Raw genomic sequence first — 56019 nt, 5'->3', positions numbered from 1 at the left:
AGCCGCCGAGCGCCAGGGACCAGGTGCCGCTGCGGCGGGCCGGGCACCAGTCGGTGAATCCCGGGGTGCCGGAGGCCGTCGTCGAGATCGGCGCGGTGGCCACCTACCTCGCCGGATCGCCCCCGATCCGCAGTCTGACCACGGGTCGGTCCTGGCGTGTGGAACGGCTGGACCCGCTGGCCAAGGAATGGGCGACGGACATCCCGGGCGGCCGGATGGCGACCTTCCTGGAGCTCGGTGTGCACAGCGTGATGATCGTGCCCATCCGCGCGCGGGGCGTCACGATGGGCGTCACCACCTTCTTCCGGCGCCGCCGTCAGGAGCCGTTCGACGAGGACGACCTGAGTCTCGCCGAGGACCTGGTGTCCCGGGCGGCGGTCTGCGTGGACAACGCCCGCCGCTACACCCGCGAGCGGGACGCGGCCCTGGTCCTGCAGCGCAGTCTGCTGCCGCGCCGGCTGCCCGAGCAGGACGCGGTGGAGGTGGCCGCCTGCTACCGGCCGGCCGACGAGCTGACCGGCCTCGGCGGCGACTGGTACGACATCATCCCGCTGTCCGGTGCGCGCGTGGCCCTGATCGTGGGCGAGGTGCCCGGGCACGGGATCGACGCCGCGGCGGCCATGGGGCGGCTGCGCACCGCCGTGCACACCCTCGCGGCGCTCGATCTGCCGCCCGAGGAGGTCCTCGCGCACCTCGACGACCTGGTCGCGCGGATGGCCCGGGAGGAGGGCGTCAGGCCCGAGGACCCGGAGGCCGCCGGTATCCAGGCGGTGGGGTCGGGGTGCGTGTACGTCGTCTACGACCCGGTCAAGGGGCAGTGCACGATGGCCGCCGCGGGCCATCCCGCGCCCGCCGTGGTCCTGCCCGACGGCGCCGTCAGCTTCGTCGACCTGCCGCAGGGGCCGCCGCTCGGGGCGGGCGGTCCGCCCTTCGAGGCGGTGGAGCTGACCCTGGCCGAGGGCAGCACACTGGCCCTGCACACCGACGGGCTGCTCGTCCACGGGGAAGACGGGAACGACGGCGGGATCGTCACCGCAGACCGCGACCGGCTGCGCCGCGCCCTGGAACAGCGCGCACCCACGCTCGACCTGCGCTGCCGGGCCGTGGTCGACGCGCTGGTCCCCACCCGGCCGTACGACGACGTGGCCCTGCTGATGGCCCGCACCAGGCTGCTCGGCGCCGACCAGGTCACCGACTGGGACCTGCCGGCCGACCCGGCCGTGGTCGCCGAAGCCCGCAAGGAGACCACCCGGCAGCTGGGCGAGTGGGGGCTGGACGAGGTGGCGTTCACCGCCGAACTGGTCGTGAGTGAGCTGGTCACCAACGCCATCCGGCACGCGGAGGGCCCCGTTCGGCTCCGGCTGATCAGAGACCGGGCCGCCCTGATCTGCGAGGTCTCCGACGGCAGCGCCACCGCACCCCATCTGCGCCACCCGCGCACCACGGACGAGGGCGGCCGCGGACTGCTGCTGGTCTCCCAGTTCGCCGAGCGGTGGGGAACCCGCTTCGTCCCCGGCGGGAAGATCATCTGGGCCGAGCAGTCCACGACGGGTCTGCCGGACTGACCCACACGGACCATGCATACGTCGCATGACGGCGCTGCGGGGCATGGTGGCGCTGCACTTCTTCCCGGACAACCCCGACGACCCCGGCGCATCCGGCATGCGCAACCTGGCCGCCTCGCTGACCCGGGTCACGGCCACCGGCGAGCGCGACGCCATGCGCCCTGCAGCGGTACGACGTCGAGAACTCCGACCGGCCCGGGGAGTGGGAGGAGTGCTACTGGAGTCCGGTCAACGCGCCGGTGTTCGGTCCGGGCGGCAAGGTGGTGCTGCTGGTGCACCGGGTCGAGGAGGTCACCGAGCTGATCCGGGCCCGCGGCAGCCCCGGCGGCGGCCGGGCCCGCGTTCTCGAGGCCGAGCTGTACACGCGCGCCCGTGAACTGCAGGAGCTGAACGAACGGTTGCGCCAGGCCCACGCCCGGGAACGCGAAGCGGCCCTCGCCCCGCAGAAGGCGATGCTGCTGGCCCGCCGGCAGGTCGGCCACCATCACGCCGCGGTGCGCTACCGGGCAACGTGTGCGGGGACTGGTACGACCTCGTCGACCTGGTGGGCGGCAACCGCTTCGGCGTGGCCGTGCGTGACGTGGTCGGGCACGGCCTGGAGACGGCCGGGGTGATGGGCCAGCTGCGCAGCGCGCTGAGCGCCGCCTCCCGGGTCGCCACGGGGCCGGCGGAGGCCCTGAACATCCTGGGGCGGTACGCCAACGTCGTCGACGGCGCCGAATCGGCCACCGCCGGTCCCCGAAAGCCGAGACCGAGACCCGAGGCGAGCACGACCTACGAGGCGGGCGCCACCCTCGTCCTCTACACCGACGGCCTGGTGGAGCGCCGCCGCGAGGACATCGACACCGGGCTGGCCCGCCTCGCCGACTCCCTCGCACGGCATCGCGAGGAGGACCCCGAGAGCCTCGCGGACGCCGTGCACGCCCCGGCCGCACACGGGTCGGCGGCCTGGAGGAACTCGCGGGCACTCCAGCGGCTCAGTCGCCGGAGTGCCGTCCTTTCCCACCTTTCCCGTCGTCGTGCTTGCCCGACCACGCGCCGCCCTTGTCGCCACCGTGCTCCGGCCCGGGTGACGTCCTGGCGGGCGCAGGGGCAGGCGATGGCGTCGTGGTCGGGGTCCGACCGGCGGGTGTTGATGCGATGCGAGTGGGTGAGGGAGAGGCCGGAGACGGAGGCGCCGCGGCGCCGGAATTCAGCGAGACTCCGAGGGCCGTAGCCCCGGCGAACAGCGCGAGGCCGGCGCCGGCGAGAACGGCTTTGGAGGCCGGCTTGCGGCGAGAGCTGGGGCGGGAATGCGTGCCGGCGCGGGATTCACCGGCGTGCGGGGCCGGAGGCGGTGGAATGGCCGGGGTGGGCATGAGGGTGGTGTCGCCATGCTCGGCCGGTCGTGGTGTCCCGTTCTGCGCGGCCAGCCAGGCCGCAGCCTGCTCTGCGGTGGGCCGGTGGGCCGGGTCCTTCGCGAGCATGTACAGCACGTATTCGGAGAGCGGCTGCGGAATGTCGGGGCGCAGGCGGGTGGGCGGTGCCGGTGTGGCACTGACGTGCTGCTGGACCACGGCGAGTGACGTGGCTCCGCTGAACGGAGGCCGTCCGGTGAGCAGTTCGTACAGAACACAACCGAGGGAGTAGACGTCGGACGCGGGCTGCGCGGGACGGCCCAACGCGCGTTCCGGAGCCAGGTAGTCGGCAGTGCCGATGATCTTGCCCGTGGCGGTCAGGCCGCTGGCGGCCTCCTCGGCGAAGCGTGCGATGCCGAAGTCGGTGATCTTCACCGTGCGGTCGGTGGTCAGCATGACGTTGGCGGGTTTGACGTCGCGGTGGATCACTCCCTGCTGGTGTGCCGCAAAGAGGCCGGCGGCCGCCTGGGCCGCGATGGCTGCCGCCTCGGCCGGGGGCAGGACGCCGCGCAGGGAGCGTTCCTGGGCCAGGTTCCAGCCGTCGACGAGTTCCATGACCAGGTGAGGCTGGTCATGGTGGGCGCCGAAGTCGTACATGCCCACGACGTTGGGGTGGTTGAGCCGGGCCACGATCCGCGCCTCCAGGCGGAATCGCTCGGCGTCTTCCGCCTCTTCGGCATGCAGCAGTTTGACCGCCACGGGCCGCCCGAGGACTTGGTCGCAGGCCCGCCACACCTCGCCCATCGCGCCGCGTCCCAGCAGCTCCTGCAACTCATAGCGGTCCGCCAGCAGACCCTGCACACCCACCCCGATCGTCGCGTTGCTCGTGGATCCCCCAGGCCCGATGGTTGCGGTCGTCGGTCACCGGGTCGGTTGCCCGGGCCGATGAACACTCCCTCTCGGACCGGGCGCCGGGGTGCGCATGGGGCAGGCAGATGACGGGGGATTCACCTGCCTGCCCCGTATTGCGCGACCACCTGCTCGGAACAGGGGGGCGAGCAGGTGCCACGAGGCCGCTGGGTCCCTGGGCCCACTCCTACAGCGCACTGGAGTGCCGGGCCGTCACATCCCTGGGGCGCCCAACCGCCACACGGCTCTCCGAGTTGGGAGAGCAGGGGCAGGCCCGGCACGGGGGGAACCGAACCTGCCCCAGCACGTCGGCGCCTGCAAAGCCTCCCCCGGAGGATGGGCGCCATGACCCCGCTCGGGGTCACTTCCAACAGCGCGCCGCGGTTCGGGAGTGTCACAGAGGAACGGGAATGATTGCAAGACCGGCAACTCTGTGAAAGAAGGCCCCTGGCCTCCTTCATAACATGGTCACGAATTACACAAACACCGGCGGCCGATGACTGCGGCGGCACCCTAATCGCACTCCTCCATTCAGTCCGGAAAATTGCCGTGGCGTGCGAACATGCAGGTATGTGCCTGTATAGGCAGCCATATTTGGGACATCGCAGTCGCCGGTGTAACGCTGCAGTGCATGCGGAACGCAGAAGTAGGAGGAAGCGGGGTACCGACCAGCTGAATCCGGGTGCCCTGGCCGCGAGCGTGCAGACACGGCACTACGTCAGATCGGATATCCCTGTGAGAAACATCGACCCGGTTCCCGGATACCAGGCATACAACGAGCCGCCGGACCCGGACCGCTCTGCGCACCGCCAGGCCACCACACGGCGTACGGCCATCGCCATCTGCACGATCGCCGACATTGCCGCGGGCCTGCTGGGCCTGTGGATCCTGCTGTTCCTGCTCGACGCGAACCGCGCGAATGTGTTCGTCGAATTCGTGCGGGGCACAGCGGGCTGGCTGTCCTGGTGGTCACAGGACATTTTCACGATGGACACAGAAGGGCTACGCGTTGTCCTCAATTACGGTCTCCCGGCCGTCATCTATTTGCTGATCGGTCACGGGATCGCTGCCCGGCTCAACCGAGCCTGACAGTGGACCGGCCGCTTTGTTGATCGCCATGAAAGTGGGCCGAGCATGACACACAGCTCCACTGGAAACGATCGCTTGCCGATCTATGAGGACCTGATACGCGAGCGGGGTGACGTCGTCGCCGAAGCTCAACTCGCCGCGGAACACACGCAGCACCGGGCAGCGGAATTGCTGACCGGACGGGATTCGGGCCGGCAAGCTCGTCGTCCGGACGACAGCACCGGAGCCGCTGCGGCTGGTCAGCCGGGGTGGCGCGGGTCGCCGCCGTAGGGGTGGGCCTCGGCTCGGGTACGTCCGCGTGTCCCGTACTCACCCGAGGATCAGGCCGTGGCCCAGGTGGGCCGACGGCACGTCGAACCAGGAAGACCTGCCCGCGCGGCCGGGGCGTGCGGTACTGCCGTCGCCGGCCGGCCCACCGGAGGAGGGACAAGCGCCGGGCGGGGATCGCGAGCGCTGTCGCACTCGCCGGAGGCGCAGAGGTGTGAGGCGGTCGGCAGCGGCCCGCAACGCGGCACGCTGGGTTTGGTGCGAGCTTGGCTTTTCGGCAGGCGGCCGTGGCCGAGCGCCATACGCAGGTCATGCCCTGCCCGAGGTAGATCGCGGGATCAGCCTGCTGGAGGAGGCGTCCCCCGTTGCCGGCATCGCCATTGAGCAGGCATCCTCGCCGAGGGGTGATGCGCTGATAGCTTGATCGACATGGAACAGGGTCGTGTGCTGGAAGCGTTCCGCCTCGAAGCCGGGGAGCTCTCCCAGGCGGTTGCCGGGCTGTCCGAGACAGAGTGGGATCGTCCGACGCGGTGTGAACCATGGTCCGTGCGCGAGTTGTTGGGTCATGTTCGGGTGGTGATCGCGTGGCTGCCGCAGATGCTGGACGGCCCCGCTCCGGACAAGGCCGAGGTCAGTGCAGCGGAGTACTACCGGCCCGACGATCGGTTCAGCCCGCAGACCAACGCAGCCCGCATCGGCCTGGCCCGGAAGCACGCGTCCGGGCATGCCAGCGGTGCCGCTCTCGCCGGGGACTTCGCCGCGACTTGGCAGCAGGTGGATCAGATGTGCCGGGAGGAGCCGGCAGACCGGGTCGTACGCACTCGTCACGGCGACGCGATGCTCCTCTCGGAGTTCCTGCTCACCCGGGTGGTGGAGGTTGCGGTTCATGGCCTGGACTTGGCGGACGCGCTGGGACGCAAACCGTGGTTGACTCCGCAGGCTGGGGCGGCTGTGCTGGAACTGCTGCTCGGGCCCGACCAGTTGGACGCGGCGCGTGAACTGAGCTGGGACGAGCCGACCTTCTTGCGCAAGGTCACCGGTCGCGCGGCGCTCGACGCGACGGAGACCGCCAAGGTCGAGCTGCTCGGCGTTCGATGGATCACCTTGGGTTGACGCCGCGGTCGAGTGCGGATCCTGCGGTCAGCTGCATGAGGGCTGCAGTGGGCAGCGAAGAGGCTCACGTCTGCCGATGGCCGGTTCGGTGCGTCATTCGGGTGGCTTTGCCGGATCCTGTGGGTTCAGTCGCGGAGGAAAGACCTGACCGTCCTATGGTTGGCGCTGCCGCGGGTCCGTGCGACGCGCCTGCCGTAACCGGAGAGCGCAGCCTCCCGATCTTGATCGTTCTCGGCCGGGAAGGGGCGTACGACTTCAAGGAGGTCAGCAAAGTGGCGGACTTCGTCGTGACCCTGACGCACTGAAGGTCGGCACATGACAGAGCCACGTCCCGATCCCGGCCGCCGGACCCACCTGGGAATGCGGCCCGGCGAACTCGACGGCAAATGGTACGCGAAATACTGGAACCCGGTGATGGCCCCACTACCGGGACACATCAGGGAGGCAATCGATCTCGGTCCGCAGGCGCCCCCCTTGTGTCTGGACTTCGACGACGCGGGAACACTGAGCGAGGCCGGATGCCAGGAGCTCGAGAACGGATACAGCCTCTTCGATGACGGCTCCATGCACATCGCCACACTGACTCATATGCCGAACGTGTCACCGGACATGGTGGACTGGTGGTTCTGGTGGCACACCACGGAGACCGAGCGGTACAAGCTGTGGTACCCGCGTGCCCACCTGTACGCGGAGTGGTCCGGTGGCTCGGGGGACCAGAGCGCTCCCTACCGTGAGAGGTATGTCGGCAGCACCTCGTTCGTGGACGAGTACGTCGGCAATGTGCTCGGCAGGCTCGCGATTCGTTTTGTCCACCCCAGCAGTCTGGGATTCAGCGACGACATGCTCGATCCGGACCAGGCGACCGCAATCTGCGGAAGAGTCGGATTCTCCGATGAACCGCTTGACTGGGGTCATCTGGTCCATTATGTGCGCCGGGTGCACGGCGGCACCGAGATGCGTTCGCGCTTCTGGATGGGCGGGAGACACGTCGCCCCCCGTGGAGAAGCCTCCCTCACCGGTGAACTCGCAACGGTCGGGGATGCTGTCAGACATCTGGGAGACGGGCAGGCCCGCGCCATGGTCGTGCACTGCTCGCAGGAGATGAACCATCTCGCCGCGTTTCTCCCGGACATTTTCGACGAGTTCAAACGCAGTGAACAGGCGTGAACAGGCCGGACACCCTGCCCGGGGATCAGGCCACGGGCGCTGCGCGTGAACACCCCGCGAAGGGAGCGGACTTGGCGAACCAGATCGAGGGCAGGATGCTGCGGCGCGGTGACTACCGCTACGAGAGCCTGCGCCGTGAGGCCTGCTGGCACTCGGGGGTCCCTGACCGCTACCCCGAGGTGATCGTGCTGGCGAACAGCGAAGAAGACGTCGTCGGAGCGGTGAAACTGGCCAGGGATGAAGGACTGCGGATCGCGGTACGTTCCGGCGGCCACAGCTGGTCCGGGTCGCACCTGCGTGACGGCACGGTTCTGATCGACCTCTCCAATCTGCGCCATGTGGCCGTCGACACGGACGCGATGACCGGCATGGCCCAGCCCGGTATCAAAGGGTCGGAGCTCAGCTCGATGCTGGCGGAGAAGGACCTGTTCTTCCCCACCGGGCACTGCACCGGCGTCTCCATCGGCGGTTACCTGCTGCAGGGCGGATTCGCCTGGGCCGGGCGGCACTACGGACCGGCCTGTATGTCGGTCACCGGCATCGACGCGGTCACCGCCGACGGTGAGCGCGTCTACGCCGACGAAACCCGGAACGCCGACTTGTTCTGGGCCGCCCGCGGCGCCGGCCCCGGCTTCTTCGCCGTTGTCACCCGGTTCCATGTCAAGCTCTATCCGCGCAAGCGGATCACGATGAACAGCGGATACTTCTGGCCCGCCGCTGCTGCGCGCGACGTCTACGGCTTCGTGCACGAGATCGGCCGTCAGACGCCCACAGAGATCAATCTCATGTGCAACCGCGACCCGATGACGAACGACGAGCCACTCATCTCCCTCAACGTCACCGCCTTCACCGACACCGAGGAGGAGGCCAGAGAGCAGCTGTCGGTCTTCGAGTCCTGCCCGGCACGCGCTCACGTGCTCAGCACACGGCTCAACGATGTGACAGACACCGGCACCCTGAGCCGGCTCGGCACCGATCCGCACTACGACGAGACCAAGCACTATCTGGCCGACAACATGTGGACCCACGCCTCCTTCGATGACCTCTGGCCCAACTTCGAGGCCATGCTGAGGACCTGGCCTCCGGCCCCCTCGCACATGGTGCTGTACAACTGGGGCGGATACGAGGGACAGCCCGAACGCCCGCCGATGGCCTTCTCGGTGGAAGACGAGCTGTACTACGGCCTGTACGCGGCCTGGACCGATCCCGCGGACAGCCAGAAGTACACAAGCTGGGTGACCGACCACATGCGAGCCTGGGAGCCGTACGCCAGCGGCATCCAGCTGGCCGACGAGAACCTGATCAACCGCCCGTACCGCTTCGTGAGCGACGAGAACTTCCGACGGCTCGACGACCTCCGCACCACATGGGATCCCGATGGGCTCTTCGTCTCCTGGCTCGGCCGCCCCGAGCCAGGAGACGACGCCGCGGGAGTGTCAGGAACGCATCGGAATCGTGCCGCAGGCCCGTGACGGCCGATCACAGCGAACGACGACGCACGCGTGCTTAAGCTGAACCGGCGATTCCGTCCCTTGTTGAGAGGCAGCACGCCGATGACACAACTGCTACACCGTGCCACCACCCCGGCGGTTCACGTGGACGCCACCACCATCGACCTCGCCGGGGAGGATCTGGTGGTGGAGTTTGAGCCGGAGTGGACCGGCAACGCCCTTGTCGCAGCTGACCCTGACGGCGACGGAGCACGCATCCTGTGCGGGCAGGAGATCGGAAGCATCGCCGTCACCGCCGAAGTGTGGGACATCGCCCCACCCTTGGACGCTGAGGGCTGGCAGGACGTGTCCGAGGTGTCCGTCACGTGGCGGTCCGCCTTTATCGACTTCGGCACGACCGACCAGGGAAGCGACCCCAACAAGCGGCTTGATCTGCCCGGGCCCGGCGACTACCGGCTGCGTGTCCACGGCTGCAACCGTGACGACGGTGATCCCCGCGACGACACCGACCCCGTTGAGGAGTACTTGATCCAGGTCTGGCCCGCCCCGATCGCTGAACCCACCGTGCACAAAGCCACCAGCCGGACCTTCGCATACTGGAGCAGCTAGGATCCGCGCCAGCGGTGGATGACGATCCGTCAGCCAACTCGGCGAAGGGTCAGCATGAGTACGGCCGAACGTGGTTACAGATGACTACAGGTGCACGTGGGACCAGTTCCGCGATCCGTGCGCTGACCTGCGGAAACCCTGGTCGGCAGCGGACCAGCTAGAGTGAGGGGCGAGCCGTGTTCTACTACCTGCTCAAGTACGTTCTGCTGGGTCCCCTGCTGAGACTGGTCTTCCGGCCCCGGATCGAGGGCGTGGAGAACGTTCCGGAGGCCGGTCCCGCGATCGTCGCCGGGAACCATCTGTCCTTCTCGGACCACTTCCTGATGCCGGCGATGCTGCGGCGCCGGATCACCTTCCTCGCCAAGGCGGAGTACTTCACCGGCCCGGGGCTCAAGGGCCGGCTCACCGCGTTCTTCTTCCGCAGCGCCGGGCAGATCCCGGTGGACCGCTCGGGCAAGGAGGCGGGGCAGGCGGCGATCCGCGAGGGCCTGAAGGTGCTGCGCCGAGGCGAGCTGCTGGGGATCTACCCGGAGGGCACCCGTTCGCACGACGGCAGGCTGTACAAGGGCAAGGTCGGCGTCGCGGTGATGGCGCTGAAGGCCGGCGTGCCGGTCGTGCCGTGCGCGATGATCGGCACGTTCGAGGCCCAGCCGCCCGGGAAGGTCATCCCGAACGTCCACCCGGTCACCATCCGCTTCGGCAAGCCGCTCGACTTCTCCCGCTATGCCGGCATGGAGCAGCAGAAGGCGATCCTGCGGGCCGTCACCGACGAGATCATGTACGCCATCCTGGCGCTGTCCGAGCAGGAGTACGTCGACGAGTACGCGGCCGTCGTCAAGGAACGGTCGGCCGCGGAGCAGGGCGCCAAGGAACGCAGGTTCCCGCGGGCGCCGCTCAGCTGACCGCCTCTGCCGACGGCAGAAGGTCCACCGCCCCGGGGACCCGCTTACCTAGGCTCGCCCCATGAAGACAGCTGTGGTGATCGGGGCGAGCGGGCAGATCGGCCGTCCGACGGTGGCGGCGCTGGTACGGGACGGCTGGGAGGTGACGGCGGCCTCGCGGGGCGGCGGCCGGGACGGGGCGTGGGACGACGGGGTACGGACGGTTCCGCTGGACCGCTCCGACGACGCAGCCCTGGCCGCGGTGATCGGCGACGGCTGCGACCTGGTGGTCGACATGGTCGCCTACGACGCCGCGCACGCACGCCAGTTGACGTCCCTGGCAGGCCGTGTGGGCTCGGCGGTCGTGATCTCCACGGTGGCCGTGTACGACGACGGCAAGGGCCGGAACTTCGACACGCTGCACGAGCCGGACGGCTTTCCGGCCTACCCGGTGCCGGTCCCCGAGACCCAGCCGACGGTGGCTCCGGGCGAGGCGTCGTACGGCACCCGCAAGGTCGCGCTGGAACGCGAACTCCTGGCGGCCGCCGACCGGTTGCCGGTGACCGTGCTGCGGCCGGGCGCGGTGCACGGGCCGTACAGTCCGCTGCCCCGTGAGCTGTACTTCGTCAAGCGGAATCTCGACGGCAGACGCAGGCGTGTGCTGTCGTATCGGGGCGAGAGCCGGTTCCATCCGTCGAGCGCCCGGAACATCGCCGAACTGGTACGGCTGGCCGCGGCCCGGCCCGGTGCCCGGGTGCTCAACGCCTGTGACGGGGAAGCGCCGACGGTGGCCGAGATCGGCGCGGCGGTCGACGCGGTGATGGGCGTGGAGACGGAGACGTCGTTCCTCGACGGTCCTCCGGACGGCTCCGTCGGGCAGACGCCGTGGTCGATTCCGCTGCCGGTCGTCTTCGACATGTCCGCCGCCGAGCGGGAGTTGGGCTACCGGCCGGTGGTCTCCTACGCGGAGAGCCTGCCGGGGACGGTCGAGTGGCTGACGGACGCGCTTGCCGGGCGGGACTGGCGGGAGTGCTTCCCGCTCCTCGCCCAGGTCTATCCGGACCTGTTCGACTACACGGCCGAGGACGCCCGGTTCGCGGCGTGAGCGGCATGCGGCATGCGGCATGAGCGAGGGGCGGCCGGAGAGCCCGGCCGCCCCTCGTCACCGTACGATCCCCGTTACGGCTTGGGCGTGGCGTGCGGGCCGCAGGTCACGTCCGCGTCGTCCAGCTTGCCGTCGACCAGGTAGGCGTCGACGCGCTGGTTGATGCAGGGGTTGACCAGGCCGGTCACACCGTGGGAGCCCGCGTCCTTCTCGGTGATCAGACGGGAGCCCTGGAACCGCTTGTGCAGTTCGACGGCACCCTCGTACGGGGTGGCCGCGTCCCGGGTGGACTGCACGATCAGCACCTGCGGCAGACCCTTGTGGGACCGCACGTCGACCGGGGTCCGCTGCTTGACCGGCCAGGTGGCGCAGGGCAGGTTCATCCAGGCGTTGGCCCAGGTCATGAACGGATAGCTCTTGTTGAGCTCGGTGTTGTCCCTGTCCCACTTCTTCCAGCTGGTGGGCCACTTGGCGTCGGTGCACTCGACAGCCGTGTAGACGGCGTTGCCGTTCTCGGCGGAGATGTTCCCGGCCGTGTTCGACATGTCGGGGGCGGCGGCGTCGACCAGTGCCTGGGTGTCACCGGCGACGTACTTGCTGAACACCGTGGCGACCGGCACCCACGAGGAGTCGTAGTACGGCGCGCTCTGGAAGAACGAGATCAGCTCGGCCGGGCCGACGACCCCGCCGATGGGGCTCTTCTTGGCGGTGGCGCGCAGTTGGAGCCACTTGGCCTGGACCGCGTCGCGGGTGGTGCCGAGGTGGAAGGCGGCGTCGTTCGCGGCGACCCAGTCCTCCCAGTCCTTCCAGCGGCCCTCGAAGGCGATGTCCTGGCCCAGGTTGGCCTGGTACCAGATGTTCTCGCGGGCGGGGTTGACCACGCTGTCCACGATCATGCGGCGCAGGTGGCCCGGGAAGAGGGTGCCGTAGACGGCGCCGAGGTAGGTGCCGTAGGAGACGCCGAGGTAGTTGAGCTTCTTCTCGCCCAGTGCGGCGCGGATGACGTCCAGGTCGCGGGCGGTGTTCGGCGTGGTCATCTGCTGGAGCATCGCCTGGCCGGTGCGCTCGAGGCAGCCGTCCGCGTACTCCCGGGCCAGTTTGCGCTGGGCGGTCTTGTCCGCCTCGGTGTCCGGCACCGGGTCCGTCTTCGGCGCCTTCACGAACTCCTGCGGGTCCTCGCAGGAGATGGGCGCGGAGTGGCCGACACCGCGCGGGTCGAAGCCGACGAAGTCGTAGGCCTTGGCGACGTTCGCCCAGACCGGGTTCTTGGTGGTGACCCGGCGCGGGAAGCGCAGGCCGGAGCCACCGGGGCCGCCCGGGTTGTAGACGAGGGCGCCCTGACGCTCCTCCTTGGTCCCCGTGTTGCCGATGCGGTCGACGGCGAGCTTGATCTGCTTGCCGTACGGGTGCGCGTAGTCGAGCGGCACGCTCACCCAACCGCACTGGATGGGCTTCTCCAGCCCCCAGTCGGCCGGGCAGTCCTGCCAGTCGATGCCGGCCTTGGCGGCGCGGGCGGCGGCAATCTCTGCGCCCTTGGCCTCCCGGTCCGGGCCGGACCGGCCGGCGGCGCTGGCCGCGGGCGCCGAGACGGCGCCGGCGATCAGGGTGGCGGTGACGAGCGCTCCCGCCGAACCGAGTGCCAGCAGGCGGCTCTTCGGTCTGTTGTCCCTCAAGTGGGCCCCTCCCCCTACATCAGGATCGCTGCGAGTGGTCAGTTCGGGGGATCCTTTCGGCTGTGAGCCGCCCGAGAACAGGGGGTGCCTACCATCTTTACCAATCCGATAAACGGATGGTCATGTTCGCGCGGGGGAAGTCCAGTCGCCATCGGACCGCTGAGGTGCGGCGGCTGACTCTCCCTCAGTCTCCGCCGAGACTGCTGCGGTTGAGTGACAAGGAGCGCGGATCCACGGACGCTCACGATCTGACGAGCTGATTTCTTTTACCTTCTACCGGGATTCGGATGTGTCGCCCAGCAGGCGGCCGCCTGCTGGGCGGCCCCCATGGAGGTCATCGCATGAATCTTCGTGCCTGGGTTGCAGTGCCACTGGCGGCTGCGGCTGTCGCCGTCATGCCTCCGTCGCCCTGTGTCGCTGCCCAGGCATCCGCACGGTACGCGTCCACCTCCCTGAGGCTCCACGAAGACGACGACGGGCCCCACGGCCCCTGGCGGCCCTGCCACAGTCCCCGAGGTGTCGTGCTCATCGACAAGAACATGAGGGCGATTCTGACCAATGGCCGGCGCGGGCCGGAGGCTGTCGTCCTCCAAGGGGACACGGGATCGGCCTCGTCGCCGGCGGCACCCTGGACCAGCTTTTACGTCGCGACGTATCTGGACGCCACCTACCCCACCAACTCCTCCGGCCAGTACCAGTTCGAGATCCGTGACTTCTTCAGGGTGCACCCGCTCTTCGTGGTGAAGGCCTTCGACGACCACCGGCGCGTCTTTCCCTTCCCGGCCACCCACTGCACCAACGGCAAGAACGACGGAGACCGCGAGGACCGCGCTCGCCCGCATGGCGGTACCACTCGAGGAGGGAGTGACCCGGCCGGCTCCCCGCTGCCCCGGACGGCCACCCCTTCCCCTCTTTCGCGTCTCAGCACGGCCGCCGACCGGAGCGCCGGCCTTCTGAGCGGGAAGGGCATCGCGATCGCGGTCGGCGGTCTGCTGACGGTTTTGGGAACGCTTGGTGCGGCCTGGCTCCGCCGACGTCGATCCGCCGACTGACACTCGACCGGCAGAGGAACCGGCGGCAGCGCCCCCGGTCCCTGACACCAGGCCAGGAACCTGACGGAGGCGAAGTACTCGGCCTCGGCTGTCCGGGCGCGCCTGTCACCCGAGCCAGGTCGTAACCGGCCTGGTTCAGCCGTCCTCATCCTCCGCCTGGCCGGCAACGGCTGGCTCACGGTCCGGTACCGGCCGGCCGACTCCGGTGCGGCCATCGGGGCGAGAGCCGAGCACGTCTTCCACCGACGGCAGCAACTGCGGTTCGACCGACGCCGACGGGTGCGCATCGTCACTGCCACTCGTCGCCGGAGGTCTCTCTGAGGAGTCGGTGGTCGGGAGGAAAGACTGCATCGGGTGGTCACTGGCGTCACCCACGTGGCTGCGTGTGGCCGTGGGGCTGGGCTTGGCCGAGTGAGAGCGCTTGGCCGAGGGGTGAGGTTTGGCCGAGTGGTGGGGTTCGGCCGAACCACTGAGCGTGACCGAGGAATCATTGCCTCCCTCGTCCCCTCCCGAGGAGGCCGGGGTGCCGGATGGACTGGGGGTGGCCGAGGCGCTCGGGAGCGGGTCGTGGGCACAGAGCCAGTCAGGGTTCTTGAACCCGAAGCTCAGGCCCCACACCTTGTCGCAGCCGCCCCAATATGTTCCCACCCAGCCGCAGTAAGGCCCGCCGTAGCTCCAGCAGGGAAGCGCTGATTGCTGCGGGGCCGGTTCCGGTTCCGGTTCCGCAGACGGTGACTGGGACGATTCGGCTTCGTCCCGCGAGAGGCCGGCGGCCCTGACCATGCGGACCTGCGTGGCATCGACGCTCCGGGGCGTTCCGTCCACGAAGAAGGCCAGGCCGACGGCTGAGGTGGAGGCCGCCACCGTTGCAGCGGCGAGAACGCCGCGGATCAGGCGCATGACTGTTCCTCTCGGCTGTGCGGTCAGCGGCAGGGGGGACGAAGGTCTGTGCACTGGTGCCCCCGCTGTGAGCGCTGCAGCCGAACGTATGTTTTGAAGATCCTCCCAACAACCAGGACACCGTCGGTCAGGTCGCCTCGCTCCGGTTTTTCACTCGAAGAGTCCCGCCTCCCCCTCACGGTGGCAGGAGGTGGCCGGCGGCCGGCGGCCGCCACGATCACCGGCACCGCCGGCCCCTGACCGGTCGGCCGTCCCGCAGCCCTTCCGACGACCGTCCGTCGAACCCCGCCGACCACACATGTACCGGAGCCGTACCGACGCACGAGTAGCTCGCGCAGTTTCCCCGCGCCCCTCGTGGGGCGCTTCAGCCGAGCCTTCCCAGTGCCTCGTCCAGGAGTCGTCGTAGCCTGAGCGCGTCCGGCGCCACCGCGGTCACCAGTGCTGCCGGGCCGGCCAGCGGGGTCAGGGCAGCGCACTCGTCCAGCATCTTGGTCTCGACCGGCCGGTCCTCGTACTCGGGGCGCACCACGAGGAGTTGCCCCACCGCCCGGCGCCCCGCCAGCACCGCCGGTCCGTCCCAGCCTCCCGGCGCCCCGGGACCGCAGGCCAGCTGCTGGTCCAGTACCGTCCGGCCCGCGACCCGTACGGTCAGTCGACTGGTGAGCCGCCCGGGTTCCTCTCCCGTCCGCCCGAGCACCTGCTCCTCGCGCAGTACGAGCCGGGCGCCGGCGGCGAGTTCGGCGCGGGTGGTGATGTGCAGGTCGCTGCCGCGGGCCGAGATCAACTGCTCGGGAAGCCAGTGCAGTTCGGCGTCGTCGGCCACGTCGAGCCGTACCTCGTAGCGGGCCTCGCCCCCCGCCTGGCCGGGCAGGGCGAGGGTGGCGGCGGCCGAGCCGACGTGCAGCCGGGCGCCCTCCGCCACGCTCGCCGTGAGCGAGAAACGGTCGCCGCCGAGCGGGCCGCTCATCGCGCCGACGACCATGACCCTCGCCTCGCGGCCGCTGGACCGGGTGCGGCGCAGCGCCAGCGGGCCGTCGCTGTCCAGTACGGGCAGTGCGGTGCCGCCGCGGCCGTCGGAGCGGGCCACGATCCGCGCGTCCGCCCGGACCCCGGTGGCCGTCATGCCGTCCACGCGGCGAGCCGCTCGCGCACCCAGGCGGCCACCTCGGCGACGCCCCGCTCGCCGCGCAGCGACTGGAAGACCACGGGGAGTTCGGCCCGCTGGGCCTTGGCGTCGGCGGCCATCCGGGTGAGGTCGGAGCCGACGTGGGGCGCGAGGTCGGTCTTGTTGACGACGAGCAGGTCGGCGGTGGTGACACCGGGGCCGCCCTTGCGCGGGATGTCGTCGCCGCCGGCCACGTCGATCACGAAGATCTGCGCGTCCACGAGCCCCCGGGAGAAGGTCGCGGTGAGGTTGTCGCCGCCGGACTCGACGAGGATCAGGTCCAGCGGCCCGACCGCGTCCTCCAGGTCCTCCACCGCTTCGAGGTTGGCGGAGATGTCGTCGCGGATCGCGGTGTGCGGGCATGCTCCCGTCTCCACGGCCGTGATCCGCTCGGGCGGCAGCACGGCCTCCCGGAGCAGGAACTCGGCGTCCTCGCGGGTGTAGATGTCGTTGGTGACGACGGCCAGCGACAGCTCGTCGCGCAGGGCACGGCAGAGCGCGGCGACGGTCGCGGTCTTCCCGGACCCGACGGGCCCGCCGAGCCCGATGCGCAGGGCCCGGCGCGAGCCGTCGGGACGGCGCGCGTCCGCGCTGAGGGCGGCGGGGCCGGAGTGGGTGTGGTCGAGGTGCATGTACGGCTCCAATGTCTGACACGTGGTGTGGGGTCCGGCGCCGGGCTCAGGAGGCGAACAGCCGAACCGGCCAGCTCGCATGCCACTCCGCACCGACCTCCAGCAAGGGCCCCGAGGCGGCCGGCAGCGCATCGACGCCCTCGTCGAGCACCCTGCGCGCCGCCTCCACCGCCGTCGCCGCGACGCGGTCCAGCTCCGGCGCGAGCCGGGCGAGCACACCGGTCGCAGCGAACGGGTCGAGGCTCAAGAGTCGTACCGTGGCCGTCGCCGGCCCGCTGACGCTCTCGTACACCGCGCAGTACGCCGCGTCGTCAGGGCCCAGCCCGGCCGACCGCGCGGCAATGCCGAGGACCACCGGTTGATGCGCGCCCTTCGGGAACCGCCCGGCCAGCGCGTCGAGTTCGGCCGACGGCCAGCTGGCCCGTGCCGCCCGCACCAGCTGCCGCCCCAGCCGGCGCGCGGCGGTCCGCAGGGCGGGCGACGGCGTACGGGCGTCCGCCGCCGCGTCCAGCTCCCCCGGGTCCACGCCGAGTACGGCGGCGGCCGCCAGCGCACCCGCGACCAGCCCGGCGGTGTGCAGCCGGCCCCGGCAGAAGTCCTCCAGGCCAGCGGCGGAGGTGATCCGGCCCGCCTTGACGGCGGCCTCCGCCCCGCCGGAGTGCGCGTGCCCTCCGGCGGGGAAGCGGCCGTCGGCCAGGACGAGAAGTGCTGCCCGTGACATCACGCCACCATCAGAAGAGGAAGTAGCGCTGGGCCATGGGCAGTTCGGCCGCCGGAGTCGCCTCCACCAGCTCGCCGTCGATGTGCACGGCGAAGCTGTCGGGGTCGATCCGGACATCGGGCCGGGCGTCGTTCTCGCGCATGTCGGCCTTGGTCACCGCACGGGTGGATGCGATCGGCACGAACCGCTTGCCGAGCCCGAGCCGCTCCGGCAGCCCGTCCTCGATCGCCAACGGGGCGACGAAGTTGACCGAGTTGGCGGCCGGGGCCCGGCCGATCGCGCCGTACATCGGCCGGGGCAGGATCGGCTGCGGGGTGGGAATGGACGCGTTGGCGTCACCCATCTGCGCGTAGGCGATCTGCCCGCCCTTGAGCACGAGCTGCGGCTTGACCCCGAAGAACGCCGGCTCCCACAGCACGAGGTCGGCGAGCTTGCCGGTCTCCACGGAGCCGATCTCGGCGGCGAGGCCCTGGGCGAGCGCCGGGTTGATCGTGTACTTGGCGACATATCGACGTACGCGGTGGTTGTCCGCACGTCCGTCACCGGGCAGCGCCCCGCGCCTGCGCTTCATCACGTGGGCCGTCTGCCACGTACGCAGGATGACCTCGCCGACGCGGCCCATGGCCTGGGAGTCGGAGGAGATGATCGAGATCGCGCCGAGGTCGTGCAGGACGTCCTCCGCGCCGATGGTGGACGGCCGGATCCGGGACTCGGCGAACGCCAGGTCCTCGGGGACCGCCGGGTTGAGGTGGTGGCACACCATCAGCATGTCGAGGTGTTCCTCGGCGGTGTTGACGGTGTAGGGCCGGGTCGGGTTGGTGGAGCTGGGCAGCACGTTGGGCTGTGAGACGACGGTCATGATGTCGGGCGCGTGCCCGCCGCCGGCGCCCTCCGTGTGGTACGAGTGGATGCCCCGGCCCGCGATCGCGGCGAGGGTGTCGCCGACGAATCCGGCCTCGTTCAGGGTGTCCGTGTGGATGGCGACCTGGATGCCGGTGCGGTCCGCGACGGTCAGCGCGGCGTCGATGACGGCCGGGGTCGAGCCCCAGTCCTCGTGCAGCTTCAGACCGGCCGCGCCGCCCCGGATCTGGGAGAGCATCGCCTCGTGCGAGACGGTGTTGCCCTTGCCGAGGAAGCCGACGTTGACCGGGTAGGCCTCCATCGCCTCGAACATCCGGGCGAGGTGCCAGGGTCCGGGCGTGACGGTGGTGGCCTTGGAGCCCTCGGCGGGGCCGGTGCCGCCGCCGACCAGGGTGGTGATGCCGGAGGCGAGCGCCTCGTCGGCGATCTGGGGGCAGATGAAGTGGACGTGCGCGTCGATGGCGCCGGCGGTGAGGATCCGCCCGTTGCCCGCGATGATCTCGGTCTCCGGGCCGATGACCAGGTCGGGGTGGACACCGTCCATGGTGTCCGGGTTGCCGGCCTTGCCGATCGCGGTGATCCGGCCGTCGCGGATGCCGACGTCGGCCTTGACGATGCCCCAGTGGTCGACGATGACGGCACCGGTGATCACTGTGTCGGGGGTGCCGTCGGCGCGGGTGGCGCGGGCCTGGCCCATGGACTCGCGGATGACCTTGCCGCCGCCGAACACCGCCTCGTCGCCGGAGCTGCCGGGTCCGCCGGAGCGGTCCTCCTCGATCTCGATCAGCAGGTCGGTGTCGGCGAGCCGGATGCGGTCACCGGTGGTGGGTCCGAACAGGTCGGCGTAGGCACCGCGGACGATCTCAGGCATCGAGGGCACCTCCGGTCTCCCCGCGCAGCCCCGGCACGATCCGGGCGCCGGTGAGGGGCACGAGCTCGATGTCGACGGGGATGCCGGGCTCGAAGCGCACGGCGGTGCCGGCGGCGACGTTCAGCCGCTTGCCGCGGGCCGAGGCACGGTCGAACTGCAGGCCGGGGTTGGCCTCGGCGAAGTGGTAGTGGGAGCCGACCTGGACCGGCCGGTCGGCGGCGTTGAGGACGGTGAGCCGGGTGACCTCACGGCCCTCGTTGAAGACGACCGGGTCGTCCGCGAACAGGATCTCTCCGGGAATCATCGTGGCCCCCTTCAGATGATCGGCTCGTGGACGGTGACGAGCTTGGTGCCGTCCGGGAAGGTGGCCTCGACCTGGACGTCATGGATCATCTCGGGGACCCCGTCCATGACGTCGTCCCTGGTGAGGAGCTTGCGACCGGAGGACATGAGTTCGGCGACCGTACGGCCGTCACGCGCGCCTTCGAGGATGTGCGACGTGATGAGGGCGACCGCTTCCGGGTGGTTGAGCTTGAGCCCGCGGGCCCTGCGCTTCTCGGCCACATCGGCTGCCACATGGATCAGCAGCCTCTCTTGCTCGTGCGGGGTCAGTTGCACGTCCCACCTCACAGTCCTTGCTCCGGACCGTGCGGGGTCCGGTTGCCGCAGCCATCGCGACGGGGATAGGTGTAACACACAGACAAACCCCCGGATCGTCCTCAATCCGGGCAGTAAAACCCCTGATGGCGTGGATCGGCAGGCTAGAACGCCGGAGTTTCAGCGACGTTAACCAGACCTTGATCCACGGATGACCGCGCGATGGGACCCCCGGTACCCGGGTGGGTCAGGACCGGCCCGGGTCGCGGTGCTCGGCGGCCATGCCGGAACCGCGATGCTCGGCGGCGATCCCGAACCGCTGCTGTTCGCGCGGGGCGGAACCGACCTCGCGGACACCCGACACCGAGCTGACGATCGACCCCCCGGCCGACTCCTCCAGCGCTTCCAGCCGCTCCAGATCGGCGGCCGACACCAGCGCGACCAGCGGCTTGCCGTGCCGCGTCACGACGACGCGCTCACCGCCGTACACCACGCGGTTGATCAGATCGGCGAGCTCGGCCCTGGCCTGCGTCACCGGAATCTCGTACGCCATACCCCAACCTTACGTCACGTACGTCCTGTACATTTTTTACAGAAGCAGGCCTGCCGGAGGCCCGTGCAATGAGAAGGGGTGTGCCCATGTCCCGAGCGTTCGCCCGTCATGTCCTGCCCGAGTTCACCGAGCGCACCAGCAGCGGCGCCCGCACGCTCGATCCCTACGGCAAGCTGTTCGAGGACCGGATCGTCTTCCTCGGGACCGCGCTGGACGACGTGGCCGCGAACGACGTGATGGCGCAGTTCATGTACCTCGAACACGCGGCCCCCGAGCAGGACATCACGCTGTACGTCAACTCGCCCGGCGGTTCGTTCAGTGCGCTGACGGCGGTCTACGACACGATGCGCTACGTCAGTTGCGACGTGGCCACCTACTGCCTGGGCCAGGCCGCCTCCCACGCCGCGCTGCTGCTCGCGGCCGGCACGCCGGGCAAGCGGTTCACCCTGCCCGGAGCCCGCGTGGTCCTCTCCCAGCCCCAGCTCACCGAGCCGGTGCAGGGCCAGCCCAGCGACCTGCTCATCCAGGCCGAGGAGTTGACCCGGGTCCGTGCGCTGACGGAGGAGATCCTGGTACGGCACACCGGGCGCACGGCCGAACAGGTGCACCGCGACCTGGAGCGGGACCTGGTCCTGGACGCCCCCGCGGCGGTGGCCCACGGCCTGGTGGACGCCGTCGTGCCCAGTCGGCGGAGCACCCCCGGCGCACCGGACGCGAGGTGAGCATCCGATGCTGCCGGACCTGCCACCGCTGCCCGCACTGACGCGTGCCGAGGGCGACCTGATCGACCGTTACCTGGAAGCCGCCGACCTGCTGGGCCGCGCCAATCCCGCGCACGGCGGGGACACCTATCGCGGACTGCGCGCCGCCCAGGCCCTGGTGCGCAAGGCCGCAGAGCTGCGTGACGCCCTCGCGTTGATGCACCGGCGAGGCGAGACGGAGCTGCACGGGGACACGCTGGCACGGGCCTTGCGGGTGCTGGACGGTGAACGCCGTGCCGCGCGCGTCGCGCTCCCGCCCGACGGCGTCGGCTGATCCGGACGCCGGACCAGCCGGACGGGAGCCGGCCGTCGACCGGTGCCGCTCGGGCGTGACTTGAAACGGGCCGAACGACGTACCGCCGACCGGTGGATATCCGGATCGTTCTCCGGGCCTTCCGGCTTGCGATCCACGCCGGTTCGCCGCTCGCGGCAATGCGCGTCGCCCCAGGTCGGGGGCTACGCACGGGATCTGACGAGGACTCGGACAGCACGCACTCCCCCCGAACGGGTGAGTGGTGAGTAACGCCACAAATCCACGGATGCATTGGGATTTTCGCACCGGTGTGGGCGAAGATCCCGTCCGACGACAAGCCCCCGCCACCGCGGCGGGGCGGTCCGGGCGGACGCCGAGTCCTGCCGCCGCCCGGACGACAGGTCGACAGGAGTGGATCGGCAGGAGTGGAGGACCCAAGCAAGACGGGTCGCCGGAAGGGATGTTCGTCTGCTCGTCGCAGACGGCCTGAGGTTCCGAGCAGCCCTTGGGGTGAAGCCGCACCAACGCGGCCGGGCAACTTCGCCAGCCCGAATCCGACAGGTCATCCTTCACAGGCGGCTGACGAAGGGTTGCGCATGACTGCGCTCAATCGTGTCCCGTCACTCATGGCCCGGGCCGGTACGGCCTCGGCCCTCACCCTCGCCGCCGTCGGCGGCTCGATCGCGGTCCCCGGCCTCGCCCCCGATGCCTCGGCCGCGACTCTCGCGACAAAGGCACTGCAGGTCGCGGCCTCCAAGAAGGGCGCCCCGTACCAGTACGGGGCCACCGGGCCGCGCAGGTTCGACTGCTCGGGGCTGACGCTCTACTCGTTCAAGAAGGCGGGCAAGACCCTGCCGCGTACCGCCGCCCAGCAGTACAACAAGACGCACCACATCTCCGCCGGCCATCGCCGGGCCGGTGACCTGGTGTTCTTCCACTACGGTTCCTACGTCTACCACGTCGGCATCTACGCCGGACACGGCAAGATCTGGCACGCGCCGAGGACCGGGGACGTGGTGCGGCTCCAGAAGATCTGGACCAGGAGCGTCTGGTACGGCCGGGTCAACTGACCCCTGTCAGGGCAGGAGCGGCTCCAGCAGCAGGGCCGCTCCCAGCACCGTCAGCGCCACCCCGGTGCCCGCCTGGAGCCCACGGGCGGCCCGGGGCCGGCGCAACGGTGTGCCAAGGCGGTCTGCGTCGAGGCGGGGCGCCCTCCGGCCCGACGCCGCCGGTCCCGCTCCAGAGGGCACCGTCCCCGATCCGCCGCCACTCACCCCGTCGGCCTCAACGCTCCTCACCCCCGCACCCCCTCGTCACCCCATGTTCCCCCCTCACAGCCCCCCGCCCGGAGGGCTACGGCTCCTGTGGGCCCGCCGGGACCGGCTCGGCCGGGAGGATCCACGGCAGTTCGATGGAGACCGTCTTGCCGCCCTCACGGGTGCGGCGGACGCGGAGTTTGCCGCCGCACTCCGCGGTGAGCCAGCGGATGATGACCATGCCGCGGCCGTTGTCCTGCTGGACGGCGGCGGGCAGTCTCTTCGGGAAGCGCGGATGACTGTCGGTGACGCCGATGCGGAGGTGTTCGTCGCGGTCCAGGGCGAGGTCAACCGTGAAGGTGGGTGATTGACCGAAGGTGTGCTGTACGGCATTCGTGGCGAGTTCGGAGACGATGAGCCGCACGGTGTCGGCCACGTCGGTGTCCGACGGCAGGCCCCACTCCGCGAGCGTGCCCACGACATACATGCGGGCTGCGGAGACCGAGGCGGGATCGCTCGGCAGAGTGACGGATGCTTCCAGATGGTCTGCCATGGCGACGTCGTCCCTTTCCCACGGGACCGCAGTCCGACACGGAGCCGGATGGTTCGAGTACGGTCCCGGACTGGTGCTTGCTCGTCAGCCTGCCATCACGGGGCCGGTCACGGGGAGCGATCCACCAAGATATGCATATATCTGTCGCTCGAAGCGGTGAACTCTACGACGCGAGACCGTATTTGGGCGGCCCGGAAGGAGTAAGGAGGAGCCCATGCAGAACGGGCCGGCAGTGCGCCGCCGCAAACTGGGCGCCGAACTGCGCACGCTGCGCACCGGTGCTGGGCTCACGAGCGGTGAGGCGGCCCGGCTGGTCGGCTGGCACCAGTCGAAGGTCAGCCGTATCGAGACCGGTGCCAGCGGCGTGAAACCAGCCGATGTGCGGTTACTTCTCGACGCCTACGAGGTGTATGACGGGCAACTGCGCGAGTTGCTGCTGATGCTGGCGGGCTCCGAGGACACGGGCGACCGGCACCGCTGGTGGCACGCCTACCGCGGGGTGCTGCCGCCCACGTACCGGGACTTCATCAGCCTGGAGTCACAGGCGAGCACGATGCGCACCCTGGAGACCACGGTCGTCCCCGGCCTGCTGCAGACGCCCGAGTACGCCCGCGCGGTGACCCGGGCGGCCGTCACGGACCTGGCCGAGGAAGGCCTGGACGCGCTGGTGGAGGTGCGGCTGGCCAGGCAGGACGTGCTCCGCGCCGACCCGCCGCTGGAGCTGAGCGCGGTGCTGGACGAGTCGGTGCTGCGGCGCGAGGTCGGCGGCCCCGAGGTGATGGCCCGGCAGCTTCAGCGGCTGGTGGAGGCGGCCCGGCTGCCCCAAGTCCGGCTCCAGGTGCTTCCGTTCGGCGCCGGAGCGCATGTCGGCCTCACCGGAGCTTTCGTTATTTTCTCATTTCCGAGCACTTCTGATCTGGACGTGGTTGTTCTCGACCAGTTGACGAGTAGCCTCTACCTGGAGCGGAAAGAAGACCTCATGGCCTATACGGAGGCCTTCGACACCCTTCGGATGCACGCCCTTTCACCCGAGGACACGTTGGATTACATCGCCGGGATAGGTGACGGCGCGTAAGGAGGCACCATGTCAGCTATGCCTCGGAACGTCCCTGCCAGTACCGACCTGCACGACGTGCGCTGGCTGCGCAGCAGCTACAGCACGGGAGCCAACAACTGCGTGGAGACGGCCCGGCCGCGCTCCGGCCCCGGGGCCGGACTGCTCGCCGTGCGCGATTCCAAGAACCCGGCCGGACCCGCGCTGCTCTTCTCCGCCGAGAGCTGGGCCGGTTTCCTCACCGCTCTCTGACCCGAACACGACCCCGATCCGAAGACGATCCACGCGCGAAGCACGGCCGTGTCACGCCGACTCATGGTCGCGTTTCGCCGATCACCCGTACAGCGCGTTCGATCTCGGCCCCGGACAGGTCCGCGCGGGCGGTCAGCCGCAGCCGCGAGATGCCGTCGGGCACGGAAGGAGGACGGAAACAGCCCACGGCCAGCCCCGCGGTACGGCAGTCGGCCGCCCAGCGCACCGCCTGCTCCGGGGACGGAGCCCGCACGGAGACCACCGCGGCGTCCGGACGCACCGCTTCCAGACCCGCGGCGGTCAGCCGTGCGTGCAGTTCCGCGGCCACCGCACGCGCGCGCGCCGCGCGCTCCGGCTCGCGGACGAGCAGCCGCAGTGCGGCGAGCGCCGCGCCGGCCGCCGCCGGGGCCAGGCCCGTGTCGAAGATGAAGGTCCGGGCGGCGTTGACCAGATGGTCGATCACGCGAGCCGGGCCGAGCACCACTCCGCCCTGACTGCCCAGCGACTTGGACAGGGTGGCCGTGACCACCACGTCCGCGGCGCCCGCAAGACCGGCCGCGTACGGCGCGCCACGGCCGCCGTCGCCCAGCACCCCGAGCCCGTGCGCGTCGTCCACGACCAGTCCCGCGCCGTGCTCCCGGCACGCCTCGGCCAGCTCGGCCAGCGGCGCCCGGTCACCGTCCACCGAGAACACGGTGTCGGACACGACGATCGCCGGCCCCTGACGAGTGGCCAGCGCCTTGCGCACCGCCTCGGGGTCGGCGTGCCCGACGACCTGCCGCTCGCCACGGGCGAGCCGGCAGCCGTCGATGAGGGAGGCGTGGTTGCCGGCGTCGGAGACGATCAGCGAGCCGTGCGGCCCGAGCGCGGTGACCGCGGCCAGGTTGGCGGCGTAACCGGAGGAGAAGACCAGCGCCGCCTCGAAGCCGCAGAAGGCGGCCAGCTCGCGCTCCAGCTCGGTGTGCAGCTCGGTGGTGCCGGTGACGAGCCGGGAGCCGGTCGAGCCGCCGCCCCAGGTCCGGGCCGCCCCGGCGGCTCCCTCGGTCACCTCGGGATGGTGGGCGAGGCCCAGGTAGTCGTTGCTCGCCAGATCCAGCAGCGGCGAGTCGGCGGGGCGCGGGCGCAGGGTGCGTACGAGTCCGGCGCGGCGGCGCGCCTCGGCCTGCTCGTCGATCCAGCCGAACGCCATGGGTCCTCCGGGGCTTTTGTAGGTAGCGGACAGACCCTAGCGGCACGAGCAGCCGCCCAGGGTGTGGCAATACCCACACGGTGAACCGTCTCCGTTGTGCAAACTCTCCTTGGCCCCGGGCGGTCCCGTAGGACAGGATCAGGCCTCATGGACCTGCTGAACACGCTGGTGGACAAGGGGCTTCGGCGCGAGCTGCCGACCCGCGAGGAAGCGCTCGCCGTTCTGGCCACCTCCGACGACGACGTACTCGATGTGGTGGCCGCGGCCGGAAAGGTGCGCCGGCACTGGTTCGGGCGACGGGTGAAACTCAACTATCTGGTGAACCTCAAGTCGGGCCTGTGCCCGGAGGACTGCTCCTACTGTTCCCAGCGGCTCGGCTCCAAGGCCGACATCCTGAAGTACACCTGGCTCAAGCCCGACGAGGCCTCCCAGGCGGCCGCCGCCGGCCTCGCGGGAGGCGCCAAGCGGGTCTGTCTGGTGGCCAGCGGGCGCGGCCCGACGGACCGGGACGTGGACCGGGTCTCGGAGACCATCCGGACCATCAAGGAGCAGAACGAGCACGTCGAGGTGTGCGCCTGCCTCGGTCTGCTCTCCGACGGCCAGGCCGAGCGGCTGCGCGAGGCGGGCGCGGACGCCTACAACCACAACCTCAACACGTCCGAGGGGACGTACGCGGACATCACGACCACGCACACGTACGCCGACCGGGTGGACACGGTGCAGAAGGCGCACGCGGCCGGTCTGTCCGCCTGCTCCGGTCTGATCGCGGGCATGGGCGAGAGCGACGAGGACCTGGTCGACGTGGTCTTCTCGCTGCGCGAACTGGACCCGGACTCGGTGCCGGTGAACTTCCTCATCCCGTTCGAGGGCACCCCGCTGGCCAAGGAGTGGAACCTCACCCCGCAGCGCTGTCTGCGGATCCTCGCGATGGTCCGGTTCGTCTGCCCGGACGTGGAGGTCCGGATCGCGGGCGGCCGCGAGGTCCATCTGCGCACGATGCAGCCGCTCGCGCTGCACCTGGCCAACTCCATCTTCCTCGGCGACTACCTGACCAGCGAGGGCCAGGCCGGCAAGGCCGACCTGGAGATGATCGCGGACGCCGGCTTCGAGGTGGAGGGCGCCGGCGAGGTGACGCTGCCGGAGCACCGGGTCGAGGCCGCGGCCGGCTGCGGCTCGGTGTGCGGCTCGCACGAGGGCTGCGGCTCGCACGAGGGCGCGCACGAGAGCGGCGACGCGTGCGGTACGGCGGGTGCGTGCGGTACGACGGCCATGCCGACGGCGCAGGAGGCGCGCACCGATCTCGTCGCCGTCCGCCGCCGGGGCGCCGGAACGGACCTCGCGCCCAATGCCTGATCTGCCCGGCCTGACCGTGCCCGAGCTGCTGGAGCTGGACCGACGGCATGTGTGGCATCCGTACGGTCCGATGCCCGGACGTGCCGAACCGCTCGTCGTGGAGTCGGCGAGCGGGGTCCGGCTGCGGCTCGCCGGCGGCTCGGCCGAGCTGGTGGACGGGATGTCCTCCTGGTGGTCGGCGATCCACGGCTACAACCACCCGGTCCTCAACGAGGCGGCGCACGACCAGCTCGGACGGATGAGCCATGTGATGTTCGGCGGGTTGACGCACGAGCCGGCGGTACGGCTGGCGAAGCACCTTGTCGACATGTCGCCGAATGGCCTGGAGCATGTGTTCCTCGCCGACTCCGGCTCGGTGTCGGTCGAGGTCGCGGTGAAGATGTGCCTGCAGTACTGGCGCTCGCTCGGCCGGCCCGGCAAGCAGCGGCTGCTGACCTGGCGGGGCGGCTACCACGGCGACACCTGGAACCCGATGTCGGTGTGCGACCCGGAGGGCGGGATGCACGCGCTCTGGTCGGGTGTGCTGCCGCGCCAGATCTTCGCGGACGCACCGCCGACGGAGTACGAGGAGTCGTACGCCGACCATGTGCGCGAACTGATCGCCCGGCACGCGGACGAGCTGGCCGCGGTGATCGTGGAGCCGGTGGTGCAGGGCGCGGGCGGGATGCGCTTCCACTCCCCCGGGTATCTCCGGGTGCTGCGCGAGGCCTGCGACGCGTACGACGTGCTGCTGGTGTTCGACGAGATCGCCACCGGCTTCGGCCGCACCGGCGCGCTGTTCGCGGCGGAGCACGCGGGCGTCACTCCGGATGTGATGTGCGTGGGCAAGGCGCTGACCGGCGGCTACCTGACACTGGCGGCCACGCTGTGCACCGCGCGGATCGCCGACGGCATCTCGCGGGGCGAGGTGCCGGTGCTCGCGCACGGACCGACGTTCATGGGCAACCCGCTGGCGGCGGCCGTGGCCTGCGCCTCCATCGAACTGCTCCTGGCACAGGACTGGCGGGCGGAGGTCAAGCGGATCGAGGCGGGCCTGTGGGAGGGCCTCACGCCTGCTCGCGAGCTGCCGGGCGTCCGCGATGTCCGCGTCCTCGGGGCGATCGGCGTCGTCCAGCTCGACCACGAGGTGGACATGGCCGCGGCAACCGCGGCCGCCGTCCGGGAGGGCGTCTGGCTGCGCCCCTTCCGCGACCTGATCTACACGATGCCGCCGTACATCACCTCGGACGAGGACCTGGCGAGGATCGCGCGCGCGGTGTGCGCCGCGGCGCGGGAGGGATGACATGCCGGTACTGGTGATCACGGGCACGGGCACGGAGGTCGGCAAGACCGTCACCACCGCCGCCGTTGCCGCCACGGCGCTCGCGGCCGGGCGCTCGGTGGCCGTGCTGAAGGCCGCGCAGACGGGCGTACGGCCGGACGAGCGCGGGGACGCCGACGAGGTCGCGCGGCTGGCCGGCCCGGTCACGACCGCCGAACTGGCCCGCTACCCCGAGCCGTTGGCGCCGGGCACGGCGGCCCGACGGGCGGGTATGGCTCCGGTCCACCCGCACGAGGTGGCCGACCGGGCGGCCGAGCTGGCCGCCGAGCACGATCTGGTGCTGGTCGAGGGGGCGGGTGGACTCCTCGTCCGCTTCGACGCGGCCGGCGGCACCCTCGCCGACGCGGCCGGGCTGCTCGGCGCGCCGGTGCTGGTGGTCGCCCATGCAGGTCTGGGCACCCTCAACACCACCGAGCTGACTGCGCTCGAACTACGGCGCCGGGACCTGGAGCTGGCCGGCCTGGTGATCGGCAGCTGGCCCGACTCCCCCGACCTCGCCACCCGCTGCAACGTGACGGACCTGCCGGAGGTCGCGGGAGCCCCCCTCCTCGGCGCGATCCCCTCCGGGGCGGGTGCCCTGCCACCGGCCGACTTCCGCGAGGCGGCCCCGGAGTGGCTGGCACCCCGCCTGGACGGCACATGGGACGCGGAGGCGTTCCGGGTACGGATGGCACCGCAACCGTGGTGATGTACGGGGGTGAGTCCGGGAGTTGCGGCAGCCGGGGTGCTGCGCGGACCCGGGTCCGGCAGGCGCCGCAGCCGGGCTGATGGACGGGCCCGGCTCCGGGAAGTGCCACCTCGGGCCACCGCACGACCGACCACCCGCGGTCCGGCGGCCCGAGCCGAACACCCTCCCGGACCGAGTCCCCCGCCCTCCAGCCAACCAGCCCCCGGCGGGAGCCGGGGGCTGAGCCCCGTGACGGCCGGGCGCCGACGCCGAGGGTGTGACGGCCTCGCGCGGGGGAGACTCCTCCTAGTCCGTCCTGCTCCGGGAGGTTCCCCATGCGGCTACTGTCCGGCCCCGACAAGGTGCCGCCGAGTCCCGCCCACCACCCGCTGTTCGCCCGTTACTACGCCCGCTTCAGCGTGAGCGCCGAGACCCGGCTGGGCATGGCCGGGATACGGGAGCGGCTGCTCGCCGGGCTGTCCGGGCGGGTGATCGAGATCGGCGCGGGCAATGGGCTGAACTTCGCGCACTACCCCGCTACCGTCGCCGAGGTCGTCGCGATCGAACCGGAGCCGCTGCTCAGGCAGTTGGCGCTGGAATCGGCCCTGCGTGCCGAGTTTCCGGTCGACGTGGTGCCGGGCGCGGCGGAGGCGCTGCCGGTCAAGAGCGAGGCTTTCGACGCGGCGGTGCTGTCGCTGGTGCTGTGCAGCGTGCGGGACGTGCCACGGGCGCTGAGCGAGGTGCGGCGCGTACTCAAGCCGGGCGGCCAGGTGCGGTTCTTCGAGCACGGCCAGGGCGGCGGCCGGGTGATGAGACTGAGCCAGCGCACGCTGGACCGGACCCTGTGGCCGGCGCTGACCGGCGGCTGCCATCTGTCCCGGCAGCCGGTGGCCGCGCTGCGCGAGGCCGGGTTCACGCTCGGCCCGCAGCGTCAGGTGATGATGCCGGAGCGGGGTCCGGCGCTGCCGTCCTCGTACTGCGCGCTCGGGGTCGCCTGGCGGCCGGACGAGCCGGACACGCGCTGACCGGCCTCACAGGCTCCAGCGGCGCAGCTCGCGCGCGATGTCGTCGACGCCGGCCGCGCCCTCCTTCACCAGCCGGGCGAGGTCCCGTACCTGCTCGGCTGTGGTGACCACCTTCACCCCGCTGGCGACCAGGTACGCATAGGCGACCGCCGAGGCGAACAGCGCGTTGGAGCGCTCCAGCGCCGGCAGGTGGATCAGCAGCTGGAGCAGGGAGGCGGCACGGGTGTGCGGGTCGTCGTAGACGGGCACGCCGAATATCTCGGCGCGGTGCCGGGCGACGGCGGCGATCAGCGCGCCCCAGTCGGTGACCTGCGGGTCCCCGGGGGTGCGCTGTTCGGCGAGCATGAGCAGCCAGGCGAGGTCGATGCTGAGCTCGTTCAAGGGATCAGCGGCCGTCCCCGACGCCGGTGCCGGTGCCGCGGGTCTCGGTGAACTCCTCGGCGAACACGGACTCGTACTGCTTCATGAAGTCGGCGGCGGCCTCGACGAACGTACGGCCGGCCTCCCCGGTGTCCTGTCTGACCAGCTCTTCGATATAGCGGTTGACGCTGATACCGCGGGCCAGGGCGCGTTCGCGGGCCGCACGGGCGGTGCCCTCGTCCACGCGCACGTTCAGCTGGGTCTTCGCCATGCTTCGACGCTAGCGCCGGGGCGCTAGCAAAGCAAGGGCGCGCGGACCCGTGCGCCGGGTCGGCTTGTCGCCTACGCTCGCCCGGGACAAGCGGTTCAGGCGACCGGGAGGCGGTCTTGTCCACACCTGCTGCGCAGCACGCACCGGACGGCGCCGTCGCGGCCCGCGCCCGCGGGCTGACCAAGGCGTACGGTTCCGGCGAGACGGCGGTGATCGCCCTGGACTCGGTGGACGTGGACATCGCGCGCGGCCGTTTCACCGCCGTGATGGGGCCCTCGGGGTCCGGGAAGTCCACGCTGATGCACTGTCTGGCGGGGCTCGACACGGTGTCGGCGGGTCAGGTGTGGCTGGGCGACACCGAGATCACCGGGCTGCGGGACCGGGAGCTGACCCAGCTCCGGCGGGACCGGATCGGGTTCATGTTCCAGTCGTTCAACCTCATTCCGACACTGACCGCCGCCGAGAACATCACCCTGCCCATGGACATCGCGGGCCGCAGGCCCGATCCGCGGTGGCTGGACCAGGTCATCGACACGCTCGGTCTGCGCGACCGCCTCACGCACCGGCCCGCCCAGCTCTCCGGCGGGCAGCAGCAGCGGGTCGCGTGTGCGCGGGCGCTGGCCTCCCGGCCGGAGCTGATCTTCGCCGACGAGCCGACGGGCAACCTCGACTCGCGGGCCGGCCTTGAGGTGCTGGGCTTTCTGCGCGGCGCGGTGGACGATCTCGGGCAGACGGTCGTCATGGTCACCCACGACCCCGGCGCCGCCGCCCACTCCGACCTGGTGCTGTTCCTGGCCGACGGACGCATCGTGGACGACATGGAACGGCCGACGGCGGACGCCGTACTCGAACTCATGAAGCGGTTCGACGTGGTCCGCGAGCGGCTCGGCGACGGCGACGCCGGCACCGTCGGAGAGGACTGACCGGGTGCTCAAGGCGACCCTGAGGAGTTTCCTCGCGCACAAGGGGCGGCTCGCGCTGTCCGCGCTGGCCGTGATCCTGTCCGTGGCGTTCGTGGCGGGCAGTCTGATCTTCTCCGACACCGTCACGCATACGTTCGACCGGCTGTTCGCCTCCACCGCCGCCGATGTGACGGTCCAGCCGAAACAGCTGGACCTGAGGTCGGCCCGGGTGAGCGGCTCCGTGCAGACGCTGCCGGCCGCGCTGCGGGACCGCGTGGCGCGGGTCGACGGGGTCGCGGCGGCACGCGCCGAGGTGTCGGTGCAGAACGCCGTCGTGGTCGACAGCCACAACAAGTCCGTCGGCCCGACCACCGGCGCCCCGACCATCGCGCTGGCCTGGTACGTCACCCACCGCAGCCCGGTGAAGCTCACCTCCGGCCATGCCCCGCACGGGGCGGGTGAGGCGCTGCTGGACGCCGACACGGCGCGCAAGAAGCACGTACGGATCGGCGACACCCTGAGCGTGGAGGCACAGCCGGGCACGTTCCGGGTGCGGGTCGTCGGCATCGCCACGTTCACCACCACCAACCCCGGCGCGGCCCTGGTCTTTCTGGACCCGGCGGTGGCGGGCCGTGAACTGCTCGGTTCCGCCGCGAAGGCGACCAGCATCGCGGTGGACGCGGCCAAGGGCGTGTCCGACGCGGAGCTCAAACGGCGTGTCGGCCGCGCGATCGACACCGGCACCTACGACCTGAAGACCGCGAACGAGCAGGCCAAGTCGGCGGCGGCCAGCCTCGGCACGTTCCTTGACGTGATCAAGTACGTGATGCTGGGCTTCGCCGGTGTCGCCCTGCTCGTCGGTGTGTTCCTCATCGTCAACACCTTCTCCATGCTGATCGCCCAGCGCACCCGCGAACTGGGCCTGTTGCGGGCGCTCGGCGCGGACCGGCGGCAGGTGCGGCGCTCGGTGCTCACGGAGGCGCTGCTGCTCGGGCTGGTCGGTTCCACGCTCGGCCTCGCGGCCGGGATCGGGCTGGCGCTGGGGCTGATCCGGCTGATGAGTGCGTTCGGGATGAACCTGAAGGCCACGGAGATGGTCATCGGCTGGGGCACGCCCGTCGCGGCGTACGTCGTCGGTGTCGGCGTCACCTTCGTGGCCGCCTATCTGCCCGCGCGGCGCGCGGCGGCCGTCTCGCCGATGGCGGCGCTCGTGGACGCCGAAGTCGCCGGTGTGGGCAAGCCGTTGCGGACGCGGGCGGTCGTCGGTGCTGTGATCGGGGCGGTCGGCGCGGCGGCGCTGGCCGGGTGCGCGGTGGCCACGAAGACCGCGCAGGCGGCCTCGCTGCTCGGTCTCGGCGTGGCCCTGACCCTGATCGCGACCGTCGTCGCCGGTCCGCTGCTGGTGCGCCCGGTGATCCGGGTGCTGGGCGCGGCCTTCCCCGCGCTGTTCGGTCCGGTCGGCCTGATGAGCCAGCGCAACGCCCTGCGCAACCCGCGTCGTACGGGCGCCACCGCCGCCGCGCTCATGGTGGGCCTGGCCCTGGTCGGCGGAATGTCGGTGGCGAGCGCCTCGATGTCCGCGTCCTTCGACTGGCAGATCGACAAGACGCTCGGCGCCGACTTCATCGTCCAGAACTCCAACTTCACCCCGTTCACCAAGCAGGTGCGGGACACCGTGGCCCGCACCCGCGGCGTCGGGCTCGTCGTACAGCAGCGGCTCACCCAGGTCGCCGTACGGCTGCCGAACGGCGACCGGGTCACGACGGCCGCCGCCGCGTACGGCCCCCGGCTCGACGACGTCGTGCACATCACCTACGCGCGGGGCGGTTCGGCGGCGGCGCTGGCGGACGGTCACCTCGCCATGGACGCCGACTTCGCCCGGGACCACGGGGTGCGCGTCGGCAGCGTCCTCCCGGTCGAGTTCCCCGGCGGCCGGCACACCGACCTGACCGTCGCCGCGCTCACCAAGCAGGAGACGGCCGAGGGCTTCGGCGCCCAGGGCGGGCTGTACTTCGGGCTCGCCACCCTGGAGAAGTACGTCCCGGAGGCCCAGGACGCCGCGCTCTACGTCAACGCGGCCACCGGCACGAAACCCGCGGATCTACGCCCCCGCCTGGAACGGTCGCTGGGGCCGTTCCCGCAGGTCCAGGTGCGCAATCAGAGCGACTACAAGCAGCTTGTCCACGACCAGATCGCGGTCCTGCTCTACCTGGTGTACGCGCTGCTCGGGCTGGCGATCGTCATCGCCGTGCTCGGTGTGGTCAACACCCTCGCCCTGTCGGTGGTGGAGCGCACGCGTGAGATCGGGCTGCTGCGCGCGATCGGGCTGGGGCGACGGCAGTTGCGCCGGATGATCCGGCTGGAGTCGGTGGTGATCGCGGTGTTCGGCGCGGTCCTCGGGCTGGCGCTGGGACTCGTGTGGGGCGTGTGCATGCAGCAGGTACTGGCCCTGCGCGGGCTGACGGCGCTGGCGTTCCCCTGGAGCACGATCGTCGCCGTCGTGATCGGCTCGGCGGTGGTGGGCGTGGTGGCGGCCCTGCTGCCGGCGCTGCGCGCGTCGCGGTTGAACGTGCTGGCGGCGATCGCCCACGAGTGATGGAATCGCGGGGGTAGCCAAGTCGCCTGCGCACGGGGAGAGTTGATGTCACGTCCGTTCCGCTTCGGGGTCAATCTGCTCACGCCCGCGCCCGCCGCCGAGTGGCGGGCGAAGTGCCGGCGCGCCGAGGAGCTGGGCTACGACGTGATCCTCGTCCCCGATCACCTCGGGATGCCCGCTCCGTTCCCGGCACTGGTCGCGGCGGCCGAGGCGACGCGCCGGCCCCGGCTCGGCACGTTCGTGCTCAACGCGGGGTTCTACAACCCGGCCCTGCTGGCCCGTGAGGTGGCGACCACGGACGCGCTCACCGGCGGGCGCCTCGAACTCGGGCTGGGCACCGGGTACGTGCCGGCCGAACACGAGACGGCGGGGCTGCCGTACGGCTCACCGGGCGAGCGGGTGGACCACCTCCGGCACATGGTCGAGGAGTTGGACCGCCTGCTGGCGTCGCAGGAGCACCAGCCGCGCCCCGCCCAGCCCCGGGTGCCGCTGCTGATCGGTGCCAACGGCGACCGGATGCTCCGGCTGACCGCGGAGCACGCGGACATCGCGGCCTTCACCGGGGCCCGGCCGGGCTCCGCTCCAGGGGCGCTGGAACCGCTGACCGCCGAGGAGCTGGACGAGCGGGTGGCGCGCTACCGGGGACTGGCGGCCGGCCGGGCGGAACCGGCGGAGCTCAACCTGCTCATCCAGCTCGTGGCGGTCACCGACGATCCGCAGCCCGTGCTGAAGCCGCTGCTGGAACGGCAGCCGCAGCTGACCCTGGACGCCGCACTGGCCCTGCCCATCGTGCTGGCCGGCCCGCTGGAGGAACTCGTGGCGCGGGTGCGGGCGCAGCGCGAGCGGTTCGGTTTCTCCTATCTGACCGTGCTGGAGCCGTACATGGAGGACTTCGCGCCGGTGATGGAACGGCTGCGGGAGGAGCCCGCATGATGGAAATCCCCGCGCCGGGCACACCACCCGTGATGCGATCACCACATGACTGACCTGCGGATACGCCCTGCCCTTCCTGACGATCTCGACGCCGTGCTCGCCTTCTGGAAGACGGCCGCCGAGGGCACCAGCATCAGCGACGACCGGGACGGGGTGGAGCACCTGGTGGACCGCGACCCCGAGGCGCTGATCCTCGCCGAGTCGGGCGGTGAGCTGGTGGGCACGGTGATCGCCGGCTTCGACGGCTGGCGCTGCCATCTGTACCGGCTCGCGGTGCATCCGGAGCGGCGGCGGCAGGGCATCGCCTCGGCGCTGCTGGCCGCCGCCGAGGAGCGGTTCGTACGGCTCGGCGGGCGGCGCGCGGACGCGATGGTGCTGGTCCGCAACGAGACCGCGCACCACGCCTGGGGCGCCGCCGGTTACGGTCCTCAGGAGCACTGGCGGCGCTGGGTGAAGCCGCTCACCGACTGAGACACCGAGCCTCTTTGCCCATCCTTTACCATGGAGGGAGCACTCGGCCCTCTATGAAAGGTAGTGAGCGTCCGCCCATGGGCGAGCCTCCCGGTCCGCGCCACCGCGCGTCCCGTCGCGCCCTGTCCGATCATGGGACGGGGGTGACCCGATGACCGAAGTGCTGCTCCTTCTGGTGGCCATCCTGCTGTCGATGGCCTGCGGCGCCTTCGTGGCGGCCGAGTTCTCGCTGACCACGGTGGAGCGCGGCGAGCTGGAGCGGGCCGCCGAACGCGGCGAGCGCGGCGCCCCGGGTGCGCTGAAGGCCGTGCGGAACCTGACCTTCCAGCTCTCCGGCGCCCAGCTCGGCATCACCGTGACCAACCTGGTCGTCGGGATGCTCGCCGAGCCGTCGATCGCCAAGCTGCTGGCGGGCCCGTTCCGGGCGATGGGCCTCTCCGCCGGTACGGCGAGTTCGGTGGCGCTGGTGCTCGGTACGGCCCTGTCGACGGTGTTCCTGATGGTCGTCGGCGAGCTGGTGCCGAAGAACTGGGCGATCTCCGCACCGCTGACCATGGCCAAGCGGGTCGGCAATGGTCAGCGCTGGTTCAGCGCCGTCTTCCGGCCCTTCATCACGCACCTGAACAACACCGCCAACCGTGTCGTGCGCCGGTTCGGCATCGAGCCCGCCGAGGAGCTGGCCTCGGCACGCGGTCCGCAGGAGCTGGCGGCGCTCGCCCGGCACTCCGCCAAGCAGGGCGCCCTGGAGCCGGACACCGCCGAGCTGTTCGTGCGGACGCTGAACCTGGCCGACCTGACGGCGGAGAACGTGATGACCCCACGCGTCCAGGTCATCGCCCTGGAAGCCCAGGCGACCTGCGCGGACGTGGCGAACGCGACCCGGGCCACGGGTCTGTCCCGGTTCCCGGTCTACCAGGGCGGCCTGGACTCGGTCGTCGGCGTGGCCCACATCAAGGACGTCCTGGCCGTGCCGGCCGAGCAGCGCCGCCACCGCCGCGTCTCCCAGGTGATGCGCGAACCGCTGCTGGTGCCCGAGTCCCTGACCGTCGACCGGCTGTTGGACCGGCTCGGCGGCAAGCGCACCATGGCCGTCGTCATCGACGAGTACGGCGGTACGGCCGGCGTGGCGACCCTGGAGGACATCGTCGAGGAGGTCGTCGGCGAGGTGCGGGACGAGCACGACCCGCACGAGACGCCCGACCTCGCCCCCGCCGGCGCGGACGAGCAGGGCCGGGCCCTGTACTCGGCCGACGGTTACGCCCGCACCGACCAGCTCGCGCGCGTGGGGCTGCGGATGCCCGAGGGGCCGTACGAGACCCTGGCGGGCCTGGTCGCGACCCTGCTGGGCCGGATACCGGTGACCGGGGACACGGTCGAGGTCGCGGGCTGGCGGCTGGACGTGGTGGACGCCACGGGCCGCCGCGCGGCGCGGGTGCTGCTGCACGCGCCCCTGGACGACGAGCAGGCCCACGAGACTGCGGAGGGGGCGCGATGACCGTCGTACAGCTGCTGATCGGTCTGGCGACCCTGGTCGTCAACGCCTTCTTCGTCGGCGGCGAGTTCGCGCTGATCTCCGTGCGCCGCTCGCAGATCGAGCCGCTCGCCCAGGAGGGCGACCGGCGTGCGAAGAGCGTGCTGTGGGGTCTGGAGCACGTCTCCGCGCTGCTGGCCGCCGCGCAGCTCGGCATCACGCTGTGCACGCTGGTCCTGGGTGTGGTCGCCGAGCCGGCGATCGCGCATCTGCTGGAGCCGGTGTTCCACGCCATCGGCGTGCCCGTGAGCGCGGGTCACGCGGTGTCCTTCGTGATCGCGCTGACCCTGGCGACGTATCTGCACATGCTGATGGGTGAGATGGTCCCGAAGAACATCGCACTCGCCGAACCGGTGCGCAGCGCGCTGCTGCTCGGCCCGCCGCTGGTCACGCTGTCCCGGGCGCTGCGCCCGGTGATCTTCACGGTCAACGCCTTCGCGAACGGCCTGTTGAAGCTGCTCAGGGTGGAGGCGAAGGGCGAGGTCGCGGCCACCTTCACGGACGCCGAACTCGCCGAGATCGTCAAGGACGCCAGCCAGGCGGGCCTGATCGACGTCCGGGCGCAGGAGCGGCTGCACGATGCCCTGGAGCTGGGCAGCCGGCCGGTGCGGGATGTCGTGGTGCCGCTGAAGCGGGTGGTGTACGCGCACATGGGCGTCACCCCGGAGCAGCTGGAGCGGCTGTCGGCCGACTCGGGCTTCTCGCGGTTCCCGGTGGTCGACGTGGGCCGCCGGATCGTGGGCTATCTGCACGTCAAGGACGCGCTGGACGCCTCGCCGCGAGACGTTCCGTTCCGGCTGCGGGACATGCGGCCCATCGCACGCGTACGGGAGCGGACCCCGCTGGACGACGTGCTCACCGCGATGCGCGGCAGCCGAACCCATCTCGCGGCGGTACTCGGCGACGACGGACGGCTGGCCGGCCTGGTGACCATGGAGGACGTGCTGCGACAGCTGTTCGGGCAGCCCGCGTGAGCCTCCGGCGGCTCGGGCTGGGCTGACGGCCGGGGGGCCGGTCGGGTGCGGGGCCCGGGCGGTTCCAGAGGCTGGAGGTCCGGGCAGGACAGGGCAGGGCGGGTCCGGGCAGGGCACGTCCAGGCAGCGTCCAGGCAGGGCGGGTCCGGGCAGGGCACGCCGGGCAGGTCCAGGCGGCGAAGCTCAGGCACGTCGGGCCCGGGGTGAGGCAGGGCGTTTCCGGGGTGACCGACCGGCGGGTATGGAGCCGGGATACCATCGCTCACGCCATGCAGACGAATCCCACACCTCCCCCTTACAGCAGCCTGGTCGCGGTCGGCGACTCCTTCACCGAGGGCATGTCGGACCTGCTGCCCGACGGCTCCTACCGGGGCTGGGCCGACCTGCTCGCCGCGCGGATGGCCGACCGCACGCCGGGCTTCCGGTACGCCAACCTGGCCGTGCGCGGGAAGCTGATCGGACAGATCGTCGACGAGCAGGTGGACGTGGCGGCGGCCATGAACGCCGACGTGATCACACTGGTCGGCGGGCTCAACGACACCCTGCGGCCCAAGTGCGACATGGGCCGGGTCAAGGGCCTGCTGACCGAGGCCGTGGAGCGCCTCGCACCGTCCTGCAAGCAACTCGTGCTGATGCGCAGCCCCGGCCGCCAGGGCCCGGTGCTGGAGCGGTTCCGGCCGCGCATGGAGGAGCTGTTCGCCTGCGTGGAGGAGCTGGCCGGCAGGCACGACGCGGTCGTCGTCGACCTGTACGGGGCGCCCGCGCTGGGCGACCCCCGGCTGTGGGACGTGGACCGGCTCCATCTGACGGCGGAGGGGCATCGCCGGGTCGCCGAGGCGGTCTGGCAGACGCTCGGATACGAGCCGGAGGACACCGAGTGGCATGTGCCGATGCCGGCCACGGCCCCGCCGGGCTGGGTGACGCGCCGGGTGACGGACGTGCGGTTCGCCCGGGAGCACCTGCTGCCGTGGATAGGCCGGCGCCTGACCGGCCGCTCCTCCGGGGACGGCCGCCCGCCGAAGCGTCCGGAACTGCTGCCGTACGAAGCTCAGGCGTAGCCTCGCGGTCATACCCACGTGACGGGCCTCTCGTAGCTTCCGCCGAACAGGGGCATGGCGTTGGCCTGCACAAATCACCAGTAGAATCCGTACACGTGACTTCCGCCGCGCCCGCCAAGCCCCGCATCCCGAACGTCCTCGCCGGACGCTACGCCTCCGCCGAGCTCGCCACGCTCTGGTCCCCCGAGCAGAAGGTGAAGCTGGAGCGGCAGCTCTGGCTCGCCGTGCTGCGGGCCCAGAAGGACCTCGGCATCGAGGTGCCGGACGAGGCGATCGCCGACTACGAACGTGTCCTCGACACCGTCGACCTGGCCTCGATCGCCGAGCGCGAGAAGGTCACCCGGCACGATGTGAAGGCGCGGATCGAGGAGTTCAACGACCTCGCCGGGCACGAGCACGTGCACAAGGGCATGACCTCCCGCGACCTCACCGAGAACGTCGAGCAGCTGCAGATCCGGCTCTCGCTGGAGCTGATGCGCGACCGTACGGTGGCCGTGCTGGCGCGCCTGGGCAAGCTGGCCGGCGAGTACGCCGAGCTGGTCATGGCGGGCCGCTCGCACAACGTGGCCGCGCAGGCCACCACCCTCGGCAAGCGTTTCGCGACTGCCGCCGACGAGCTGCTCGTAGCCCACGGCCGCGTCGAGGAGCTGCTGGGCCGCTACCCGCTGCGCGGCATCAAGGGCCCGGTCGGCACCGCGCAGGACATGCTGGACCTGCTCGGCGGTGACGCGGCCAAGCTCGCCGAGCTGGAGAACCGGATCGCCGGGCACCTGGGCTTCTCGCAGGCGTTCACCTCGGTCGGCCAGGTCTACCCGCGCTCGCTGGACTACGAGGTCGTCACGGCGCTGGTGCAGCTGGCGGCGGCGCCGTCCTCGCTGGCCAAGACGATCCGGCTGATGGCCGGGCACGAGCTGGTCACCGAGGGCTTCAAGCCGGGCCAGGTCGGCTCCTCCGCCATGCCGCACAAGATGAACACCCGCTCCTGCGAGCGCGTCAACGGCCTCATGGTCATCCTGCGCGGCTACGCCTCCATGACCGGCGAGCTGGCCGGCGACCAGTGGAACGAGGGCGACGTGTCCTGCTCGGTGGTGCGCCGGGTCGCGCTGCCCGACGCGTTCTTCGCGCTGGACGGTCTGCTGGAGACCTTCCTGACGGTCCTGGACGAGTTCGGCGCCTTCCCGGCCGTCATCGCCCGCGAGCTGGACCGCTACCTGCCGTTCCTGGCCACCACCAAGGTGCTCATGGGCGCGGTGCGGGCCGGTGTGGGCCGCGAGGTCGCGCACGAGGCGATCAAGGAGAACGCCGTCGCCACCGCGCTGGCGATGCGCGAGCAGGGCGCCGAGCGCAACGACCTGCTCGACAAGCTGGCCGCCGACGAGCGCCTGCCGCTCGACCGCGACCAGCTGGCGGCCCTGATGGCCGACAAGCTGTCCTTCACCGGCGCGGCGGCCGCCCAGGTCGGCGTGGTCGTCGGCCGGATCGAGGAGATCGTCAAGCAGCACCCGGAGGCGGCCGGATACACGCCCGGAGCGATCCTCTGACCCGCACACCCCGCTCGCCGCGCTTCACAAGGGCGGAGCTGGAGGCCGCCCGCGACCGTCTCGTGCCGGACGTCGTCGCCGACGGCCTCCGGGGTGCTGGCCACGACCGCGGTTCGATCGGTCGGGATGACACTCCGCCATCCGCTTCGGCGGACAGGCACGCTCAACCGGTCCACCGATAGCACGTGACCCAGGTCGTATCGATCTGGACGGAGGAGCCCTTTGCGGCGTAGTCGCCGCCGAGGCTCGACTCGTTCTGGAGCACCCAGGGCGTGGCGTCCGGGTTGTCGCCGGACACGTGTCCGATCTGCCTGCCGTCCAGGTAGAAGGTCACGCCGGACGGGATGATCTCGTAGGTGGTGGTGTGCCAGTCGGCCCACCGGCCGGCGCCGACGGCGTTGTAGTCGCGGAAGCCGTGAACGAAGGCACTGATCGGGTCGTAGGCGAAGTTCTCCCCCGCCTCGGGGAAGTCGATCTCGCTTCCGGCGTAGCGCAGGTGCGCCATCTTGAACCCGTCGAGCGAGCCGTGCGCCCGCCAGCGCTCGGAGAACTTGCCGTAGCGGATGTTCATGCAGCTCAGCGGCACCGGGGCGGAGACGTGGTTGTCGCCGGTCTGCGGCCGGTACATGCGCACGTGCAGCTGGCCGTCGCCCCAGGGGGACGGGCCGATCCAGGTGGTGTCGTCGGCGCGGTACTCTCCGCCGAAGGTGCGGTCGTTGCCGTTACTGTGGTTCTTCGGGTTGGCGGTGTCGTACCAGCCGCGCGGGTAGGCGCCGATCTGGTTGTAGATGGCGCCGTACTTCCTCAGGCCGGCGCAGTGGAAGTCGCCGTCCCCGGCGCAGCTCGTGAAGGCTCCCAGCGGGGCCTGCTGGCCGTTGAAGTCGTCGGCGAAGACCTGGTGGAAGAGGCCGCAGTCGCCGAGCGGCATGCCGGTGTCGACGGTGTGGCAGGCGTCCTGGGACGGGGTCACCGCGCGGGCTTGCCGGGGCATGAGAAGAGCCGCCACGAGGGCGGCCGCTGCGGGAGCGACGACACCGAGCAGGCGGTGCCTGCGAGGGCTACGGCGTCTCTTCATGCTCTGCTCCTCACGCCTGGGCCGCGACCGGCGCGGTGGCGGCTGGATGCCCTGCTCCCGCGCCAGGTGGTGGATCGCTGTCAGGAGGTGTTCCTGGAAGTCGCGCGCGGACGTTCCGCCGTTGGGGTTGAACTCGGCCTCGATGCGCGTCAGGCGGTCGCGCGTCTCCAAGGGGAAGCCATCCCGCTGCCCTCTGAACAGCGAGCATCGAGGTTTCGCCAGCCACCCGACGGCACCCTCGGCCACGCGTTGCTTCGCGGCGTGCAGCACACAGTCCCGCGCCACGATCAAGGCGTACTCGCGAGGGCTGATCGAGGACTCGATCTCGCCCAGCCGCGCCGGGTCCGTCAGCCGGGGCAGGAGTCGTCGGCTCCGCACCCGCGCTCGGCGGGCGTCGATCCGATGCGGCGCATGAGACTCGTTGCAGTGACAGGATCGGTGCTATGGACACCGAGAGGGACTGGGTGTACCGGGTATTCGAGCCGCACGGCTCGGAGGGATGGCGCCCCTACGGCAGCGACCCCGAACGGTGGCGGGGCGCGATCACCGCCTCCGATTCGAGCGGGGGCGCCCAGTACGTCGTCTCCCTCGTCGTCGCCGACCTGATGACCGAGTGGAAGATGCAGGGCTTGTCACGGGCGAAGCACGTGCGCGTCTTCCTCTGGCGCGAGGAGGAGGGCGACGAGGAGGACCCGGAGATCATCGTGGAGGTACGGCCGGACTTCCGGGCAGGGTGACGGAGGCCCCACCTCCGGATCCCCTGGGGGCAGGCAGCAACAGGGGCAGTGTGAGGCGTGCCAGGGGGCATGCCAGGGGCAGGGCATGGGGTGAGGGGGCACGCCATGGAGGCGACGTTGTGAGGGACGGGTGCCGAGCGCAGCGATCACCGCCACCGATCAAGAGGGTCACGGCGGGTCGATCTCGGTCACTATGCCGAGGAGCTGGAACGGCAGCTCCTTGTACCCATGGGACACGCCGAGGGCGACCCATCGGCCCGACGCGGGCGCCTGCCAGAGCTGGACGTCCGGTACGTGCTCGCTCAGCTCGGCCCAGGGCTCCTCGATGTCCTCTCCCTCCACCGTCCGGCCCAAGACGCTGCGCAGGCTGAAGTGTTGCGGCGGCCCCCACCGCCCGGTGAGCCGCTCCGCGAGACCGTCCCGGTCGGCCTCGTACTGTGCCGCCGTCTCCTCCCATTGCGTGCCGTCGTCCTCCCAGAAGTCACCACTCGTCTGTAAGGCGGCTATGTGGAATCCGGGTCCGCTCTCGCCGTGTTCCGTCCGGCTGTGATCCGCGGGGAAGCCACGGGCGCACAGGAGGTCGATGACGGTCAGGCACTTCGCGATGTCCATGAGATCCAGTAAAGCGGGCGGCACTGACAATTGGCGGGTCGTCAGGCGCCCCGGCGATCGAAGGGCCCACGCGCCGGCGAGCAGCGCCGGCGCCGTCCACAGTCCGCTCACCGCGAGTCCCGTCCAGGGACCGAGGGGGCCGTCCCGGGTGCTGTGCAGGACCACCTGACCGGCAGGCCGAAGCTGATGCCGAAGAACACCGAGAACAGGGGGTCCGTATCGCCGGCATCGGGGGAGGCGGAGACGAGCGAGGATCTTGATCCACTCCGCGCGCAGAACCGGGGTAAAGGGCATGGTCAGATCTCCTGGGGCTGGGCGGTGAACTCGGCTTCGGCCGCGGTCAGATCGAGAAGGGCCTGCTCCAAGGTGGCCTCCTGGGCGGCCAGTTCCATCACGGGCACGCCCGCCTCGGACATCAGGCGGCCGAGGTCATACACGCGCGCGTGCCGAACGAGCCATGTCCCGTCCTCGTGCCGGGCGAGCAGGTCACCGAGGGCGGCGGCATCGGTGGTGCGGATCCTGGCCTGTGGCTGTACGCGTGCGTGGATGAACTCCTGGACGGGGTGTCGGCGAGGAGGCGGCCACGGCCGAGGATCGAGCCTCGCTGAGGCAGGGCCCGAACCCGGCACTCGCCGGGGTGCGCCGGGCCGAGTACGATCCGCCCAACACGCCCGCGAGCTGGAAGGACGGACGGTGGCGCAGCTGACCGGCGGCGATCCCTCGCTGCTGCGAAGGATCAATTCCGCGGTGGTGCTGCACGCGCTGCGTACCACGGACTGCGCGACGCTCACCGAGATCACCCGGGTCACCGGACTGTCCCGGCCGACCGTCGAGGGTGTCGTCGAAGGGCTCATCGAGGGTGGGCTCGTCGTGGAGACCGCGGCCGACGAGGGCACAGCGCGCCGTCAGGGGCGGCCCGCGCGCCGGTTCCGGTTCCGGGCCGAGGCGGGGCATCTGCTGGGCCTGGAGATCGGGCCGCACCGGGTCGCCGCGCTGCTGGCCGACCTCGACGGGCGGGTGCTGGGCGCGCAGGCCAAGGAGGTCGACGAGACCGCGGCGGCGGACGAGCGGCTGGAGCGGCTGCGCGGCGCGGTCGCCGAACTGCTGCGCCGGGCCGGGGTCGCCCGCAGCTCGCTGCGGGCCGTGGGCGTGGGCACGCCGGGGATCGTGGCGGCCGACGGCACGGTACGGCTGTCCACGGCGCTGCCGCAGTGGACGGGCCTGAACCTGGGTGAGCGGCTCAGTCGCTCCTTCAAGTGCCCGGTGCTGGTGGAGAACGACGCCAACGCGGCGGCCGTCGCCGAGCACTGGAAGGGCGCGGCAACCGAGTCGGACGACGTGGTGTTCGTACTGGCCGGGCTGAGCCCGGGCGCGGGTTCGCTGATCGGCGGGCGGCTGCACCGCGGCTACGGCGGGGCGGCCGGGGAGATCGGCGCGCTGCATCTGCTGGGCCGGGAGGCGACTCCGGAGACGCTGCTGTCCACCACCGACGAGCCGCTGCACCCCCTGGACGAGCAGGCGGTCGCCGAGGTGTTCGCGCTGGCCCGGAAGGGCGACCAGCGCGCGCGGGCCGCGGTCGAGCGGTTCATCCAGCGGCTGGTGCACGACGTGGCCGCTCTGGTGCTGGCGCTGGATCCCGAGCTGGTGGTGATCGGCGGGTGGGCGGCCGGTCTCGACGGCGTCCTGGAACCGCTTCGCCGCGAACTGGCCCGCTACTGCCTGCGGCCGCCCGAGGTGGCGCTGTCCCTGCTGGGCGAGGCGGCCGTGGCCACGGGGGCGCTGCGCTTGGCCCTGGACCATGTCGAGGAGCAGTTGTTCGCGGTGGACGGCGCGGTGACGCGGCGCTGAGCCTTCGCCGTGCCGTGACGCGGCGCTGGGCGTTCGCCGTTCCGGGCGCGGTGGTCTCGCTGCTGCCGCGCCGTCGTGGCTGGTCGCGCAGTTCCCCGCGTCCCTGAGGTTGGCTGCTGCCCCGCCGGGCGCTCAAGAGGTAGCCGGTGCTCAGGAGGCCTGGCGTTCGGGGTCGTGGTGTATCTCGACGTCCGGTGTGTCGCCGAAGGTCAGCCGGCAGGTGTCGGCGCGGTAGGTGGCGACGGACAGGGCTGCGGTGCGGCCCGCGGCGAAGAAGCGGGTGGTGACGACGAGGACCGGGGAGCCGGGGAGCCGGTCGAGGTCCTTGGCGTCGTCGGCGCGGGCGGAGCCCAGCTCTACGGCGCGGTCCTGGCCCTCGAGCGTCAGGTGCTGGAGTTCGCGCAGCACCGCACGCGCGCGTGCCGGGCCGGACGGAGCGTCGATCGCGGTGAGTTCCGGCACCGAGGCTGCCGGGATGTAGAGCAGCTCGGTGGCGACCCGCTGACCATGGGACATCCGGGAGCGGCGCACGGTATGCACGCGCTCGTCCGCGCCGGTCTCCAGGGCCGTGGCGACGGCGGCGGGCGGCACCGCCTGCTCGCAGTCGACGGGCTGCCAGGCGTCCGACGCGGCACCCGGCCAGACGTGCTGCTCGGTGCCCACTGCCACGCCGACCCGCGGGGGCGCGACGGTCGTGCCGACGCCGCGGCGGCGCTGCAGCCGGCCTTCCAGCTCGAGCTGTTCGAGGGCCTGGCGGAGCGTGGCGCGGGCCACGCCGAAGCGGGCGGCCAGGTCACGCTCGTTGGGCAGGATCTCGCCGACCGAGAACTCGGAGTCCAGTGCCTCGCTGAGCACGGTCTTGAGATGCCAGTACTTCGGTTCCGGCACCGATTCCAGCTGCGTGGTCCCCACCCTGTCCTCCGCAAGAGCCGTGGTCCGGCAGTTTTTAGCGCCCTTGTTTATTAAAGGTTGTTGCACTTCTCTGCGACCATAGGGCGGCCTTCACCCTTGGTCAAGACCAATCCTCGATCCCCTGGGCGACGCACGCCCGGCCTGCCGCAACGCGTTCATGAGGCGTTCGTGCGCGACGGTCTGTGTGACATCACGGCAAAGCCCCCGTCACAGGACGGGGCTCGCGGGGCGCGGGTGGTGCGGCGGAGTGTGCCTCAGCCGTCGGCGAGGTGCCGCAGCTTGTCCGGGTTGCGGACGATGTACACGGTCGTGACGCGGCCGTCGACGACGTCCACCTGGACCAGGCTCTCCGGCTTTCCGTCGAACACGACCAGCAGCGCCGGCCCGCCGTTGGCCTCCAGGAATCGGTAGGACAGGGCCGCCGCGGACTGCTGCGCGACGGCGACGAGGAACCGGCCGACCTTGTCGGCGGTGTGCAGGATCCGCAGGGGCGCCTTGGCCTTGCCGCCGCTGTCGCCGACCAGGCGGACGTCCGGGGCGAGCAGGGACAGGAGCCCGTCCAGGTCACCGTCGGCCGCGGCGGCGAGGAAGCGTTCGGTCAGCTCGCGTCGCTGGGCGGGGTCGACGTCGTAGCGCGGCCGCCGTTCGTCGACGTGCCGGCGCGCCCGCCCGGCCAGTTGCCGTACCGCCGCCTCGCCGCGGTCGAGCAGGGCGGCGATCTCGGCGTACGGGTAGCCGAACGCCTCCCTGAGCACGAAGACGGCCCGCTCCAGGGGCGACAGCGACTCCAGGACCACCAGCAGGGCGAGGGAGACGCTGTCGGCGAGCACGGCGTGCTCCGCCGCGTCGGGGGCGGCGTCGCCGAACTCGGTGAGATACGGCTCCGGCAACCACGGCCCGACGTACGCCTCGCCGCGCGTCTGCACCTGGCGCAGCCGGTCGATGGCCAGTCGGGTGGTGATGCGCACCAGGTAGGCACGCGGTTCGCGGACCTCCGCACGGTCGGCGCGGGACCAGCGCAGCCAGGCGTCCTGGACCACGTCCTCGGCGTCGGCCACGCGGCCGAGCATGCGATAGGCGACGCCCACGAGCAGCGGGCGGTGCTCTTCGAAGACATCGGTCGCGGTCTCTGTGGTCACCGCCCCATCCCATCCGACACGCGCCGGGGGTGTCCACCCGGAATCGGTCCGTCCGGCGCCGGTGCGGATCACAATGACCGCAGGCCGCCGGAAGTCGGCGGCCCCAACGGGAGGTGGCCGATGCGGTACGCGGTGCTGGGCACGGGCGAGGTGGGCCGAACGCTGGGCGGCAGGCTGGTGGAGCTGGGGCACGAGGTGACCCTGGGATCGCGCGTCAAGGACAACCCGGTGGCGCTGGAGTGGGCCACGGCCTCCGCCGAGCGGGCCCGCGCCGGCACCTTCGCGGAGGCGGCCGGCGCGGCCGAGGTGGTCATCAACGCGGTGGGCGGCCGGGTGGCGCTCGACGCCCTGCGCGCGGCCGGCGCGGAGCACCTCGACGGCAAGGTCGTGGTGGACGTCTCCAATCCGCTGGCCTTCGAGGACGGCCAGCCGCGGCTGGACCCGGTGGAGTCGGACAGCGTGGGCGAACAGATCCAGCGGGCCTTTCCGCACGCGCGCGTGGTGAAGACGCTGAACACGGTCAACTGCCAGGTGATGGTGGATCCGGGCCGGGTGCCGGGTGCGCACCACTTGTTCGTGTGCGGGGAGGACGCCGGGGCCAAGGAGCAGGTGACGGCGCTGCTCGGGGAGTTCGGCTGGCCGGCCGAGCGGGTGCTGGACCTGGGCGGGATCCAGGCGGCGCGGGCGACGGAGATGTATCTGCCGCTGTGGCTCACCATGATGCGACAGTTGGGGACCGCCGACTTCAACATCGAGGTGCGCCGGGCGGGTTGACTCTGTCGGAGCGCGGACGTACGCCCACCGGGGGCTACCGGCCGGTAGCAACTGCTGACAAACTGTCTACGGCGTCCGTCAGCACCCAGACGAGGAGCACCCCCATGTCCGCCACCGTCTCCTTCAAGGTCCCCACCGCGCACGGCCCGAAGGACGTGACCGTGTCCTACGCGCGCGTGGGACACGGCGAACCGCTGGTCCTGCTGCACGGCATCGGGCATCACCGGCAGGCCTGGGACCCGGTCGTGGACATCCTCGCCACCGAGCGCGACGTGATCGCCGTCGACCTGCCGGGTTTCGGCGCGTCCCCGGGCCTGCCGGACGGCCTCGCCTACGACCTGCCCACCACCAACTCGGTGCTCGGCGCCCTGTTCGAGGTGCTGGAGCTGGACCGGCCGCACATCGCCGGGAACTCGCTGGGCGGACTGCTCGCCCTGGAGCTCGGCCGGGAGAAGCTCGTAAGGTCCGTCACCGCCCTCTCACCCGCAGGGTTCTGGACGGAGGCCGAGCGCCGGTACGCCTTCTCGGTGCTGCTCGCGATGCGGGGCATCGCCCTGCGGCTCCCGCTGCCGCTGGTGGAGCGGCTGTCGCGCACGGCGGCCGGCCGTACCGCGCTGACGAGCACCATCTACGCGCGCCCCGCGCGCCGCGCCCCCGAGGCCGTGGTCGCCGAGACGCTCGCGCTGGTGGGGGCCACCGGGTTCGACGCGACGCTGCGGGCGGGCACCACCGTACGGTTCACCGACGTCCTGCCGGGTCTGCCGGTCACGGTGGCCTGGGGCACCCGGGACCGGATCCTCGTGCGCCGCCAGGGCATACGCGCCAAGCAGCTGATCCCGCACGCCCGGCTGGTACGGCTGCCCGGATGCGGCCACTGCCCGATGAACGACGACCCGGCGCTGGTCGCGCGGGTGATCCTGGATGGCAGCCTCTGAAGCTACCGTACGGCGGCCGCCCTACGGGGCCCTGAACGGGGCGGGTGCGGCCGCCGGTGCCAAGCCCTCGCCGAGGCGGCCCGGCCGATTGCCGCTGCGTGCGCCGAAGGGGCCGCGCCGACCATCGACACCGCGGCGTGGAGCGGCCGGCCCTGACCACCGGGACCGGCTCCCCGGTGGGGCCGCCACGCCAAGGGGCTGGTCCCACCCCACCGGTCCCCCGCTGAGGGGCTGGTCCCGGTTGGGGCCCCGGGGCTGGTCCCACCCCACCGGTGCCGAGGCGCCGGTCCCGGCCGCCGATGCCGCGTCGTGGAAAGGCTGGTCCTGGCCACCAGTGCCGCCCCGCCGAACAGGCGGCCCGGGCCCACCAGTCCCGCCCCGCCGAACAGCCGGACCCGCCCCACCGTTGCCGACCCACCGAGGAGCCGGTCTCGGTCACCCGATGCCGTGCTCTACGCGTGCGTACGTGCGAGCACGGAGCCCTCCGTCGAGCTGGAGTGACGTCCCTTGGCTCGCCGTGCCCCCGGGCCGGTCTCCCCCGGTCCCCGCGGGACGCACGCGTGCCTGCGGCGTCGTACAGCGCCGACGGCCGGGACGCGGGCCGCGCGCGGCTGACGGACCGGTGCGGACACGGCGCCTTGCTCTGCGGTCATGCCCCAAGCCCCGTTGTTCACTTCTGGTTTCCGCGCACGCCGCAACGTCCCAGTAGGTGTGGCTTTGCACATTGGCCGGATCCCGTCCCTGGAGGCGCAGCCATGTCAGACCGTCCGTTCCCTGGCCGCCGCAGCGTTCTGCGCGGCTCCCTGGCCGCGTCGGCGGCCCTCACCCTGCCCGTCGGCCTCGGCGCGGCCCCGGCGTTCGCCCGCTCCGCGCGCCCCCAGGCGAGCTGGGGCGTACAGGCCGGCGATGTGACCACCGACTCCGGCCTGGTGTGGGTGCGTTCGGACCGGCCGGCCCGGATGATCGTGGAGACCTCGGCCACCGAGTCGTTCCGCAACCCGCACAGATGGCAGGGTCCGCTGCTGGGCTCCGGCACGGACTTCACCGGCACCACCCGGCTGCACGGCCTGCCGTCGGGCGAACAGATCCACTACCGCGTGCTGCTCGCCGACCCGGACGACCCGCGCCGCACGAGCGAGCCGGTCACCGGCACCTTCCGTACCGCGCCCGCCCGGCGGCGCCAGGGCGTGCGGTTCGTGTGGTCCGGCGACCTGGCCGGACAGGGCTGGGGCATCAACGAGTCCATCGGCGGTTACCGCATCTTCGACGCGATGGCGAAGGTCGACCCCGACTTCTTCCTGTGCAGCGGCGACAACATCTACGCCGACGGCCCCATCGCGGCGACCGCGACCCTGCCCGACGGCAGTGTCTACCGGAACGTCACGACCGAGGAGAAGTCGCACGTCGCGACCACCCTGGACGACTACCGGGGGAACTTCCGCTACAACCTGCTGGACTCGGCGCTGCGCCGGTTCAACGCCCAGGTGCCGAACATCATCCAGTGGGACGACCACGAGGTCCGCAACAACTGGTACCCGGGCGAGGTCATCGGCACCGGCACCCCCTACCCGGCCGGCACCAGGCTCGACGACCTGGCGCTGCGCTCCCGGCAGGCGTTCTCCGAGTACTTCCCGATCTCGACGATCAGCGAGCGCCCCGACGGCCGGATCTACCGGGTCGTCCGCCACGGTCCGCTGCTCGACGTGTTCGTGCTCGACATGCGCACCTACCGCAACGCGAACTCCCCCGACAACCAGACCACCGACCCGGTGGGCATCCTCGGCCGGGAACAGCTGGAGTGGCTCAAGCGGGAGCTGGCGCAGTCCCGCGCGGTGTGGAAGGTGATCGCCAACGACATGCCGCTCGGCCTTGTCGTGCCCGACCCGGTCGAGGGCAAGCCGAACTTCGAGGCCGTCGCGCAGGGCGACCCGGGCGCTCCGCTCGGCCGTGAGCTGCAGATCGCCGAGCTGCTGCGGTTCATCAAGCACCAGCGGATCACCGGCACCGTGTGGCTGACGGCCGACGTGCACCACACCTCCGCCCAGCACTACGACCCGTCGCGGGCCGCGTTCAAGGACTTCGAGCCGTTCTGGGAGTTCGTCTCCGGCCCGCTCAACGCCGGCGCCTTCCCGGCCAACGCGCTGGACGGCACCTTCGGCCCGGACCGGGTGTTCGTCAAGGCGCCCACCGCCTCCAATGTGTCGCCCGCCCAGGGCTACCAGTTCTTCGGCGAGGTCGACATCGACGGCGACAGCGGCGAACTGACGGTACGGCTGCGCGAGTACGACGGCACCGTGCTGTTCACGCAGACGCTCCAGCCGGGCCGGGTCGGCCAGTAGGGCGCGGGCGGGCCCGCCGGTCCCGCCGGTCCCGTACTCTTCATCCGTGCCGCGCGCCGGCGTCATCCCACGGAGCGCGGCACGGTCAACTCCTCTGTCATGCGGCCCTCTTCGCAGGTCAGGCCGATTGTCAGTGGTCGCCTCTACGGTTTTCGTATGACGCGAGCACTGGATGACGACAACGCCACGATCTGGGGCCGAGCGGCGCGGAGCCGGCAGGCTCTAGAAAACGCAACAAAACGGACGGAGCATGCTTTACCCATCGGTCACAAGCAGTTCGTGATCACGCAACACCCTTCCTTCACAGTGGCTGCATGACTCCAGAGATGTCTGATGTGACCCGGGCGAAGCACGGACGCCCCGTGCACCACTGGCGGCGGGACGTCGTCGAGCTCGCCGCGCTGTTCACGGCCGTCGCCGTCGCCGACGGGGTGGCGAACCTGGTCGGGCACGGCCCCGACGGCCCGGCCCTGCTCGTGATCTCGGCGCTTGTGCTCGCCGCGACGGCCGGCTTCCACACGTGGTGGGCACGACGCCACGGACACGCACCGCCGACCCGTGATACCGGCGCCCGGCCGGCCGCCGAGACGCGGTCGGCCGGGCCCTCCGGGCAGCCGGGCGACGACACGGACGACGTGGCCGACACCGGTGCGCTGTGGCGGATGCGGACCACCGTGAAGGACGAGCCGGGCTCGCTGGCGGCACTGTGCACGGCGCTGGCCGAGCGGCGTGTCGACATCCTGAGCCTCCAGACGCACCCGCTCGCCGACGGCACGGTGGACGAGTTCCTGCTGCGGGCGCCGCGCGCGCTGGACGCGGCCGAGATCACCCGGGCGGTCTCGCAGGCCGGCGGGAAGTCGACGTGGATCGAGCGGGCCGACGCCCACGACCTGGTCGACGCCCCCACCCGCGTGCTCGGGCTGGCCGCGCGCACCGCGCTGGACGCCGCCGAACTGCCGCTGGCGCTACGCCAGTTGCTGGGCCGGTGCACGATCCGCTCGCTGCCCGGGACTCCGGCCGGCGGAGGCCGCGGGCCCGAGCCGGTGCCGGTCGAGGGCGTGCTGGAGGACACCGTGATGCGGCTGCCGGCGCCGGAGGGCGGGGTGCTCACCGTGGAGCGGCCGTATCTGCCGTTCACCCCCACCGAGTTCGCCCGGGCCCGGGCACTGGTGGATCTCGACAACCGGCTCGGCCCGCGGATCCCGCGCGGCAAGGACGTGCTGACGCTGCCCGAGGGCAACGACATCACCGTCCGCCGGGTGGACACCGGAGACCTGGCCGCGGCGAAGGCGATGCACGAGCGGTGCTCGCCGCGCACCCTCGGTATGCGCTACCACGGCCCGGTCGGCGACGCGGAGCGCTATCTGAACCATCTGCTCAGCCCCCGTTTCGGCCGGACGCTGGCCGCGCAGACCACCTCCGGCCGCATCGTGGGCCTCGGGCACCTGCTGTGGGACGGCGACGAGACGGAGGTCGCGCTGCTGATCGAGGACGACTGGCAGCAGCGCGGCATCGGCGGTGAACTGCTCGGCCGGCTGGTGGCGATGGCCATGGAGGCCGGCTGCGAGAGCGTGTACGCCGTGACGCAGGCGTCCAACACCGGCATGGTCGCCGCGATGCGCGGGCTCGGCCTGCCTCTGGACTACCAGATCGAGGAGGGCACGCTCGTCATCACCGCCCGCCTGGACGCCGCACCGACCCCCGCCCGGCGGCCGTACGACACCGGCCTCCGCCACCTCAGCACCCCGGCCCACCACGACTGACCCACGGCACACCCGCGCCCCCCTTCTACGCGCCCCGCTCCGGCCCGACCCGGAGCCGCCGGCTCGGCGGCCGGTCCAGGCCGACCGCATGGCAGCTGGGCCGTGGCCGGCAGCCGGGCCAGGGGCTGCGGCCCGGGCCAGGATCGGCGGCCGAGGCCGACGGTCGGGGCCGAGCTCGGGCCCGAGGCCGACAACCGGGGCCGGGACCAGGGCTGGAGTGCGCGCTCCTGCGCGAGGCCGACAGCTGCGACCCCGACGGTCGGAACCGGGCTCAGGCCCGAGGCCCACAGCCGGGGTCGCGGCCGGCGTCCGAGCTCAGGCCCGAGACCCACATCCGGGACCACGGCCGACGTCCGAGCTCAGGCCCGTGACCGACAACCGGAGCCGGGGCCGACGGGCTCGGGATCTGCGGCCGGGGCCGGAGCCGGCAGCCGGGCCAGGGTCTGCGGAGGGCCCGGGTCCTTGGCCGGCGCGGACGGTCGAGGCCAGGCTCGGGCCCGAGGCCGACAGCCGGGATCAGGCTCCGGCCCGAGACCCACATCCGGGGCCAGGCTCCGGCCCAAGGCCGATCAGCCGGGGCCAGGGCTGGCGCCCAGGCCCCAGGATCTGCCGCTGGGCCCGGGATCTGCGGCCGGTATCGGGGCCGGCGGCTGGGGTCGGGACCGGCGGTCGGGCCCCGGGCGGCCTGCAAAGACGACCGCGCCATGAATCCGCCGCAACGGCTCCCACCACAACCATGGTGTCGGGTGGTGCCCAACTCACCCTCGCCCACCACCGGCCGCTACCGTTCAGCGCACCGCCTCCCGCAGCGGCACCGGCGTCCGAGCGGTCGGCTCCCCCAGTGCCTGGTCCAGGTCCGCCCACAGATCGTCCACGTCCTCCAGACCCACCGACAACCGCAGCAGCCGGTCACTCACCCCCGCCCCGCGCCGGTCGTCGGCGTCGACGATGCGGTGGCTGATGGAGGCGGGATGCTGGATGAGCGTGTCGACGCTGCCGAGACTCACCGCCGGGGTGACGAGCCGGACCCGGGAGATGACCGCGTGCGGATCGTCATGCACCTCGAAGGCGATCATGGCGCCGCCGATGCGCGGATAGTGGACGCGGGCCACGCGCGGGTCGGCGGCGAGCCGGCCGGCCAGTTCGGCGGCGTTCGCGGAGGCGGCCCGCACCCGCACCGGGAGCGTGGACAGTCCCCTCAGCAGCAGATAGCCGGCCAGCGGATGCAGGACACCACCAGTGGCGAAACGTATCTGCCGTAGCCGCCCGGCGAACTCCTCGTCGCAGGCGACCACTCCGGCCAGCACATCGCCGTGCCCGCCGAGGTACTTGGTGGCGCTGTGCAGCACCAGACGGGCGCCGTGCTCCGCCGGGCGTTGCAGCACGGGCGTGGCGAAGGTGTTGTCGGCGAGCAGCGGAACCGAACCGCAGGCGTGCGCAACGGCCCGCAGATCGACCTCGGCGAGGGTCGGGTTGGCCGGCGACTCCACCATCACCAGGCCGGTGTCCGGGCGCAGCGCGTCGGCGATGCCGGCCGGGTCGGTCCAGGTCACCTCGGTGCCGAGCAGCCCGGCGGTCAGCAGATGGTCGCTGCAGCCGTACAGGGGCCGTACCGCGACGACATGGTGCAGGCCCATCGCGGAGCGGGCGAGGAGGACCGCGCTGAGCGCCGCCATCCCGCTGGCGAAGGCGACCGCGGACTCGGTGCCCTCCAGGCGGGCCAGGGCGGTCTCGAAGCGGGCGACGGTCGGGTTGCCGAGCCGACCGTAGACGGGCGGTCCGACCGGGTCGGCGCCGTCGGTGGCGAAGGCGTCGATGCGGGCGGCCTCACCTCGGCTGTCGTACGAGGGGTAGGTGGTCGACAGGTCGATCGGCGGGGCGTGCAGGCCCTGGCGGGCGAGATCGTCGCGGCCGGCGTGCACGGCTTCCGTGGCCAGGGCTCTCGATGCGGTGCGTACGTCGTCGTAGGCACCGGTGCTCGCTGTGTCCATGCACGGAAGGGTGAACAGTGAACGGTTCACGGGGTTCGAACACCGTGCTACGTTCGGCCCATGGCCGAATCTGTCGTACTGGATCCGGTGGATCTTCATCTGCTGCGGCTGCTGCAGAACGACGCCCGGACCACCTACCGCGATCTCGCCGCGCAGGTGGGCGTGGCGCCGTCGACGTGTCTGGACCGGGTGACCCGGCTGCGCCGCTCGGGCGTGATCCTCGGCCACCAGCTGCGACTGGATCCGGCCAAGTTGGGGCGCGGGCTCCAGGCCCTGCTGTCGGTGCAGGTACGGCCGCACCGGCGGGAGCTGGTCGGGCCGTTCGTGGAGCGGATCCGGGCGCTGCCGGAGACCCGGACGGTGTTCCATCTGACCGGGCCGGACGACTATCTGGTGCATGTGGCCGTCGCGGACATGGCCGATCTGCAGCGGCTGGTGCTCGACGAGTTCACCGCGCGGCGCGAGGTGGCCCGGGTGGAGACCCGGTTGATCTTCCAGCAGTGGGACTGCGGGCCGCTGCTGCCACCCGGCCACGCCCAGAGCTGAATCCCCCAAACGTGGGTGACGGGGTGATCCTTCTCGTACGAGGATGGGGCCCATGTCTGAGACCAAGAGCCCGCTGCCCCGTCAGGTGGCAGACGCGTACGTGGACGACCTCATCGCCCTCGACCCGGTCACCGGTACCTACCTCGGTGTGAAGGAGAGTTCGAGCCGGCTGCCCGACTACTCGCCCGCGGGCCAGGCGGCCCTCGCGGAGCTGGCGCGGACCACGCTCGCGAAGCTGGACGAGGCGGAGCGGCAGCCGGGGGCGGACAGCGACGCGGAGCGGCGCTGCGGGCGGCTGCTGCGGGAGCGGCTGACCGCCGAACTCGCCGTGCACGAGGCCGACGAGCACCTGCGCGCGGTCGGCAACATGGCCACGCCGGGCCACTCGGTGCGGGACATCTTCACGGTCACGCCGGCGCAGACGGACGAGGACTGGGCGGCGATCGCCGAGCGGCTGCGCGCGGTGCCGGGAGCGCTCGCGGGCTACCGTGAGTCGCTGCAACTCGGCC

Annotated in this window: 53 protein-coding genes and 2 pseudogenes (2 of these 55 running past the window's edge); 35 read left to right on the top strand and 20 right to left on the bottom strand. The window is 71.5% G+C overall.

Features of this window, described 5'->3' with window-relative positions:
- A protein-coding gene (locus tag ACZ418_RS20820) for a SpoIIE family protein phosphatase (RefSeq protein ID WP_468364809.1) crosses the window boundary here: on the top strand, positions 1 to 1565 show its 3' portion. Its footprint begins 904 nt before the window's first position; 1565 of the gene's 2469 nt are visible here — the last part of the coding sequence; the start codon falls outside the window, past its left edge; it ends in the stop codon at positions 1563 to 1565.
- A gap of 34 nt (positions 1566 to 1599) precedes the next feature.
- Positions 1600 to 2484: pseudogene (locus ACZ418_RS20815) on the top strand (PP2C family protein-serine/threonine phosphatase); the annotation flags it as partial.
- A 58-nt stretch (positions 2485 to 2542) separates the two neighbouring features.
- Here ACZ418_RS20815 and ACZ418_RS20810 read toward each other — a convergent pair.
- Positions 2543 to 3763, bottom strand: a complete 1221-nt coding sequence (locus ACZ418_RS20810; protein WP_468364806.1) for a serine/threonine-protein kinase — start codon at positions 3761 to 3763, stop codon at positions 2543 to 2545.
- Positions 3764 to 4546: 783 nt separating this feature from the next.
- Here ACZ418_RS20810 and ACZ418_RS20805 point away from each other — a divergent pair.
- The 7 genes from ACZ418_RS20805 to ACZ418_RS20775 all read left to right on the top strand — a co-directional run bounded on the left by ACZ418_RS20805 (position 4547) and on the right by ACZ418_RS20775 (position 11493).
- Positions 4547 to 4900 carry a hypothetical protein gene (locus ACZ418_RS20805; RefSeq protein ID WP_468364803.1) on the top strand — a complete coding sequence of 118 codons (354 nt, stop codon included), beginning with the start codon at positions 4547 to 4549 and terminating at the stop codon, positions 4898 to 4900.
- 696 nt (positions 4901 to 5596) lie between these two features.
- A complete protein-coding gene (locus ACZ418_RS20800; RefSeq protein ID WP_468365478.1) occupies positions 5597 to 6280 on the top strand; it encodes a maleylpyruvate isomerase N-terminal domain-containing protein in 684 nt (227 codons plus the stop codon).
- 315 nt (positions 6281 to 6595) lie between these two features.
- Entirely contained in the window at positions 6596 to 7447 is an 852-nt protein-coding gene (locus tag ACZ418_RS20795) for a DAPG hydrolase family protein (RefSeq protein WP_468364800.1), read from the top strand.
- Between the two features lie 71 nt (positions 7448 to 7518).
- Positions 7519 to 8919 carry an FAD-binding oxidoreductase gene (locus tag ACZ418_RS20790; protein WP_468364798.1) on the top strand — a complete coding sequence of 467 codons (1401 nt, stop codon included), beginning with the start codon at positions 7519 to 7521 and terminating at the stop codon, positions 8917 to 8919.
- A 123-nt stretch (positions 8920 to 9042) separates the two neighbouring features.
- Complete coding sequence (locus ACZ418_RS20785; RefSeq protein ID WP_468364795.1) at positions 9043 to 9507, top strand: hypothetical protein; 465 nt, start codon at positions 9043 to 9045, stop codon at positions 9505 to 9507.
- Between the two features lie 176 nt (positions 9508 to 9683).
- Positions 9684 to 10409, top strand: coding sequence for a lysophospholipid acyltransferase family protein (locus ACZ418_RS20780; RefSeq protein ID WP_468364792.1), 726 nt, complete (start codon positions 9684 to 9686; stop codon positions 10407 to 10409).
- Positions 10410 to 10470: 61 nt separating this feature from the next.
- A complete protein-coding gene (locus ACZ418_RS20775; protein WP_468364790.1) occupies positions 10471 to 11493 on the top strand; it encodes an NAD-dependent epimerase/dehydratase family protein in 1023 nt (340 codons plus the stop codon).
- A gap of 74 nt (positions 11494 to 11567) precedes the next feature.
- On the opposite strand, the gene ACZ418_RS20770 is transcribed toward ACZ418_RS20775, so the two are convergent.
- On the bottom strand, positions 11568 to 13166 hold the full coding sequence (locus ACZ418_RS20770; protein WP_468364787.1) for an alpha/beta hydrolase: 1599 nt from the start codon (positions 13164 to 13166) through the stop codon (positions 11568 to 11570).
- 539 nt (positions 13167 to 13705) lie between these two features.
- Between ACZ418_RS20770 and ACZ418_RS20765 the strand changes: the two genes are divergently transcribed.
- Positions 13706 to 14218 (top strand): hypothetical protein, encoded by a 513-nt coding sequence (locus ACZ418_RS20765; RefSeq protein WP_468364784.1) that lies wholly within the window; start codon positions 13706 to 13708, stop codon positions 14216 to 14218.
- 135 nt (positions 14219 to 14353) lie between these two features.
- Here ACZ418_RS20765 and ACZ418_RS20760 read toward each other — a convergent pair whose 3' ends face one another.
- The 8 genes from ACZ418_RS20760 to ACZ418_RS20725 form a co-directional block, all read right to left on the bottom strand.
- Positions 14354 to 15118 carry a hypothetical protein gene (locus tag ACZ418_RS20760; RefSeq protein WP_468364781.1) on the bottom strand — a complete coding sequence of 255 codons (765 nt, stop codon included), beginning with the start codon at positions 15116 to 15118 and terminating at the stop codon, positions 14354 to 14356.
- A 364-nt stretch (positions 15119 to 15482) separates the two neighbouring features.
- Positions 15483 to 16241 carry an urease accessory protein UreD gene (locus ACZ418_RS20755; RefSeq protein ID WP_468364779.1) on the bottom strand — a complete coding sequence of 253 codons (759 nt, stop codon included), beginning with the start codon at positions 16239 to 16241 and terminating at the stop codon, positions 15483 to 15485.
- Positions 16238 to 16915 (bottom strand): urease accessory protein UreG, encoded by a 678-nt coding sequence (gene ureG, locus ACZ418_RS20750; protein ID WP_468364776.1) that lies wholly within the window; start codon positions 16913 to 16915, stop codon positions 16238 to 16240. The genes ACZ418_RS20755 and ureG overlap by 4 nt, the downstream gene beginning before the upstream one ends.
- A 46-nt stretch (positions 16916 to 16961) precedes the next feature.
- Positions 16962 to 17636, bottom strand: coding sequence for an urease accessory protein UreF (locus ACZ418_RS20745; protein ID WP_468364773.1), 675 nt, complete (start codon positions 17634 to 17636; stop codon positions 16962 to 16964).
- Between the two features lie 10 nt (positions 17637 to 17646).
- Entirely contained in the window at positions 17647 to 19368 is a 1722-nt protein-coding gene (locus ACZ418_RS20740; RefSeq protein ID WP_468364771.1) for an urease subunit alpha, read from the bottom strand.
- On the bottom strand, positions 19361 to 19672 hold the full coding sequence (locus ACZ418_RS20735; protein WP_468364768.1) for an urease subunit beta: 312 nt from the start codon (positions 19670 to 19672) through the stop codon (positions 19361 to 19363). Before ACZ418_RS20735 ends, ACZ418_RS20740 begins: the two co-directional genes overlap by 8 nt.
- Before the next feature lie 11 nt (positions 19673 to 19683).
- Positions 19684 to 19986 (bottom strand): urease subunit gamma, encoded by a 303-nt coding sequence (locus tag ACZ418_RS20730; RefSeq protein WP_055709742.1) that lies wholly within the window; start codon positions 19984 to 19986, stop codon positions 19684 to 19686.
- 226 nt (positions 19987 to 20212) lie between these two features.
- Positions 20213 to 20518, bottom strand: coding sequence for a type II toxin-antitoxin system Phd/YefM family antitoxin (locus ACZ418_RS20725; protein WP_468364766.1), 306 nt, complete (start codon positions 20516 to 20518; stop codon positions 20213 to 20215).
- 86 nt (positions 20519 to 20604) lie between these two features.
- Here ACZ418_RS20725 and ACZ418_RS20720 point away from each other — a divergent pair, with 86 nt between their 5' ends.
- The 3 genes from ACZ418_RS20720 (at position 20605) to ACZ418_RS20710 (ending at position 22602) form a co-directional block, all read left to right on the top strand.
- Positions 20605 to 21240 (top strand): ATP-dependent Clp protease proteolytic subunit, encoded by a 636-nt coding sequence (locus ACZ418_RS20720; protein ID WP_468364763.1) that lies wholly within the window; start codon positions 20605 to 20607, stop codon positions 21238 to 21240.
- 7 nt (positions 21241 to 21247) lie between these two features.
- Complete coding sequence (locus ACZ418_RS20715; RefSeq protein ID WP_468364761.1) at positions 21248 to 21553, top strand: hypothetical protein; 306 nt, start codon at positions 21248 to 21250, stop codon at positions 21551 to 21553.
- 575 nt (positions 21554 to 22128) lie between these two features.
- Positions 22129 to 22602 carry a C40 family peptidase gene (locus ACZ418_RS20710; protein WP_468364758.1) on the top strand — a complete coding sequence of 158 codons (474 nt, stop codon included), beginning with the start codon at positions 22129 to 22131 and terminating at the stop codon, positions 22600 to 22602.
- 283 nt (positions 22603 to 22885) lie between these two features.
- On the opposite strand, the gene ACZ418_RS20705 is transcribed toward ACZ418_RS20710, so the two are convergent.
- Positions 22886 to 23341: an ATP-binding protein gene (locus ACZ418_RS20705; protein ID WP_468364756.1), complete on the bottom strand. Its 456-nt coding sequence runs from the start codon at positions 23339 to 23341 to the stop codon at positions 22886 to 22888.
- Positions 23342 to 23555: 214 nt separating this feature from the next.
- Between ACZ418_RS20705 and ACZ418_RS20700 the strand changes: the two genes are divergently transcribed.
- Together ACZ418_RS20700 and ACZ418_RS20695 are read left to right on the top strand one after the other, a co-directional pair.
- A complete protein-coding gene (locus tag ACZ418_RS20700; protein ID WP_468364753.1) occupies positions 23556 to 24416 on the top strand; it encodes a helix-turn-helix domain-containing protein in 861 nt (286 codons plus the stop codon).
- A gap of 9 nt (positions 24417 to 24425) precedes the next feature.
- Positions 24426 to 24647 (top strand): DUF397 domain-containing protein, encoded by a 222-nt coding sequence (locus tag ACZ418_RS20695; protein WP_388632734.1) that lies wholly within the window; start codon positions 24426 to 24428, stop codon positions 24645 to 24647.
- 61 nt (positions 24648 to 24708) lie between these two features.
- Here the strand turns inward: ACZ418_RS20695 and ACZ418_RS20690 are convergent, their stop codons facing one another.
- Positions 24709 to 25836, bottom strand: a complete 1128-nt coding sequence (locus tag ACZ418_RS20690) for an 8-amino-7-oxononanoate synthase (protein ID WP_468364750.1) — start codon at positions 25834 to 25836, stop codon at positions 24709 to 24711.
- Positions 25837 to 25983: 147 nt separating this feature from the next.
- Between ACZ418_RS20690 and bioB the strand changes: the two genes are divergently transcribed.
- From bioB to ACZ418_RS20670, 4 genes are all read left to right on the top strand, one after another.
- Positions 25984 to 27189 (top strand): biotin synthase BioB, encoded by a 1206-nt coding sequence (bioB, locus tag ACZ418_RS20685; RefSeq protein WP_468364747.1) that lies wholly within the window; start codon positions 25984 to 25986, stop codon positions 27187 to 27189.
- Positions 27182 to 28471, top strand: coding sequence for an adenosylmethionine--8-amino-7-oxononanoate transaminase (locus ACZ418_RS20680; RefSeq protein ID WP_468364745.1), 1290 nt, complete (start codon positions 27182 to 27184; stop codon positions 28469 to 28471). The genes bioB and ACZ418_RS20680 overlap by 8 nt, the downstream gene beginning before the upstream one ends.
- 1 nt (position 28472) lies before the next feature.
- Positions 28473 to 29198: a dethiobiotin synthase gene (gene bioD / locus ACZ418_RS20675; protein WP_468364742.1), complete on the top strand. Its 726-nt coding sequence runs from the start codon at positions 28473 to 28475 to the stop codon at positions 29196 to 29198.
- A gap of 314 nt (positions 29199 to 29512) precedes the next feature.
- The gene (locus tag ACZ418_RS20670; RefSeq protein WP_468364739.1) at positions 29513 to 30202 is read left to right on the top strand and encodes a class I SAM-dependent methyltransferase; all 690 of its coding nucleotides are present in this window, start codon (positions 29513 to 29515) and stop codon (positions 30200 to 30202) included.
- A gap of 6 nt (positions 30203 to 30208) precedes the next feature.
- Here ACZ418_RS20670 and ACZ418_RS20665 read toward each other — a convergent pair whose 3' ends face one another.
- Both ACZ418_RS20665 and ACZ418_RS20660 read right to left on the bottom strand, forming a co-directional pair.
- The gene (locus tag ACZ418_RS20665; protein WP_468364737.1) at positions 30209 to 30583 is read right to left on the bottom strand and encodes a fic family toxin-antitoxin system, toxin component; all 375 of its coding nucleotides are present in this window, start codon (positions 30581 to 30583) and stop codon (positions 30209 to 30211) included.
- A 4-nt stretch (positions 30584 to 30587) separates the two neighbouring features.
- The gene (locus ACZ418_RS20660; protein WP_468364734.1) at positions 30588 to 30833 is read right to left on the bottom strand and encodes a toxin-antitoxin system HicB family antitoxin; all 246 of its coding nucleotides are present in this window, start codon (positions 30831 to 30833) and stop codon (positions 30588 to 30590) included.
- Positions 30834 to 30949: 116 nt separating this feature from the next.
- Here ACZ418_RS20660 and ACZ418_RS20655 point away from each other — a divergent pair, with 116 nt between their 5' ends.
- The 8 genes from ACZ418_RS20655 to purB all read left to right on the top strand — a co-directional run bounded on the left by ACZ418_RS20655 (position 30950) and on the right by purB (position 40839).
- Positions 30950 to 31756, top strand: coding sequence for an ABC transporter ATP-binding protein (locus ACZ418_RS20655; RefSeq protein ID WP_468364731.1), 807 nt, complete (start codon positions 30950 to 30952; stop codon positions 31754 to 31756).
- Between the two features lie 4 nt (positions 31757 to 31760).
- A complete protein-coding gene (locus ACZ418_RS20650) occupies positions 31761 to 34331 on the top strand; it encodes an ABC transporter permease (RefSeq protein ID WP_468364728.1) in 2571 nt (856 codons plus the stop codon).
- Positions 34332 to 34376: 45 nt separating this feature from the next.
- Positions 34377 to 35264 (top strand): LLM class F420-dependent oxidoreductase, encoded by an 888-nt coding sequence (locus ACZ418_RS20645; RefSeq protein WP_468364725.1) that lies wholly within the window; start codon positions 34377 to 34379, stop codon positions 35262 to 35264.
- Positions 35265 to 35309: 45 nt separating this feature from the next.
- The gene (locus ACZ418_RS20640; RefSeq protein WP_468364723.1) at positions 35310 to 35735 is read left to right on the top strand and encodes a GNAT family N-acetyltransferase; all 426 of its coding nucleotides are present in this window, start codon (positions 35310 to 35312) and stop codon (positions 35733 to 35735) included.
- Between the two features lie 151 nt (positions 35736 to 35886).
- Positions 35887 to 37230, top strand: coding sequence for a hemolysin family protein (locus ACZ418_RS20635; protein ID WP_468364720.1), 1344 nt, complete (start codon positions 35887 to 35889; stop codon positions 37228 to 37230).
- A complete protein-coding gene (locus ACZ418_RS20630) occupies positions 37227 to 38240 on the top strand; it encodes a hemolysin family protein (protein WP_468364718.1) in 1014 nt (337 codons plus the stop codon). Before ACZ418_RS20635 ends, ACZ418_RS20630 begins: the two co-directional genes overlap by 4 nt.
- Before the next feature lie 269 nt (positions 38241 to 38509).
- A complete protein-coding gene (locus tag ACZ418_RS20625) occupies positions 38510 to 39298 on the top strand; it encodes an SGNH/GDSL hydrolase family protein (RefSeq protein ID WP_468364715.1) in 789 nt (262 codons plus the stop codon).
- Between the two features lie 95 nt (positions 39299 to 39393).
- The gene (gene purB / locus ACZ418_RS20620) at positions 39394 to 40839 is read left to right on the top strand and encodes an adenylosuccinate lyase (RefSeq protein WP_468364711.1); all 1446 of its coding nucleotides are present in this window, start codon (positions 39394 to 39396) and stop codon (positions 40837 to 40839) included.
- Between the two features lie 163 nt (positions 40840 to 41002).
- Here the strand turns inward: purB and ACZ418_RS20615 are convergent, their stop codons facing one another.
- Positions 41003 to 42292: a LamG domain-containing protein gene (locus tag ACZ418_RS20615; protein WP_468364708.1), complete on the bottom strand. Its 1290-nt coding sequence runs from the start codon at positions 42290 to 42292 to the stop codon at positions 41003 to 41005.
- A 65-nt stretch (positions 42293 to 42357) separates the two neighbouring features.
- Between ACZ418_RS20615 and ACZ418_RS20610 the strand changes: the two genes are divergently transcribed.
- The gene (locus tag ACZ418_RS20610; protein ID WP_468364706.1) at positions 42358 to 42651 is read left to right on the top strand and encodes a hypothetical protein; all 294 of its coding nucleotides are present in this window, start codon (positions 42358 to 42360) and stop codon (positions 42649 to 42651) included.
- A gap of 168 nt (positions 42652 to 42819) precedes the next feature.
- Here ACZ418_RS20610 and ACZ418_RS20605 read toward each other — a convergent pair whose 3' ends face one another.
- Together ACZ418_RS20605 and ACZ418_RS20600 are read right to left on the bottom strand one after the other, a co-directional pair.
- Positions 42820 to 43263, bottom strand: coding sequence for a hypothetical protein (locus tag ACZ418_RS20605; protein WP_468364704.1), 444 nt, complete (start codon positions 43261 to 43263; stop codon positions 42820 to 42822).
- 296 nt (positions 43264 to 43559) lie between these two features.
- Positions 43560 to 43858 (bottom strand): annotated as a pseudogene (locus ACZ418_RS20600) (ABC transporter ATP-binding protein); the annotation flags it as partial.
- Positions 43859 to 43956: 98 nt separating this feature from the next.
- Between ACZ418_RS20600 and ACZ418_RS20595 the strand changes: the two are divergent.
- Entirely contained in the window at positions 43957 to 45111 is a 1155-nt protein-coding gene (locus ACZ418_RS20595) for an ROK family transcriptional regulator (RefSeq protein WP_468364701.1), read from the top strand.
- A gap of 150 nt (positions 45112 to 45261) precedes the next feature.
- Here ACZ418_RS20595 and ACZ418_RS20590 read toward each other — a convergent pair whose 3' ends face one another.
- Both ACZ418_RS20590 and ACZ418_RS20585 read right to left on the bottom strand, forming a co-directional pair.
- Entirely contained in the window at positions 45262 to 46023 is a 762-nt protein-coding gene (locus ACZ418_RS20590; RefSeq protein ID WP_468364698.1) for a GntR family transcriptional regulator, read from the bottom strand.
- Positions 46024 to 46277: 254 nt separating this feature from the next.
- The gene (locus tag ACZ418_RS20585) at positions 46278 to 47162 is read right to left on the bottom strand and encodes an RNA polymerase sigma-70 factor (RefSeq protein WP_468364695.1); all 885 of its coding nucleotides are present in this window, start codon (positions 47160 to 47162) and stop codon (positions 46278 to 46280) included.
- A 120-nt stretch (positions 47163 to 47282) separates the two neighbouring features.
- Here ACZ418_RS20585 and ACZ418_RS20580 point away from each other — a divergent pair, with 120 nt between their 5' ends.
- From ACZ418_RS20580 to ACZ418_RS20565, 4 genes are all read left to right on the top strand, one after another.
- Positions 47283 to 47936, top strand: a complete 654-nt coding sequence (locus ACZ418_RS20580; protein WP_468364693.1) for an NADPH-dependent F420 reductase — start codon at positions 47283 to 47285, stop codon at positions 47934 to 47936.
- 104 nt (positions 47937 to 48040) lie between these two features.
- Positions 48041 to 48871, top strand: coding sequence for an alpha/beta fold hydrolase (locus tag ACZ418_RS20575; RefSeq protein ID WP_468364691.1), 831 nt, complete (start codon positions 48041 to 48043; stop codon positions 48869 to 48871).
- Positions 48872 to 49626: 755 nt separating this feature from the next.
- Positions 49627 to 51210 carry an alkaline phosphatase D family protein gene (locus tag ACZ418_RS20570; RefSeq protein ID WP_468364688.1) on the top strand — a complete coding sequence of 528 codons (1584 nt, stop codon included), beginning with the start codon at positions 49627 to 49629 and terminating at the stop codon, positions 51208 to 51210.
- Positions 51211 to 51524: 314 nt separating this feature from the next.
- Positions 51525 to 52973, top strand: coding sequence for a GNAT family N-acetyltransferase (locus ACZ418_RS20565; protein ID WP_468364686.1), 1449 nt, complete (start codon positions 51525 to 51527; stop codon positions 52971 to 52973).
- Between the two features lie 788 nt (positions 52974 to 53761).
- Here ACZ418_RS20565 and ACZ418_RS20560 read toward each other — a convergent pair.
- Entirely contained in the window at positions 53762 to 54964 is a 1203-nt protein-coding gene (locus ACZ418_RS20560) for a trans-sulfuration enzyme family protein (protein WP_468364684.1), read from the bottom strand.
- 60 nt (positions 54965 to 55024) lie between these two features.
- Between ACZ418_RS20560 and ACZ418_RS20555 the strand changes: the two genes are divergently transcribed.
- Positions 55025 to 55510 carry an Lrp/AsnC family transcriptional regulator gene (locus ACZ418_RS20555; RefSeq protein WP_468364681.1) on the top strand — a complete coding sequence of 162 codons (486 nt, stop codon included), beginning with the start codon at positions 55025 to 55027 and terminating at the stop codon, positions 55508 to 55510.
- Between the two features lie 52 nt (positions 55511 to 55562).
- A protein-coding gene (locus tag ACZ418_RS20550) for a DUF885 domain-containing protein (RefSeq protein WP_468364677.1) crosses the window boundary here: on the top strand, positions 55563 to 56019 show its 5' portion. It continues 1235 nt past the right edge of the window; the window shows 457 of its 1692 coding nt (coding positions 1–457); its start codon is at positions 55563 to 55565; its stop codon lies off the right edge, out of view.

Source organism: Streptomyces sp. NPDC030820, from assembly GCF_055572075.1.
Note: the sequence above shows the minus strand (reverse complement) of the source record. Positions and strands in the feature narration are given on the sequence as shown.

Excerpts from the sequence above, each read along its gene's own strand:
- ACZ418_RS20555 (WP_468364681.1), top strand. The coding sequence starts at position 55,025 with ATGGCCGAATCTGTCGTACTGGATCCGGTGGATCTTCATCTGCTGCGG.
- ACZ418_RS20775 (WP_468364790.1), top strand. The coding sequence starts at position 10,471 with ATGAAGACAGCTGTGGTGATCGGGGCGAGCGGGCAGATCGGCCGTCCG.
- ACZ418_RS20715 (WP_468364761.1), top strand. The coding sequence starts at position 21,248 with ATGCTGCCGGACCTGCCACCGCTGCCCGCACTGACGCGTGCCGAGGGC.
- bioB (WP_468364747.1), top strand. The coding sequence starts at position 25,984 with ATGGACCTGCTGAACACGCTGGTGGACAAGGGGCTTCGGCGCGAGCTG.
- ACZ418_RS20800 (WP_468365478.1), top strand. The coding sequence starts at position 5,597 with ATGGAACAGGGTCGTGTGCTGGAAGCGTTCCGCCTCGAAGCCGGGGAG.
- ACZ418_RS20560 (WP_468364684.1), bottom strand. The coding sequence starts at position 54,964 with ATGGACACAGCGAGCACCGGTGCCTACGACGACGTACGCACCGCATCG.
- ACZ418_RS20690 (WP_468364750.1), bottom strand. The coding sequence starts at position 25,836 with ATGGCGTTCGGCTGGATCGACGAGCAGGCCGAGGCGCGCCGCCGCGCC.
- ACZ418_RS20660 (WP_468364734.1), bottom strand. The coding sequence starts at position 30,833 with ATGGCGAAGACCCAGCTGAACGTGCGCGTGGACGAGGGCACCGCCCGT.
- ACZ418_RS20720 (WP_468364763.1), top strand. The coding sequence starts at position 20,605 with ATGTCCCGAGCGTTCGCCCGTCATGTCCTGCCCGAGTTCACCGAGCGC.
- ACZ418_RS20605 (WP_468364704.1), bottom strand. The coding sequence starts at position 43,263 with ATGGACATCGCGAAGTGCCTGACCGTCATCGACCTCCTGTGCGCCCGT.
- ACZ418_RS20700 (WP_468364753.1), top strand. The coding sequence starts at position 23,556 with ATGCAGAACGGGCCGGCAGTGCGCCGCCGCAAACTGGGCGCCGAACTG.
- ACZ418_RS20635 (WP_468364720.1), top strand. The coding sequence starts at position 35,887 with ATGACCGAAGTGCTGCTCCTTCTGGTGGCCATCCTGCTGTCGATGGCC.
- ACZ418_RS20670 (WP_468364739.1), top strand. The coding sequence starts at position 29,513 with ATGCGGCTACTGTCCGGCCCCGACAAGGTGCCGCCGAGTCCCGCCCAC.
- ACZ418_RS20695 (WP_388632734.1), top strand. The coding sequence starts at position 24,426 with ATGTCAGCTATGCCTCGGAACGTCCCTGCCAGTACCGACCTGCACGAC.
- ACZ418_RS20745 (WP_468364773.1), bottom strand. The coding sequence starts at position 17,636 with ATGTCACGGGCAGCACTTCTCGTCCTGGCCGACGGCCGCTTCCCCGCC.
- ureG (WP_468364776.1), bottom strand. The coding sequence starts at position 16,915 with ATGCACCTCGACCACACCCACTCCGGCCCCGCCGCCCTCAGCGCGGAC.
- ACZ418_RS20640 (WP_468364723.1), top strand. The coding sequence starts at position 35,310 with ATGACTGACCTGCGGATACGCCCTGCCCTTCCTGACGATCTCGACGCC.
- ACZ418_RS20705 (WP_468364756.1), bottom strand. The coding sequence starts at position 23,341 with ATGGCAGACCATCTGGAAGCATCCGTCACTCTGCCGAGCGATCCCGCC.
- ACZ418_RS20630 (WP_468364718.1), top strand. The coding sequence starts at position 37,227 with ATGACCGTCGTACAGCTGCTGATCGGTCTGGCGACCCTGGTCGTCAAC.
- bioD (WP_468364742.1), top strand. The coding sequence starts at position 28,473 with ATGCCGGTACTGGTGATCACGGGCACGGGCACGGAGGTCGGCAAGACC.
- ACZ418_RS20710 (WP_468364758.1), top strand. The coding sequence starts at position 22,129 with ATGACTGCGCTCAATCGTGTCCCGTCACTCATGGCCCGGGCCGGTACG.
- ACZ418_RS20610 (WP_468364706.1), top strand. The coding sequence starts at position 42,358 with ATGGACACCGAGAGGGACTGGGTGTACCGGGTATTCGAGCCGCACGGC.
- ACZ418_RS20645 (WP_468364725.1), top strand. The coding sequence starts at position 34,377 with ATGTCACGTCCGTTCCGCTTCGGGGTCAATCTGCTCACGCCCGCGCCC.
- ACZ418_RS20575 (WP_468364691.1), top strand. The coding sequence starts at position 48,041 with ATGTCCGCCACCGTCTCCTTCAAGGTCCCCACCGCGCACGGCCCGAAG.
- ACZ418_RS20725 (WP_468364766.1), bottom strand. The coding sequence starts at position 20,518 with ATGGCGTACGAGATTCCGGTGACGCAGGCCAGGGCCGAGCTCGCCGAT.
- ACZ418_RS20760 (WP_468364781.1), bottom strand. The coding sequence starts at position 15,118 with ATGCGCCTGATCCGCGGCGTTCTCGCCGCTGCAACGGTGGCGGCCTCC.
- ACZ418_RS20755 (WP_468364779.1), bottom strand. The coding sequence starts at position 16,241 with ATGACGGCCACCGGGGTCCGGGCGGACGCGCGGATCGTGGCCCGCTCC.
- ACZ418_RS20765 (WP_468364784.1), top strand. The coding sequence starts at position 13,706 with ATGAGGGCGATTCTGACCAATGGCCGGCGCGGGCCGGAGGCTGTCGTC.
- ACZ418_RS20565 (WP_468364686.1), top strand. The coding sequence starts at position 51,525 with ATGACTCCAGAGATGTCTGATGTGACCCGGGCGAAGCACGGACGCCCC.
- ACZ418_RS20570 (WP_468364688.1), top strand. The coding sequence starts at position 49,627 with ATGTCAGACCGTCCGTTCCCTGGCCGCCGCAGCGTTCTGCGCGGCTCC.
- ACZ418_RS20735 (WP_468364768.1), bottom strand. The coding sequence starts at position 19,672 with ATGATTCCCGGAGAGATCCTGTTCGCGGACGACCCGGTCGTCTTCAAC.
- ACZ418_RS20740 (WP_468364771.1), bottom strand. The coding sequence starts at position 19,368 with ATGCCTGAGATCGTCCGCGGTGCCTACGCCGACCTGTTCGGACCCACC.
- ACZ418_RS20795 (WP_468364800.1), top strand. The coding sequence starts at position 6,596 with ATGACAGAGCCACGTCCCGATCCCGGCCGCCGGACCCACCTGGGAATG.
- ACZ418_RS20680 (WP_468364745.1), top strand. The coding sequence starts at position 27,182 with ATGCCTGATCTGCCCGGCCTGACCGTGCCCGAGCTGCTGGAGCTGGAC.
- ACZ418_RS20625 (WP_468364715.1), top strand. The coding sequence starts at position 38,510 with ATGCAGACGAATCCCACACCTCCCCCTTACAGCAGCCTGGTCGCGGTC.
- ACZ418_RS20580 (WP_468364693.1), top strand. The coding sequence starts at position 47,283 with ATGCGGTACGCGGTGCTGGGCACGGGCGAGGTGGGCCGAACGCTGGGC.